Source organism: Rhodococcus sp. NPDC056516, assembly GCF_042794655.1.
In the GTDB taxonomy this organism is placed as follows: domain Bacteria; phylum Actinomycetota; class Actinomycetes; order Mycobacteriales; family Mycobacteriaceae; genus Rhodococcus_F.
On the sequence record NZ_JBHTTG010000012.1, the window covers coordinates 1 to 57,275 of the forward strand.

Here is a 57,275-nt window from a genome sequence, read left to right on the forward strand (position 1 = left end):
TCAAATCACTAGCAAAAAAACTCAACTAGCAAAAAATGTGTCGGCAACCATTCAGACGGAAGAATGAACAATCACCGACGAAAAATACTCACACCCCGAACATCAGAACCGAAACCCGAAGGCCCGGAACATCATCCGACATGCGAAGTACCAAAAAATATTTGGCACTGACATTCATCGACACACTGTTGAGTTCTCAAAGAACACGCACACACCATCACTTCAACCAGGTTGAAAGCTCCGGGGCAAGGGTTACAATCTTAGCTTGTTCGCTCCAGGGAAGCAAGTTCCCGCTGAGCGTGATTGTCTCCGACTTCGTCCAACCGCGTGTCCCCGGCCTCTCGGTCGGGGTTGGTGTCCGTGTCGCTCTGACTTGGACAAAGTTACGCGAATGAAAACTGAGCGTCAAACGTGCAGGTCGCAGGTGTTCGTCAGGTTAAATCCGCTGGTAGCCCGCCCGCAGGCGGGCCACCAGCGGCCACAGGAGCCCCGCAAGACAACTGTGACCCCACACACGTCAGTTCGGAAGGATTTTCACGCCGGCGAAGTTGCGCTTTCCGCGCCGGACGACCAACCAGCTGCCGTGAAGCAGATCGGATGCGGTGGGCTCCCAGTCGTCGGCCGACACCTTCTGGTTGTTCACCGAAGCGCCGCCCTCTTTCACTGCGCGTCGAGCAGCTCCCTTGCTCTCACACAGACCGCTCGTCACGAGCAGATCGATGATCGTGCGCGGCTCCCCCGCCGCCAATTCGCTGACAGATGCTTCTTTCAGCGCGGCGGCGAGCGTCGACTCGTCGAGTTCCGCCAGCTCCGCCTTGCCGAACAACGCCTGGCTGGCGAGCTCGACAGCACGGGTGTTGTGTTCTCCGTGAACCAAGGTCGTCATCTCCGCGGCGAGTCGCTTCTGCGCTTCTCGCGCATGCGGCCGCTCCGCCGTTGCAGTCTCCAACTCCGCGAGTTCGTCCGCAGTGAGGAAGGTGAACCAGCGCAGGTACTTGATCACGTCGGCGTCGCCAGTGTTCACGAAGTACTGGTACCAGGCGTACGGGCTGGTCATCTCGGGGTCGAGCCACAAACTGCCGCCACCGGTCGATTTTCCGAACTTTTTGCCATCGGCCGAGGTCACCAGCGGAACCGTCATTGCGTGCACGCTCTCACCGTCGACACGACGGTTGAGTTCGACGCCGGCAATGATGTTGCCCCACTGATCGGACCCACCAACCTGCAACGTGCAGCCGAGATCGCGCCGCAGGTGCAGGTAGTCGTTGGCCTGGAGCAGCATGTAGCTGAACTCGGTGTACGACATGCCGTCCGATTCGAGGCGACGCTTGACGGTGTCGCGCGCGAGCATCACGTTCACGGAGAAGTGTTTGCCGACATCACGCAAGAAGTCGATGGCCGACATCTTGCCCGTCCAGTTCATGTTGTTCTCGATGACCGCACTCGTCGGCGAATCGTCGAAATCCACGAATCGTTCGAGCTGACCACGGATGCGACCCGCCCAGTCTGCGACGGTGTCGGCGGAGTTCATCGTCCGTTCTCCGACGTCACGGGGGTCACCGATCAAGCCCGTCGCACCGCCGGCAAGAACGATCGGGCGGTTGCCGGCACGCTGAAAACGCTTGAGCGCAAGGAGCGGAACCAGGTGACCTGCGTGCAGACTCGGTCCGGTCGGGTCGAACCCCGCATACAGCGTGACCGGTCCGGCCTCGAGATCTTTACGCAAAGCGTCGAGATCGGTTGATTGGGCGATCAGCCCGCGCCAGGTCAGTTCGTCGAGAATATTCTCAGTCACGGACTCGATCATCCCATCTTCACGAAATGGCCGGCGCTCGCGGGCTTCGGCGATACGCGGACACCGCCGGGGAGTCCGGAATCCAGAGGCGCCACGGGACCTCCGCCGCGGTGCTGACACCCACCCGCGGTCCGCTCACCCATTCCTTCGACTCCCCCAATTCGAGCCGAATCCGCGACGCCGGGTCGAACACGTCTGTTCCGTTGTCCCCCAGCGTGATTGCGGCGGAAGCGCCGAGATTACCTGGCCCTCTGGCCCATTGGTGAGACGGCCGGTCCGGCGATCTCCGTGCGGACACCACATCGTGGCCGGCTTCGATTTCAGCGGCGCGGAGCAGAACACCGCCCGCGACACCATCCGGGCCGTACGAGATGTTCATGCAAAAGTGCATTCCGTAGCTGCGGTAGACGTACAGACGCCCCGCCCGCCCGAACATCACGCTGTTTCGCGGCGTTTGCCCCCGATACGAATGCGCTGCCGGATCCGGCCAGGGCCCGTCCTTCTCCCCGCCGTAAGCCTCCACCTCGACAATTCTCAGAGCGACCTCGTCGACGATCAGGGTCGAGCCGAGAACCGCCAAGCCCGCTTCCAACGGGTTTTTCACATTTACCAAGGTCTCGATACTCACCCTTCGATTGTGCCCACACCGTTGACTCGCCTGTCGGCCGAGTCGCATAATTCAACAAGTGATGAATTATTGAAACGAGGCGCACAGTGACCACAACGCCGGCAATAGACATCCGCGGACTCCGAGTCATTCGCGGCAAACACGAAGTACTCCACTCGCTTGACCTGCAAGTTTCGGCGGGATCGATCACCGGACTGCTCGGACCCTCCGGTTGCGGCAAAACAACCCTCATGCGCGCGATAGTCGGAACGCAGATTGTCGAAAGTGGTGAGGTCAGAGTCCTGGGAGATCGCGCCGGGTCCGTCGCCCTTCGACGTCGGATCGGGTACGTCACCCAATCCCCCAGTGTCTACGGCGACCTGACGGTCACGCGAAATGTTCAGTATTTCGGCGCTCTGTACGGAAAATCCGGCGCAGACGTCGCAGCAGCGGTCGACGCCGTCGGATTGAGCCGATATGCCGACCAGACCGCAGCCGACCTGTCCGGAGGTCAACGCGGTCGAGTTTCGCTGGCATGCGCGCTGGTGGCGTCACCTGATGTGTTGATCCTCGACGAACCGACCGTCGGGCTCGATCCAGTCCTTCGCGTCGAGTTGTGGGAACGATTTGCCGACCTCGCTCGCAGCGGAACCACCCTGTTGGTCTCGAGCCACGTCATGGACGAGGCGGACCACTGCGCAGAACTGATTCTGATGCGCGACGGGTACCTTCTCGCGCAACTCACTCCTGACGAACTGCGCGCGAAAACCAGATGTGAACGGCTCGAGGACGCCTTCCTCGAACTGATTCGGACTTCACCCGTCGGAGGCGAAATATCATGAGCATCAGGATCTTCGGTGCTACTACCGTCCGAATTCTGCTTCAGCTCCGCCAAGATCACCGTACGGTGGCCATGATCTTGTTGGTCCCGTCGTTGCTGATGATTCTGCTCTATTTCCTCTACCAAGACGTCCCGACGCCACCCGGCCAGGTTTCGCTCTTCCAACGAGTGGCGATCACGATGTTGGGAATCTTGCCGTTTGTCGTCATGTTCCTGGTCACGTCCATCGCGATGCAGCGCGAACGCAGTTCAGGCACACTCGAACGCCTGCTCACCACTCCGATGGGCAAACTCGATCTTCTCGCCGGATACGGTGCAGCATTTTCACTCTCCGCCGCCGCTCAGGCGGCTCTCGCGTGCGCGGTAGCTTTCGGATTTCTCGGGCTCACCATCGCTGGCAGTCTTGCGTGGGTCATCGTCATTGCAGTTCTCGGTGCGATCCTCGGCGTTGCTCTTGGTCTGTTGGCCAGTGCGTTCGCGAAGACCGAATTCCAAGCAGTGCAGTTCATGCCTGTCGTAGTGGTTCCACAGCTCTTCCTCTGTGGACTCCTGGTACCTCGTGACCAATTGCCGACCTGGCTCGAATGGATCAGCAACGTACTCCCCTTGAGCTACGCCGTCGACGCGCTTCAACAAGTGTCGATGCATGCCGACGCGACAGGTCAGATGTGGCGTGATCTCGCCGTCATGGCGGGCTTTGCCGCCGCCGCACTATCGCTGGCCGCAGCCACACTCGATCGCCGCACTCCATGACCGACAACAGCACCGCGCCGACGCCGACTCGTTCGGGGCGACGACCGGGCAAGTCGGAGACTCGCGCGCAGATTCTCGATTCGGCGCGACGAGAGTTCTCCCGGAACGGTTTTCGAAGAACTACCGTTCGATCGATAGCCGCGGCGGCTGACGTCGATCCAGCCATGATTCATCACCATTTCGGGAGCAAGGAGCAGTTGTTCACCGCTGCGATCGCGCTACCGATCGATCCAGCACAGGTACTGGGGCCGGTTCGCACCTCCCCAACCGAAAATCTCGGCGAAAGCCTTCTCCGGGCGGTGATCGGGCTATGGGATTCGGAACATCAGCCGGCGATTCTGGCGGCTTTTCGATCAGCCATTTCCGGAGACGGATCGCAACTGATCCAGAGCTTTCTGCTCGATATCGTATTGCGCGACATCATTCCGCGGGTGGACACACCACCCGGCACCGGCCTGATCAGAGCAGAATTGGTGGCCTCTCAGATGGCCGGGCTACTGGTCACGCGATACGTGTTCGGACTCGAACCGCTCGCGACGTTGAGCGTCGACGCACTGGTACCGCTGGTAGCTCCGAACCTCCAGCGGTACCTCACCGGCGAGTTGCCGATCTAGCCTTCGGCCCGTGCGAGCAACTTCTCGTGCTCGTCGTCGGCCACATCGCGTGCCTCGTCGATCAACAGAACAGGAATACCGTTCTCGATCGGATACGCGCGCCGCAAACGGGGGTTGTAGAGCAACTCGTCCCCGACCAGCAGCAGCGGGCCCTTGTCCTGGGGGCAGGCCAGAATGCTGAGCAACGTCGAATCAATAGCCACGTGAGTCCTCTCGAACCGATCAAACAGAATGTCCTCAGGCTACCGTGCTCCGGTGCCCACCCTCGTCGGCATCAACTGCGCGGCAATTGCCTTGGTCAGCCGCTTGTACGACTGCGTCTCGGAATCGAGGAACCAGGTCCGTGGCCCCGGCGCCGGCAGTCCGGCCGCAGCCAAAGCGGTAGCGCTCGGACGGTACGACGAGCCCACCGGGATCTCGTCCACCACGTGCACGATGTCCGGACGAGCGTCGAAAGCGATGCGCGAGAGCGCCTCTGCAAGCTCGGCAGATCGGAACTGCCGCCCCGGACGCCAGGTCACGGCAGCGACCGCCAACTGATGCGGTGCGTCGCCGACGCCGTACGCGACGGCAAGATCTACCCGCGCCACACTCGACAACGCGTCGACGATCGGCTGGGTGAACACGGGACCGCGGAGGGTGGAAATGACCGTGTTCTTGTGATCGATCAGCCAGTAGTCGCCGTCGCCGTCTCGGCGGAAGAGATTCTCGGTGGGAATCCACGAATCGCCGGCTTGGAAGAGACCTCGCATGGCGCCGCCCGAGAGATCGGCGGTGAATCCCGCGCGCCCGAGCAGCAAACCGACCTCATCTTCGGCGCACTCGCGGACAAACCCGTTGCCGTTTTCGAGGAGCCGACCACTGAGGGGGTCGTAGGCCGCCAATCGAACCTGCGCGCTACCCGGCAGCGGGCGACCCTTGGAGCCGACTTTGGAGCCCGCGACGTTGGCGAGAATGACGTCGCCTTCGGTCGACGCATAGAACTCGAGCACCTGCGCGGGGTCGAACGCCTCCGTGGTCCGTTTCCACAGACCATGGGGCATTCCCGAACCGATGAACAGGCGGACCGGATGGCTGCCGTCGATGAGAAGAAGATCCTCGTCGAGGATCTCGCGCATCATCGACCACGTGTAACTCACGACCGTCACGCCGTAGCGGTGGATTTCTTCGACGAACCTCGCCGGGTTCAGTCCGCGTGAGAGAGCAATCCGGGAACCACCCGCCATTGCGCCACCGATAGTCGCGAGCAAACTCGACGAATGGTGGAGCGGCGCAAGGCAGTACACGGTGTCACCGCGATCGAGATCGGCCGCCGTGGCCGTGCCGAAGGCCGACAATGCCCACCGGTAGTTGGTGATCTGCTTGGCTTCGAGCACACCGCCGGATTCCGCGAAGATGATGAACGCGAGTTCGCGGGCGACACCGGGATCCGGTCGGTACCACCCGGGCAGATTGACCTTCGTCGGATCGATTTGTTCGAGATCGATCACGTCGTGCGACGGATCCACCTCGAGGCCACGGGCATCGCCGCCGCCGAGAACCAGAACAGGCCTACCGGTAACCACTGCGGCATCGACGTTCTCCGGATCGGTGATGATCCGATCGACCGATCCCAGCTTGACCGCCGCCGTGATGTCGGACCCTGGCGGAAGCATGACCGCGACGGCACCGAGGCGCGAGAGAGCCGCGATGGCCGCGAGCGCGCTGGGACGGGTCTCCATCAAGACACCGACGTGTGCTGCCGGACGCACGCCCACGGAGATCAATCCACGTACGACATTGTCGATGCGGGCGTTGACCGCTTCGTAGGTGTGCACGCGATTGTCGAAGAGGAAGCACTCGCCGTTCGGCGCCTTTCGACGCTGCTCCGCGAGCAATTGGCTCAGGGAGATCTTGGTGTGCGGCTGAATCTGGTTGAGCCGCGCCAGACGTGGCAACGCGCGCGCTGCCTCGCCGGACAACTCGAAAGTGCCGCGCAGGGCACCGGCGGCAAGGTCACTGATTCCCTTGGTGACGCCTGCCCCTACTTCGGCGACCGAGGCGACGGTGTGGATGATCCGATTGCTGATCGACACACCGGTCTGGTCTTCGAGATCGGCGCCGTAGACCATGTTCGCGATGCGGTCCGGGAGCGGCCCACCCGTTTCGGTCCACTGCACGAATTCACCGGTTGTCGGCCAGGTGTGATTGGCCGCGGTGGAACCGACAACCAAACCGAAATGACCTGCGCGCAAAGTAGATTCATAGACCTTCGCCCGCGGAGCCGCTTGACTAATACCGCGAACCGCCTGCGGCTGACCGATGTCGTCGACCTCGCCGACAAACGCCAGGATGGGGCAGGTGATTTCGGCGAGAGAGACCAATTGATCCTTGATGACAAAACCGCCGGTCATCATCCTGTTGTGCACGATGAACTGCTTGAGCAGTTCGGCTACCGCAGGCCCCGACCACGCGACCCAACCCTCGGTGGCGAGGAAGCGTCGCTGCTGCTCTCTCGGTAGCAACGCCTCACGGTCGTGCAGTTGAAGCAGGAAGTCGACGCGCATCTTCAGCGACTTCACGGGATCGAGCAACTGGAACCCGGTACGAGCCATCCATCCGGTGACTGCCAGGCGATTGAAGACGTGATCGGCGAGGAAATCCGCACCCTTGGTAGCCAATCCGGCCGGGATACCGAAAGGCAATGCAGCGAGTGTGTCGACCGGGCTGCCGAAGGTGATGACACTGGCTATGTTTCGGCTGCGTCGGTAGGCAGCCGCCTGATAGGCGAACATTCCACCCTGCGAGTAACCGGAGATGTGAACATCTTTACCGGTGTGACGGTGGATGTGATCGACGATGTCGCTGAGAGCGATGATGTGATCGGCAAGATTGCGATCCCAACCGCCCTCTTCGGAGTCGGGCGAACCGAAATCGACGACCCAAGGGTCAAGGCCCATCTCGTGCAGAATTCCCACAGCGCCCTGGTCGCGGGTCACGTCGTACACGTTCGCCGACATCATCATCGGCGGGATCAGCAAGATCGGTGCGCCGACGGTTTCCGGGTCACTGTCCGGGAAGTAGCGCCGGAGCCGATACATCGCTGCGCGTTCGACGATCTCGAACGGCGACGTGGTCGCATCCGTTTCCAACCCACCCAACCGGACGACCTCGAGGCCGTTTTGTGCTGTCGCAACCACCCGACGAATCGGGCCCAGCACAGACTTGGAATTCAATCCCACCATTTCACTCCCAAGTTACTCACCATGTGACGTCAGTCTCATTTTTCCCGCGCGCGACAAGCCTACTGACGACGAATACGCGTACGCGGTCAGGGAGCAAATTCTGCTCCCTGACCGCGTACGACCGAAGGACTACTGCCGAAAAGAGAGGGACGACACTCGCGACCTCGAGGTCAGAGTGTCCATCCCCGCAGCGACTGCGCCACTGCTCGGACTCCGTCCAACTGCTCTGCCACCCGCACCCCCGCGGTGCCGCCCCGTGCATTACGCGAAGAGATGGAACCCTCGACTGTCAGCACCTCACGAACAGCGGGCGTCAGCGCGCTGTCGACGTCGGCCAGTTCCTCGTCCGTGAGATCTTCGAGTCCGACGCCCCGAGCTTCGGCGACACGCACACACGCTCCGGCTGCCTCGTGTGCAACCCGGAATGGCACGCCCTGACGCACCATCCACTCCGCGATGTCGGTGGCCAACGTGAACCCCGCCGGAGCAAGTTCCGCCATACGCTCGGTGTGGAACTCGAGAGTCTGCACCAGACCGGTGATGGCCGGGAGCAACATCTCGAGCTGCGCAACCGAGTCGAAGACCGGTTCCTTGTCCTCTTGCAGATCGCGGTTGTACGCCAGCGGCTGAGCCTTGAGCGTCGCCAACAATCCGGTGAGGTTACCGATCAAACGACCCGACTTACCGCGCGTGAGTTCCGAGACATCCGGATTCTTCTTCTGCGGCATGATCGACGATCCCGTGGACCACGCGTCGGCAAGAGTGATGTAGCCGAACTCCGGTGTGCTCCAGATGATGATCTCTTCCGCCATACGGGAGAGATCGACACCGATCATTGCGAGCACGAACGCTGCCTCGGCTGCGAAATCACGCGAAGCCGTTGCGTCGATCGAGTTCTCGGCCGAGCTGTCGAACTTCAGTTCCGCCGCAATCGCTTCGGGATCGAGTCCGAGTGAGGAACCGGCCAGTGCACCGGAACCGTACGGGGACACCGCAGCTCGCACGTCGAAGTCGCGAAGGCGTTGCACGTCCCGCAACAGTGGATGTGCGTGAGCGAGCAGGTGATGCGCCAACAGGACCGGCTGAGCCGCCTGCAGGTGCGTCTTGCCCGGCATCACGGCATCCGGATGCGCCCCGGCCTGAGTCGCCAATGCGTCGACCACGTCGAGAACGCCGGTGGAGATGCGGCGGACCGCATCGCGAAGCCACATGCGGAACAGCGTGGCCACCTGGTCGTTACGCGAACGACCAGCACGCAGGCGTCCACCGACCTCAGGCCCGACACGCTCGATCAGACCGCGCTCGAGTGCGCCGTGTACGTCCTCGTCCGAATCGCTGGGCCCGAAGGCGCCACTGGCGACATCTGCCGCTAGACGGTCGAGACCGTCGAGCATCGTCGCGAGGTCGGCTTCGCTGAGCAGGCCGGCCTTGTTCAGCACACGCGCATGCGCCTGCGACGCCCGCACGTCGTACGGAGCGAGGACCCAGTCGAAGTGAGTCGACTTGCTCAGCGCCGCCATGGCAGCGGCCGGTCCGGACTCGAACCGTCCGCCCCACAGCGCGCCTTCGTTGGTGCCGTGTTTCTGAGCGTCTCCGTCACCGTGAGCCGTCATGGCTCAGAGTCCCAGATCGCGCTTCGCGGCGACCTTCGACGACAGACCGTGGATCTCGACGAAGCCCTTCGATGCGGACTGGTCGAAGCTGTCGCCCTCGTCGTACGTCGCGAGGTTGAAGTCGTAGAGCGACTCCGGGCTGCGACGACCGTTGACGGTGATGGCTCCACCGTGCAGGAAGAGACGGATGTCGCCGGTGACGCGTTCCTGCGTCTTGTCGACGAACGTGTCCAGTGCGTCCTTGAGGGGCGAGAACCAGAGGCCGTCGTAGACCAGCTCGGACCAACGCTGCTCCATCTGACGCTTGTAGCGACCGAGTTCGCGTTCGAGGGTGACGTGCTCGAGTTCCTGGTGTGCGGTGATGAGAACCATCGCGCCGGGAGCCTCGTAGATCTCACGGCTCTTGATGCCCACGAGACGGTCCTCGACGACGTCGAGGCGGCCGACGCCCTGAGCGCCTGCGCGCTTGTTCAGTTCCTGAATGGCTTCGAGAACCGATACCGGGCGGCCGTCGATGGCGACCGGGCGGCCCTTGTCGAAGCTGATGATGAGCTCGTCGGGTGCATTCCAGTTGACCGTCGGGTCCTGGGTGTAGTCGTAGACGTCCTTCGTCGGCGCGTTCCACAGATCCTCGAGGAATCCGGTCTCGACGGCGCGGCCCCAGACGTTCTGGTCGATCGAGAACGGCGACTTCTTGGAGACGTTGATCGGGATGTTGTTCTCTTCGGCGAAGGCGATGGCCTTCTCGCGGGTCCAGGCGTAGTCGCGGACCGGTGCGATGACCTGCAGGTCGGGTGCGAGGGCGCCGAATCCGACCTCGAAGCGAACCTGGTCGTTGCCCTTACCGGTGCAACCGTGCGAGACGATGGTGCCGCCGTGCGAGCGTGCAGCTTCGACGATGTGCTTGACGATCAGCGGACGGCTGATGGCCGAGACGAGCGGGTAGCGGTCCATGTACAGGGCGTTGGCCGCGATGGTCGGCAGGCAGTACTCGTCCGCGAACTCGTCGCGGGCGTCGACGACAACGGATTCGACTGCGCCGCAGTCGATCGCGCGCTGACGCACGACCTCCATGTCCTCGCCACCCTGCCCCAGATCGATGGCGACGGCGACAACTTCAGCGCCCGTCTCCTTACCGATCCAACTGATGGCAACAGAAGTGTCCAGCCCGCCCGAGTAGGCGAGTACGACGCGATCGGCCATGGTTTTTGTGCTCCTTCGGTTGAAAATCTCTATCAAAGAATAAGGGGTCAGGCGAGCGATTCGATCATGGCCGCGAGTTCCGCTCCGGAAAGCGGTTCCCGGGCCACTACGAAGATGGTGTCATCTCCGGCGATCGTGCCTACGATGTCCGGCATCGAGGACCGATCCAGTGCGCTCGCGAGGTAGTGCGCGGCTCCCGGCGGTGTCCGGAGGATCGCCATGTTGCCGCTGAAATCGGTGGAGACCAACAGCTCACCCAACAGCCGTGAGAGGCGGTCTGTACCGCCGGATACACCGCGTACCGGGTTCCCGTCCTCCGGCACCACGTAAACACCGGCGCCGCCGTCGGCGGCACGCAGTTTCACCGCTCCCAGCTCTTCGAGGTCACGCGAGAGCGTCGCCTGCGTTGCTTCGATGCCCTCGGCACCGAGCAAGGCCGCCAGCTCCGTCTGACTTCGGACAGGGTGAGCCGCCAGAAGCGCGATGATGCGCGACTGGCGACCAGCCCGAGTGGGAGCGACGCTCACGCCGGGTCCAGTTGGGTTCGCTGCTCCAGCAGCCACACGAGCAATGCTTTCTGGGCGTGCAGACGGTTCTCCGCCTCGTCCCAGACAACACTCTGCGGCCCGTCGAGAACCTCGTCGGTGACTTCTTCGCCGCGATGCGCGGGCAGGCAGTGCAGGACGACGGCCTTCGGATCTGCCTTTGCGAGCAGCTCCTTGTTGATCTGGAACGGACGGAAAGGTCCGACCCGATCGAGTCCGTCGTTCTCCTGACCCATCGAGGTCCAGGTGTCGGTGACCAACGCGTCGGCGCCGACGACGCCGGCCTGCGGGTCCTGCGTCAGCGTGATGGTCGCGCCGGTTTCCTCGGCGCGTTTGCGTGCTGCTGCCACTACCCAGTCCGCCGGTTCGAAGCCCGCGGGGCTGGCAATGGTGACGTCGATGCCTGCGGTGACTCCGCCGAGCATCAGTGAGTGAGCCATGTTGTTGGCGCCGTCACCCAGGTAGGTCAGCTTCAGCCCCTTGAGCTCACCCTTCTGCTCGATCAGCGTTTGCAGATCGGCCAGAACCTGACAGGGGTGAAACTCGTCCGACAACGCGTTGACGATGGGAATGGTTGCGCCCGTTGCCATCTGCTCCAAGCGCTTCTGGCCGAACGTGCGCCACACGACGGCGTCGACGTAGCGGGAGAGAACGCGTCCGGTGTCCGCCAGCGTCTCTTCACGCCCGAGTTGGGTGCTGCGCCCGTCGACGACGATGGCGTGGCCGCCCATCTGTGCGATGCCCATCTCGAACGAGAAACGTGTACGCGTCGAGTTCTTCTCGAAGATGACGCCGACTCCGCGTGGACCCTCGAGTGGACGCCGAGCGAACGGGTCCTTCTTGAGAATCGCAGCGAGTTCCAGAACTTCGGCCTGCTGCGCCGGAGTCAGATCGTCGTCCCTGAGAAAGTGTTTCACCACGGTAGTCACTTCTCCCCCGGCTGGTCAGCCGATAGTGCACTGTCGAAGATGGCAGGTAGTGCTGCCACGAAGGTTTCGGCCTGCTCATCCGTGAGGATCAGCGGCGGCGCCAACCGGATTACTCCGGGTTGCGCTGCATTCACAAGGTACCCGGCTTCGCGGGCTGCATTTTCCACCGCCGGCGCGACGTCCTCGGTCAGCACGACACCCAGCAACAGTCCTGATCCCCGTACGTAGTCGACCAACGGATGGCCCAGATCTTCGATGCCAGTCGAGATCGACTTACCCAAACTGTCCGCGCGCGAGATCAAGTCTTCCGCTGCAATGGTTTTCAGCACGGCAAGTGCCGCCGCGGCGCACACCGGATTTCCACCGAACGTCGTCCCGTGCTTACCCGGCCCGAACAACTCTGCCGTTGCTCCGGTCGCGATGCAGGCGCCGATCGGCATTCCGCCGCCGAGCCCCTTCGCAAGCGTGATGACGTCGGGAACGATGCCGACGGCCTGATGGGCGTAGAACCAGCCCGTCCGTCCGATGCCGGTCTGCACTTCGTCGAGTACGAGAAGCGCACCGCGTTCGGCGGTGATCCGCCGAGCCTCCACGAGGTATCCCTCAGGCGGCACCACCACGCCGCCCTCACCCATGATCGGTTCGAGGAACACAGCGGCGGTGTCGGAATCGACGGCCCGCTCGAGCGCTTCGACGTCGCCGTACGGCACGAACTCGACACCGGCAGGCATCGGTTCGAACGGCGCCCGCTTGGCAGGCTGACCCGTCAGAGCGAGTGCGCCCATCGTGCGACCGTGGAAAGAGCCCTCGGCTGCGATGATCTTCTTCCGGCCGGTGGCGCGAGCGAGCTTGAAGGCAGCCTCGTTCGCCTCGGTACCGGAGTTGCAGAAGAACGCGCGCCCGCTCACGTTGCCGAGATGAGCGAGCAGCTGCTCCGCCAACTCGACGACCGGCTCGCTGGCGTACAGGTTGGACACATGGCCCAGTGTCGACAACTGCGTCGTGACGGCTTCGACGACGGCCGGATGCCCGTGTCCGAGGATGTTGACGGCAATTCCGGCCAGGAAGTCGACGTACTGCTTGCCGTCGGCGTCGGTGAGGACGGCCCCGTCGCCGCGGACGAGAGCAACCCGGGGTACGCCGTAATTGTTCATCAGCGAAGCGGACCACCGCTGCTGCAGATCGATCGTGCTCATGAGGTAGCTCCCTGCTGGGGACCGGCGACCGAGGAGCCCGGCACGACCATCGTGCCGATTCCTTCGCCGGTGAAAAGTTCGAGTAGGACTGAATGTTCGAGCCGGCCGTCGATCACGTGCGCCGACGGCACACCTCCGCGCACCGCGCGAAGGCAGGCCTCCATCTTGGGCACCATGCCGGCATCGAGACTCGGCAACAACTGAGCAAGGGCGTCGGTGTCGATTTCGGTGGCCAGCGAGGATCGGTCCGGCCAATCGGTGTACAGACCTTCGACATCGGTGAGGACAACGAGCTTCTCCGCACCGATTGCCTCGGCCAGTGCCGCAGCAGCGGTATCGGCATTGATGTTGTGGACGACACCGTCGGCGTCGGGGGCGATGGTCGAGACCACCGGAATACGTCCTGCCGCAATGAGATCGAGTACCGCGTCCGGGTTCACGGTGGTGACGTCTCCGACCAGACCGATGTCGGTCTGCTCCCCCTCGACCGCAACAGTGCGTCGAGTAGCGGTGAACAGGTGCGCATCTTCACCGGAGATACCGACCGCGTAAGGACCGTGCGCGTTGATCAAGCCGACGAGTTCACGGCCGACCTGACCGAAAAGCACCATCCGCACGACATCCATCACCTCGGGCGTCGTCACACGGAAACCACCGCGGAACTCACCCTTCATGCCAAGGCGTGCCAGCATCGCATTGATCTGCGGGCCACCGCCGTGAACGACGACGGGATGGATGCCGACAGTCCGCAGAAACGCCATGTCGGCGGCAAATGCCGTCTTGAGCGTCTCGTCGATCATGGCGTTTCCGCCGTACTTGACCACGACCACCTTGTCGCGGAATCGCTGCAGCCACGGCAGAGCGTCCGCAAGGACATGTGCCTTCTGATGCTCGCTGATCACGGGATATGTCTCGGTCATGACGAGTACGCCGAGTTCTCTTCGACGTAGGCATGCGAGAGATCCGTGGTGCGAATGCTCACGGACTCGTTGCCGATTCCCAGATCGATGTCGAGTTCGATGTCGATCCCGCTCAGGTCGACCTCACGTGCCCCCGGAGCGCCGACGCCGTCGATGCAGACCGGACTCCCGTTGAAGGACACACTGATTCGATCCGGATCGAGCTCGATGGGAGCGATACCCACTGCTGCGAGGACGCGACCCCAGTTGGGATCGGATCCGAAAAGCGCCGTCTTGACCAGGCTGTCCCGAGCAACGGTCCGAGCGCCGATCAGCGCGTCGGATTCGGACGCCGCGCCGCGAACCGTCACCTTGACCCGTTTGGTGACGCCCTCGGCGTCTGCCATCAACTGATCCGCGAGATCGTCACACACGGCGAATACTGCGGCGTTGAGCTCGTCCTGCGTCGGCGTGACACCGCTGGCGCCGGAGGCCAACAGGAGCACTGTGTCGTTGGTGGACGTCGCGCCGTCGACGTCGAGACGATCGAAGCTCAGGTGGGTGGCGGCGCGCAACGCGGTGTCGAGCTGCTCGGCCGTTGCGACGGCATCGGTCGTGACGACGCACAGCATGGTGGCCAGCGCAGGCGCGAGCATGCCTGCGCCCTTGGCCATTCCGCCGACGTTCCACTTGTTCGCGTGGTGCAGCGACGCCTGCTTCGGCACGGTGTCCGTGGTCATGATCGCGTATGCCGCGTCGGTGCCGCCGGAGATTCCGCCGGCAAGTTCGTGCACGACCTCCGTGACACCGGGGATCAGCTTGTCCATGGGCAACCGGTCACCGATGAGTCCGGTGGAACAGACGGCGACCTCGATCGCGCCCGTCTCGGTTCCCCAATTGCTCAGTGCCGAAGCAACTTCCTCGGCAGTCTTGTGTGCATCCTGGAATCCACCCGCGCCCGTGCAGGCGTTCGCGCCGCCCGAGTTGAGCACCACCGCGCGCAGCTTGCCCGTCGTCAGGACCTGCTGAGACCACAACACCGGAGCCGCCTTGACCTTGTTCAGGGTGAAGACTCCGGCAGCGGCCAGATCAGGGCCCTCGTTGAGCACCAGTGCGAGGTCCGACTTGCCACTCTTCTTGATACCGGCAGCAATTCCGGCACCGCGGAATCCGGCAGGTGCGGTGACGCCCTGTGTACGGAGCAGACGTCCCCCGGCGACGTGAACCACGTCGGATTCGGTTGGGTTGTCGATCTGCTGCGGATTGTCGGTGCTCACGGAGCTACTCCCACGGTAGAGAGACCTGCGGTCTCGGGTAGGCCAAGGGCAAGGTTCATCGATTGCACAGCGCCACCGGCGGTGCCCTTGGTGAGATTGTCGATTGCCGAGATGACAACGAGCTGACCGGCGTCGGCGTCCACGGTGACACCGATCTGTACTGCGTTGGATCCGATCACGGCGCCGGTCTGCGGGAAGACTCCGGCAGGCAGCACGTGGATGAACGGCTCGTCGTTGTATGCCTTTTCATAGACTTCGCGTGCCTGCTCTTCGGTCGCGGTGGTGGCCGCCGTGCAGGTCGCGAGGATACCGCGCGGCATGGGCGCGAGGACCGGAGTGAACGACACTGTGATGTCCTTGCCGCCTGCTGCCGAGAGATTCTGAATGATCTCAGGGGTGTGGCGATGCACGCCGCCGACGCCGTATGCGCGGACCGAGCCCATGACCTCCGAACCCAGCAGATCAGCCTTCGGCGCCCGGCCGGCGCCCGAAGTGCCACTGACCGCAACCACGTTCACGTGAGAGTCCACGATCCCCGCGGCAACGGCGGGGGCCAGCGCGAGGCTCGCCGCCGTCGGGTAGCAGCCCGGAACGGCGATGCGGGTTGCGCCTACCAACTTCTCGCGGGCGCCGGGCAGTTCAGGAAGCCCGTAGGGCCAAGTGCCGGCATGAGTGCTCTTGTAGTACTTCTCCCAGGCTGCGGAATCTTGCAACCGGAAGTCCGCACCGCAGTCGATGATGACCGTCGATTCGGGTAGCAGCTTGGCGTACTGAGCCGAATTTCCGTGTGGGAGACCGAGGAAGACGACGTCGTGGCCCGAGAGAATTTCGACAGCGGTCTCTTCGAGTACCCGCGAAGAGAGTGGGAGCAAGTGGGGGTGATGCTCACCGAGCGTCGAACCGGCGTTGCCTCCGGCGGTCAGCGAACCGATCACCAGAGTGCCGTCGGCATAGGAGGGGTGTCCGAGAAGCAGACGCAGAACCTCACCACCGGCGTACCCACTGGCGCCGGCAACGGCGACTCTGATCGGCTTGCGTGCGTTCTCGGTCGTACCACCTTCAGTCATGTCACACAGTATGCATCATTGTGCATCGGAATGCATAATTACTTACCCATGGATCGCCGGATCTCCTCGAGCTTGGCTTTTGCAGCCTTCTGGCGCTCGTCCCACTGCTCGTCGACGGACTTTCCGGCAGGACTTTCGTGTGCCAATTCGGACGAACCTATGGAAGTACCGAAGCGCCCCTCTATCTTCTCCCGAACGCGGTCGAAAGTGGGGACTCCCCCTTCGGTGTAGTCGGGTTCGGGGATTCTCGGATCTGTCGCAAGGACCACCGGGACATCGATGATCTCGTCGACCTCCACAACAGTATCGGGCAGTTCGACCTCTTCGGCGTCGGTTATCGTGTCCGCGTCCGCGTCCTCGACACGGGTCGGATCGAGGCTCGCGGCAGCGGTGTCCACCACGGAAATAAGGACCGACAATCTCGGACGACGCTCGACCACTGCGCGGACGACCGCGAGGAAGTCCTTGTCGTCGAGTGCATCAGCAGCTTCGACTACCTGGTGCACGGAAATACCGGGTGCTGACCCATCATTCTCGGCCCCATCATTGTGTGACACTGGCAGTCCCTTCTCGAAACGTCGACGGACAACTCCGATCCTTCCACGACCGCCTGCCGAAAGGGGTCAGCGTGAGGCGAGGTAAGCCGCAAACGCGTCCTCGCTCGAATACTCGGGGACATATCCGAACTGTTCCTTGAGCCGCCGATTGTCGAGGACCGGCCGGTACTGGAGAAATCCGACCCGCTCCGGACCGTGTTCCGTCAAACCCAATCGCCGTCCGACGCGTAGAACGCCCCGGAGCAGCCAAGCGGGAAGCGTCACCGTGCTCTTGCCCATCCGGCAAGCCAGTTCGTCGACTGTCAGCGCACCGTCGCCCGCGACGTTGAAGATGCCCACCTGGTTTCCGGTCGCAGCCTCGGCAAAGGCGCTCGCCACGTCCGTGTGCCAGACGAACACGAAAGGGCTGTCGCTCCCGGCGACCTTGAGCAGCTTGCGGCGATCGAACAACGCGGTGATCTGGTTGTCGACGCTCTCCCCCAAGATCGTGCCGATCCGGAATACAACTTGCTCCAACCGCGGATGTACGACGCGATACTCGGCGAGCATCTCCTCGACCAGGCGTTTGTGCCGACTGTAAGTGAATTCGTCGTTGCCGCGAACGGGAACGTCCTCGGTGATCCACGCCGGGCTGTCGGAGTGGTAGCCGTACGCCGCCCCGGACGAAGACACGACAATCCGTCCAACCCCGTGTTCGACGCAGGCCGCGAGCACGTTTCGTGTCCCGTCGACGTCGACGCGGTACTCCTGCTCCGCTGTCGTGTTCTTGCCGGGATTCACGATGGAAGCGAGGTGGATCACGACGTCCGGTCGGTGCTCACCGAACACCCGCCCCAATTCTGCGGGGTCGCACACGTCCGCTCGAACGCGGTGGACTCGATCGTCCGGTGTTGCCTTCACCGTGAGGTCGGCACAGACGACGGTGATGCCTCGTGCGATCAGTGCGTCGATGACAGCCGTGCCCAGGAAGCCGTTTCCGCCCGTTACCAGCGCGACAGTCATGCCGGCACCGCCTTTCTGGTACGGCGCTTGGACCAGACCGTCGCCAAAGCCAACCCGGCGACGATGTCCCAGATCCCCCACCAGCCGGCCACGATGGCCATACCGCCGAGTCCGTCGAAGAACGTGAATACCAATCCGAGGCCCAGTCCGGCGTTGCGGATGCCGACCTCGAACGAAACTGCGCGACGGCTGTATTCGTTCAACCCGGTGACGGCGCCGCAGAAGTATCCCAGTGCGAGGGCAACCGTGTCGTGCAGGAAGACCGCAAGCAGTACCACCCCGATGTAGTCGACGAAGTACGACGCGTTCCCCGACACTCCCGCAACGATGAAGATCAACAGCGCCACCAACGAGCCGTTCTTCACCCACGGCTGCGCTTTCGCCGCGACCTCCGGGAACTTTCGCGCCGCCCAGATGCCGACAACAAACGGCACACCGATGATGAGCGCGATTTGAACGACCATCTCGAGCGCATTCAAGTTCACCGACTGCAACAGCGCGTCGGTCTCCGAGCGTCGGCTCCCCCAGAACGCAAGATTGAGCGGCATGAGGAAGATCGCGAGGACGTTCGACACCGCCGTCATGGACACCGAGAGCGCGACGTCGCCGCCCGCCCGGTGCGTCAGGACGTTCGAGATGTTTCCTGGCGGGCAGCACGCCACCAGGATCATGCCGAGTGCTACCGACGGAGCCGGCGAGAGAATCAGCGTCAGGAGAAAAGTCACTGCCGGCAACAGCAGGAACTGGGCAGCGATACCCACCGCCATCGCCTTGGGTTTGGTGAGCGCACGACGGAAGTCGTCGACCGAGGTGTCGAGGGCGATCCCCAGCATGATCGCAGCGAGCACCACGTTGAGGATCATCAACGATCCCGGGTTGAAGTTGAGAACCACGTCGTCGATCGGCATCACTGCCCTCCCTTCGCCAGAGCCGTATCGAGCAGTCCGATGTGCCGCTTGATCGCCGATCGGTAGGCGTCCTTGTTCACGTAGTAGGCCATTCGACCCAGCTTCAGGTACTTGTATCCCCCGGACAGATCGGGTGGTGGACCGGCCGCCGCCGCCGAGAACTCGCGGGCAGCGGCGGGAGCCTCGGTACGTGCCGTGATCAATTTGGCCACCAACTCCGCTTGCTCGAAGCGGCCCTGCCACCCGAGCCCGGAGGCTTCCACCATCCCGAGAACGAAGAGACTGTCGTGGCGACGACTCGCGACGTTGAGGAACAGGTCAGGGGCAGCGCCCGACCAGTCCAGGTCCGCGCGCGCGATGAAGGGGTAGTCGAGGTGATACCCCGTGGCGCAGAGAACGAGGTCGTAATCGGCGGACGAACCGTCGACAAAATGAACCGTCCTGCCGTCGAACCGGTCGATATCGCCACGCACGTGCACGTCACCGTGCCCGACGTGGTGCAGGATCAACGAGTTCACGACCGGATGCGATTCATAGATTTTGTAGTCCGGCGCCGGAAATCCGAACCGCACCGGATCACCCGTGAACTGCTTGAGTACCAGCGTGTCAACGCGTTGTTTGATCCACGGCGGCAACGGCTTTCCCTGATTCAAGGTGTCCGAGGGACGGCCGAACAGATACTTCGGAACGAAGTAGTAGCCTCGCCGAACGCTCAGGTCGACGGACTCCGCCTGGTGGACGGCGTCAATTGCGATGTCACATCCACTGTTGCCCGCTCCGATGACCAGTACCTTCTTCCCACGGAAGATCTCGGCGCTGCGGTACTCGCTCGTGTGCATCAACGTGCCGGTGAAGTCGCCGCGGAACGTCGGCATGTTCGGCTTCGACAACGTTCCGTTTGCGATGATCACGCCTCGGTACCGCGCAACCGTTGTCTCACCGTTGCGGCTGCGCGTGGTGACCTGCCACAGCGAATACACGGGCGAAACGTCGATGACCGTAGTACCGAAGGTGAAGTGCCTGCGAAGATCGTGAGTGTCGGCATAGTCGCGGAAATACTCGGCGAGTTCGACGTGGCTCGGGTAGTCGGCCACCGAATCCGCCATCGGGAACTCCGCGAACGCGGTGGTGCCCTTCGAAGAGATGAGGTGCGCCGACTCGTAGACGGTGCTGTGCGGGTTGTCGATGTCCCAGAGCCCACCGACGTTGTCGTGGCTCTCGAAGCCGTCGAACGCTATCCCGGCCCGATCGAGGTTTCGCGCGCCGGCCAATCCAGACGGGCCCGCTCCGATCAGCGCGTACTTGTCCTCTGTGATCATCCGTCGAGCGTCGCAGATAGTCCGAATCTTGCAGCAATATGCCGGATAATGACGTTATGAGCGCACCAGATGCCGGCAACGGTCGCGGGATAGATGAAATCGATCTGAGGATAATCAATGCGCTCCAGCTCGCACCTCGATCCACGTGGCTTTCGTTGGCCGGACCACTCGAACTCGACGCCGCGACTCTCGCCCGTCGTTGGAATCGACTCTCCGAATCGTCGTTGGCCTGGGTCACGGTCACTCCAGGGCCACAGGTGCTGGGCAGCATCGTCACAGCGATCATCGAAATCGATTGCTCACCTGCTCTTCTCGACGCCGTCGCGGCACGGCTGACTTGCTCGGCCCACGCCGTGACGATCGAAGCATCAACGGGCAGAGCAGATCTGCTCGTCACGGCCGGTACTGCGGACTTGGCGTCGATGTCACGTTTCATCTCGGAGGAGGTCGCAACGATCGACGGCGTATCGGCGCTACGCACGTCTGTCATCACACGTTGGTTCACCGAAGGAGGTCGTTGGCGACTCAACGCGCTGGCACCTGCCGAGCGCGGTGTCCTGACCACTGGTGACACACGTCAAGCCGGAAGAGCACGCACAGTCGGCATCTCGGAACAGGATCGCAAGGTTCTGACAATGCTCGCCTACGACGGGCGCGCTCCCATGCGGGAGTTGGCCGACGCGATCGGTGTCAGTCCCGCTGCGTGCAAACGCCAGGTCGACCGGCTCACGTCGTCCGGGTTGGTGGCGCTGCGGTGTGAATTCGCCCGTCCACTGGCCGGGCTTCCTGTACTCGCCACTCTGTGGTGCCGCATCGAACCCGAACTTCTCGATGCAGCAGGTCGAATACTGAGTCGGGCACCGGAAGTTCGGAATTGCTTCGCCGTGGTCGGCGCTGACAACCTGGTGGTTCAGTTGTGGCTGCATTCTCCGGCAGAACTCGATGCCTTCGAGATTCGCCTGCGCCAAGAATTCCCAGGACTGCACGTCGGCGAACGGTCGATCGTCCTCTACTTACGCAAACTCCTCGGTCACGTACTCGATCAGAACGGACGCAGGACATCGACGATCGCCCCGGATGTGTGGTTGCCGAGCCGCACCGAATCACCGGGAAATCGATAGCACGAAAGAGCCCACGACCACCAGGGATGGTCGTGGGCTCTGTGATCAGTTGGGAAAATCAGCCCCGCATCTGCGCACCGACAGCCTTGGACGCCGCCTCCACTGCCGCATCACGCGCGGCACTGGCCTCGTCCTCGGTCAGCGTGCGGTCGACGCCGCGGAAGCGCAATGCGAACGCGAGCGACTTGCGACCTTCACCGACCTGCTCACCTTCGAAGACGTCGAACAGGCGAATGTCTTCGAGAAGCTCGCCACCGCCGGAACGCAGAGCTTCCTGCACCTTGGCCGCCGGAATGTCGCGATCGACGACAACTGCCACATCCTGGAGCACTGCGGGGAACGGCGAAATGCGCGGCGCCGGCAGGTTCTCGACCAACGGCAAAGCGTCGAGGTCGATTTCCAATGCGCAGGTACGCGCAGGCAGTCCGGCACGCTCGAGTACAGCCGGGTGCAATTCGCCGGCATGACCGACAACATTGCCGTCGACCAGCACCTCGGCGCAGCGGCCGGGATGCCACGGCAGGTACTGCGCCGCACGCAGTTCCACCTCGACGCCCGCTGCAGCCGCGATGACCTGCACTGCTGCAAAAGTGTCCGAAGCCTCGGCCTGACGACCCGGACCCCAGGGGCCGCTCGGCTCCCGCAATCCACTCAGCACAGCAGCGAGGTGAACGGGCTGCGCCGGCAACGACGCGATCAGGTTCGCGATCTGCTCATCCGTCGGACGGCGATCGACCGGCAATGCATCCACGGGCTTGGTGTCGGGGCCTGGCAGCACGACCTGCGCGATGCCGTACAGCGACAGATCACGCTGGCCGCGAGAAGCGTTGCGAGCCAATATCTCCAGCAGACCCGGAAGCAGAGTTGTCGCCAACTCCGGACGATCGGCTTCGAGCGGGTTGAGTACCTTGCTGGTGTTACGGCGCGGATCGTCCGCGTCAAGACCCCAGACGTCGAAGACGTTGGTGGGCAGGAACACCGGAGGAAGGACCTCGACATAGCCGGCGTGAGCGACAGCCTTCGAGACCGTGCGCTTGCGCCGCTGCGACGCAGTCAAACCGCGTCCGGCCGGAGCGGCGGGAAGAACCGACGGGATCTGCTCGAGACCTTCGAGGCGGAGTACTTCCTCGACGAGGTCTGCAGGCTGCACCAGGTCTGGACGCCACGACGGCGGCGTCGCGACCAACTGGCCGTGCCCCTCTTCGCTGACGCCGACCTCGACGTTGCACCCGACCTGGGTGAGGCGGCGAGCGGCGGTGCCGTTGGGGTACGTGACTCCGGCGACACGGTCGGGCAGGTCGATATCCATGCGAATGGCAGCGCGAGGGGCGACGTCACCGACGTCGGTCAGGACCGGCTCGATCCGTCCGCCGGCAATCTCGACCAGCAGAGCGGCTGCGCGATCAACAGCCGCGAGCGGAATCGCCGGATCGACGACGCGCTCGAAACGCTTGCTCGCCTCGCTCGGCAGCTTGTGCCGGCGCGCTGTCTTGAAGACTGCGAGCGGATCCCAGGTAGCTCCTTCGAGCAGGATGTCCGTCGTTGCAGTTCCCACCTCGGTGGTGGCGCCGCCCATGACGGCCGCCAGAGAAATGACTCCGGAATCGTCGGCGATGACAACATCTTCGGGATCAAGCGTGCGTTCGACGTCGTCGAGCGTCGTGAGCTTCTCCCCCGCCTTGGCGCGACGGACCACCAGGTCGCCTTGCACCGCGGTCGCATCGAACGCGTGCAGAGGCTGACCGAGTTCGAGCATCACGTAATTGGTGACGTCGACGGCCGGCGAGATCGGGCGAACACCGGAGAGCAGCAGTCGACGCTGCAGCCACCACGGGCTCACCGCCTCGGGATCGATTCCCGTGATCTTTCGCATCACGAAACGCGACGCCTTGGACTCCGGTTCGAGATGCACCGGCCAGGCCTCACCCTCGGCCGGATGCGCGGGAACCGAAGCGGGATCGGCGTATTCGAGATCGAATCCGCAGGCGAGTTCACGCGTGAGGCCGCGGACCGAGAAGCAGTAGCCACGGTCCGGGGTGATGTTCAGTTCGATGATCGTGTCACCGAGACCGAGCAACTCGTTGCCATCGGCGCCGGGTTCGGCGGTACCGGGCTCGAGCACCAGGATGCCCGAATGGTCCTTGCCGATACCGAGTTCCGAGACGGAGCAGATCATGCCGTCGGACACCTGGCCGTACGTCTTGCGAGTGGCGATTTCGAATCCGCCGGGCAGCACCGCGCCGGGCAGTGCAACGACGACGAGGTCGCCCTCGTTGAAATTGCGCGCGCCGCAGACGATGCCGCGAGGCTCGGGCTCACCGACCTCGACCTGACAGAAGCGGATCGGCTTCTTGAACTCGGTCAGTTCGGTGATGGAGACGACCTTGCCGACGACCAAGGGGCCGTCGATCGCCTCGAGTGTGTCGAGTTCCTCGACTTCGAGTCCTACCCGGACGAACCCGGCGTCCAACTCTTCCGGGGTCACCTCCCAGTCCGGAGTTGCCCGCTGCAGGATCTCGGTCAGCCAGGATTGCGCTACTCGCACGTCTGCTCAGCTCTCTCGTTTGTCGATAAGTCTTTGTGAAGGTTCCGCGTACCGGGTCAGTTAGCCTGCGACACCGAAGGGCAGCGTGAAACGCACGTCGCCTTCGACGATGTCACGCATGTCCGGGATGCCGTTGCGGAACTGCAGGGTCCGCTCGAGGCCCATTCCGAATGCGAAACCCGAGTACTCGTCAGGATCGATACCGCTGGCGCGCAGAACGTTCGGGTTGACCATGCCGCAGCCACCCCACTCGACCCAGCCTGCCCCGCCCTTCTTGTTCGCGAACCACACGTCGACCTCTGCCGACGGTTCCGTGAACGGGAAATAGTTGGGGCGCATACGGGTACGCGTCTCGGGGCCGAAAAGGGCGCGAGCGAACGCGTCAAGAGTGCCGCGCAGGTTGGCCATCGTCAGGCCCTTGTCGACGGCCAGTCCTTCGACCTGCGAGAAGACAGGCGTGTGCGTCGCATCGAGTTCGTCGGTGCGGAACGTGCGACCAGGGCACACCACGTAGATCGGCACCTCACGCGAGAGCATGGTGCGAACCTGCACGGGTGAGGTGTGGGTGCGCAGCACCTGGCGAGAGTTCTCGGGCGCCAGGTGGAAGGTGTCCTGCATCGTGCGGGCAGGGTGATCCGGCAAGAAGTTGAGCGCGTCGAAGTTGAAGTGCTCGGTCTCCACCTCTGGGCCCTCGGCAACTTCCCAACCCATCGCGACGAATACGTCGGCGACCTGCTCGGAAATCAGGCTGATCGGGTGACGCGCACCGACAGGGTGGCGATCGGAGGGCAGAGTGACGTCGATTGCCTCGGCGACCAACACCGCGGCGTCGCGCTCGGCGAGAAGGACCTCACGACGAGCGTCGTACGCGTTGTTGATCCGGGTGCGGAAGATGTTGACGCGCTTGCCTGCGTCCGCCTTTTCCTTACCCGGAAGGCTGCCGAGTCCCCGGCGAGCGAGGGCGATCGGGGACTTGTCCCCCAGATGCTCCACCTTGACGTGCGCCAGCGCATCCAGGTCAGCGGCGTCCGCGAGCGCCTTCTCGGCATTCTCAGCCGCAGCGGTCAACGCCTCTTCGGTGAGCACACTCGCGTCGACCTCCGGCGGTGTCGCGCCCTCATTTTTGGCCACGGCTGTGACACTCCTGTCGCTTCTCGGTTTGCTTCTCGTACTGCGTGCTACTCGTACTGCTTGCGAGCTTTCGAGCCCGTTCGAGCATTGTCTCTGCTCTTGTATTGTCTCAGGCTTCCGCAAATGGGATTCCGTGAGGTCTTCGCGCGAGTTTTCAGCTGCGATCGGTCGTGCGATTCTGCACCCTCGCACTTGCATACAGGCAAATTGCCGCCGCTGTTGCAAGGTTCAGACTTTCGGCGCGGCCGTGGATCGGAATCCGCACCCGATGATCGGCCTGCGCTGCGATCGCCGGATCGAGACCATGAGCTTCGTTTCCGAACAGCCAGGCCGTCGGCTTGCTCAGCAACTCGTCGGCCTCGTCGAGATCGACCTCGCCGTCGGCCTCGGTCGCGAGAATTTGAATGCCGGCGGCGCGAATCTGTTCGATCACCGACACCGTGTCTCGTTCGCGGACAACCGGCAGGTGAAAGAGGCTGCCCGCCGACGAACGAACCACCTTGCCGTTGTGCGGATCGACGCTGTCACCGGCGAGGATTGCCGCATCGGCGCCCACCGCGTCGGCGATGCGAATGACGGTGCCGGCATTGCCGGGTTCGTTGACCTCGACCGGCACTGCGAGCAGGCGGGTGTCCTGGTTGACGGCTGCGCTCAGCGGTACGTCGAGGAGATCACTGACAGCAACAAGACCGGGCGGCGTGACGGTATCGCTCAGAGCTTTGATTGCCCGATCGGTGACAAGAGAAACGCGAACTCCCGCGGTCAGCGCCCGATCGATGACGTGCTGATACCGCTCGGCTGCGTCTTCTGTGTAGAAGAGGTCGTGGACCGGGCGGTTCTCGCCGTTCGCGAGCGCACCGTTCAACAGTTCGGTGACCGAGTTCTCGCCTTCGACGAGGAAACGTCCTGCTTTACGTCGTTCTGCTGTGCGCAGGAGCTTGACAGCAGAAACGACCCGCGGAGTCCGCTCGGTGAGCGGGTCCACGGGCCGTTGCTGTGATGCGTGAATCAGGCTGCTTCTCCGGCAGGAGCGTTCACGTCAGCCGGCAGAGCGGCCTTCGCGAGTGCGACCAGGCCGGCAAAGGCCTCGGCATCGGAGACGGCGAGCTCAGCCAGGATCTTGCGGTCGACCTCGACCTCTGCCAGGCGCAGGCCCTGGATGAGGCGGTTGTACGTGATGTCGTTTGCGCGAGCTGCAGCGTTGATACGCGTGATCCACAGCTTGCGGAACTCGCCCTTGCGCGCACGACGGTCGCGGTACGCGTAGGTGAGCGAGTGGAGCTGCTGCTCCTTGGCCTTGGTGTACAGACGCGAACGCTGTCCACGGTAGCCGCTGGATGCAGCAAGAATTGAACGACGCTTCTTCTGGGCGTTGACCGCCCTCTTTACGCGTGCCACTTGAAAAATCCTGTCAATCTAGGGGCTGAAAGTACGACCCCGGGTGGTCAGTAAGGGGGCGACTCAGATGCCGAGCATGCGCTTGATGCGCGGAGCGTCGTCAGGGCTGACAACAGCGACACCGTCGAGACGACGGGTAACCCTGCTGGACTTGTGCTCGAGAAGGTGGCGACGGCCGGCCTTCTGGCGCATGAGCTTTCCGCTGCCGGACACCTTGAATCGCTTCGAGGCGCCGCTGTGGCTCTTCATCTTGGGCATGGAGTCCTCAGTTCTTGTTACGTGGTGGATCTTGGGAAATCGACTAGCTGGCCGGAGCCTCGGGAGCGGCATCGCCGGTCGCCGGTGCTTCCGGAGCTGCTTCACTCGTAGCCGGTGCGGCCGGAGCCGGACGCGGTGCGGCCTGAGCCACTGGCGCCTGAGCGCTCTCCTGCGCCTTGACGCGAGTCTTGGCGCCCTTGTGCGGTGCCAACACCATCGTCATGTTTCGGCCGTCCTGCTTTGCCGAGGTTTCGACGAATCCGAGATCTGCGACGTCTGCTCCCAGACGCTGCAGAAGGCGGTAGCCGAGTTCGGGGCGTGACTGCTCACGTCCGCGGAACATGATCGTGACCTTGACCTTGGAACCGGCTTCGAGGAAGCGAACGACGTTGCGCTTCTTGGTCTCGTAGTCGTGGTCGTCGATCTTGGGTCGGAGCTTCTGCTCCTTGATGACCGTCAGCTGCTGGTTCTTACGTGACTCACGTGCCTTCTGTGCAGCCTCGTACTTGAACTTGCCGTAGTCCATGATCTTGCAGACCGGTGGACGGGCATCAGGAGCTACCTCGACCAGGTCGAGGTCGGCCTCAAGGGCCAAGCGGAGTGCATCTTCAACACGCACGATGCCTACCTGTTCGCCGCCAGGTCCGACCAAACGAACCTCGGGAACGCGGATACGATCGTTGATGCGGGTCTCAGTGCTGATGGGGCCTCCTAGGTTGAACGGTGCGGTCTTCATGACCGCACGCAGCCCGTACCGCCCGCACCCCAACAAAAAAGCCCCGCTGTGATGATTGCTCATCCGCGGGGCCCGATGTCGACCGATCACATAAGATCCAGCTCACGCCGAAACCTATCTCCTCGACTGTGCGAGGAACCTGACGAAGAACTGATCTCCATTACAAGAACGGATCTTCGCTATCAGGTGACCGGAACCGCTGAACTGCAGTATTACCTGCCGTGCAGAGGTGGGAGTCGGACTCCACTTGCTGCCCCCGAACAAGTCGGAGGCGGTCGTTGCAACAAGAGTAACAGGTCGCCGGAGATGAAAGAAATCGGTGCCGGTCCCCCACATCGGGGAGAGGCCCGATTCAACACGATCACGGCCTGATGGAATCCTTACATCCATGAGTGAGAACTTCGAGGCAGATCAGAACACCGACGGCGCGAATCCCGACGTCCGCGAACTCTCCGAAGTTCCCGCGGTCGAGGTCATCAGCCGCGCCGCAGTGATGCTGATGAGTTCGGCTGCCGAGAAACTCGGCCTCTCCGATGCCGACCCGTCTTCCAGCCCCTACCTCGACCTCGACGAAGCGCGTCGAGTCATCACCGCGCTTGCCGGACTGGTGACTGCGTCGGTCGAGTACCTCGGCCCCCACGCCGGACCCATCCGCGAAGGTCTCCAAGCCTTGCAGCGCGCATTCCGTGAGGCCTCCTCGCATCCGGACGAGCCAGGAAAGGGACCGGGCGAGAAGTTCACCGGCCCGGTCTACTGAGTTGGCAACCGCCAACAAGACTCAACCGACGCCCGAGGACGTCGACGCGTTCATTTCCCGCGTCGACGACCGCAAGCGCGCCGACAGTGTGGAGTTGATCTCCTTGCTGTCGGCCGCCACGGGCGAGCCTGCTGTGATGTGGGGCTCGAGCATCATCGGATTCGGCGCACGGCACTACCGGTATGCGAGTGGCCACGAGGGAGACACGCCACTGATCGGGTTCTCCCCCAGAGCCACCGCACTCACGTTGTACTTGTCGCTGAACTTCGACGATTACACGGACACGCTCGCGCGCCTCGGCAAGCACAAGATCGGTAAAGGCTGCCTGTACGTCAAACGGCTGAGCGACGTCGACCCAGCCGTCTTGACCGAGCTGATCACGGATTCCGTTGCCGCAGCCCGCAACATGATCGACTGAGTCACTCACCTTCGGGGCGCGACAGGCCGAGCGTCGTCGGGCGGTTGGCCGAAGACGCTCGAATCCCGTGGTGTGAAGTGATTGTTCGTCAGCGTGGCCCGACGCATTCGATCGAGTCGAAACCACCGCACGGCGTCGCGCTGGCGACACCAGCCGATGAGAAACCACAGGCCACGGTCCTGCGCCAGAATGTGCGGCTCAACTGCCCGCACCGTCTCCGAACCGTCCCCATCCACATAGTGCAACGACACGACGCGACTCTGTTCGAGACCCTGCTCGACTGCCTGCCGGTTCGCGCGCGAATCCGTCAGAGCCCCGACGTCTCCGCGAATCCACACGCGGCCACCGAGTTCGGCGACCTTACGACGGCTCTCCTCGTCCATCACGTCGAGCAGTTTTGCCAGCGCCGCACGTCCGTCCGGCGCAAACGGAGCATCGCCCATCGCCGTCAACGCCAACGCGATTGAAACTGCTTGCGGAACAGTGAAATTCACCGGAGGTAGCGTGGCGCGACCTACGAGTCGGTATCCACCCCCAGGACCTGAGCGCGCCTCGATCGCCGCACCCGACATCATCAGCGTCTCGATATCGCGTTTGATCGTTCGGGTGGTGACACCGAATTCCTCGGACAATCGGGAACACGTAGTCCCTCGATCACCCTGTCGCCGAAGCTCCTCGACAAGAGCATGCAATCTCGCAGCTCGATTCACACCCACGAGTGTCTCAGATTTCGATACCAAACGGTGACATATTTGGTGACAGTCCGTTGTCACCATCCCGGCTGCACAGTGAGTACATGAAAACTCACATCGTTCTTGTTCCAGGATTCTGGCTCGGTTTATGGGCATGGGATGCAGTCCTCCCGCACCTCGAGCGTTCCGACACTCGCGTGACCAGTCTGACGCTGCCCGGACTCGACGCCGTCGATGCAGATCGATCAGCGGTCACCTTCGACGCCCACGTCCGCGCAGTCATCGACGCTGTAACGGATTCCGACGAACGCACGGTCCTGGTCGTTCACAGCGGCGCCGGCCCGGTGGGGTACGCAGTCACCGATCGCATCCCGGATCGCGTCGCTCGGATCGTCTACGTGGACTCGGGCCCGATGCCCGACGGCGCAGCGCTGCGGCCGGATTTGGCCGCAGATGTCCTTGAGATACCTCTGCCGACGTGGGCAGAACTCGAAGCAGACGGCAGCAGCCTCGAAGGACTCGACGAGAAAGCTCTCGACGCGTTTCGCGCCAACGCCGTCCCCGAACCGGCCGGACCGGCACGTGAGCCGATTGTCCTGACGAACGAGAAGCGCTACCAGGTGCCGTCAACCGTCGTTTGCAGCACGTTCCCGTCAGCGGTGATCGCCCAGATGGCCGACGGGGGTCATCCGATGGCCGCGGAACTGGCGAAACTCCCAGTGACGTATGTCGACCTCCCGACCGGCCATTGGCCGATGTGGTCGCGCCCCGAAGACGTTGCCCAGGTGATCCTCGAGGCCACCGCTTCCTGACCGACAGAGCGGTGATGCCGGGTCGGATTCCGACCCGGCATCACTGACCGACTTCTACCTACTCACGTTCTGCTAGCTCACGGAAGCAGCTTTCTTCCGTGGCGCAGCCTTCTTAGCTGCAACTGCCTTCGTTGCGCGCTTCTTGGTGATCGGCTTGGCCTTGACCGGTGCGTGCTGTGCGGTGAGAACTTCACTGAGGAACTTGCCCGTGTAGCTCTCGGGGACCGCGGCCACGTCCTCCGGAGTACCTTGCGCCACAACGGTTCCGCCGCCGGATCCACCTTCGGGTCCCATGTCGACGACCCAGTCCGACGTCTTGATCACGTCGAGGTTGTGCTCGATCACGATCACGCTGTTGCCCTTGTCGACCAGACCGTTGATGACGATCAAGAGCTTGCGGATGTCCTCGAAATGCAGACCCGTGGTGGGCTCGTCGAGGATGTACACGGTCCGGCCGGTCGACCGTTTCTGCAGTTCGGCGGCGAGCTTGACGCGTTGTGCCTCACCACCGGACAGGGTGGGAGCCGGCTGACCCAGTCGAACGTAGCCCAGACCGACGTCGACCAGAGTCTTGAGGTACCGGTGAATGGAGGTGACCGGTTGGAAGAACTCGGCTGCTTCCTCGATCGGCATGTCGAGAACCTCGGCGATCGACTTGCCCTTGTAGTGGACCTCGAGCGTTTCGCGGTTGTACCGAGCGCCGTGGCACACCTCGCACGGCACGTACACGTCCGGCAAGAAGTTCATCTCGATCTTCAGCGTTCCGTCGCCGGAGCACGCCTCGCAGCGTCCACCCTTGACGTTGAACGAGAACCGGCCAGGCTGGTATCCGCGGACCTTCGCTTCCGTAGTGGCTGCGAAGAGGGTTCGTATCTTGTCGAAGACACCGGTGTACGTCGCCGCATTCGATCGCGGAGTCCGGCCGATCGGAGACTGATCGACCTGCACAAGCTTGTCCAGCTGATCGAGACCGTTGATTCGTGTGTGACGGCCGGGCACCTGGCGTGCGCCGTTGAGCTTGTTCGCCATGACTGTCGCGAGAATGTCGTTGACCAACGTCGACTTACCCGAACCGGAGACACCGGTGACAGCGGTGAGAACGCCCAGCGGGAAGCTCACGTCGATGCCGTCGAGATTGTGTTCGCGAGCTCCGACGACCGTGACCTGACGCTTGCGGTCCACCGGCCGACGAATGGCCGGAACCTCGATGAAGCTGCGACCCGACAGGTAGGCGCCGGTCAGGGACTCTTCACACGTCAGCAGTTCTTCGTACGGCCCACTGTGGACGACCTTGCCGCCGTGCTCGCCGGCGTACGGTCCGATGTCGACCACCCAGTCAGATGTACGGATGGTGTCTTCGTCATGCTCGACCACGATCAACGTGTTGCCGAGGTCGCGCAAGCGCGTCAGGGTTTCGATCAGTCGTCGATTGTCACGCTGATGCAGGCCGATGGACGGCTCGTCGAGTACGTACAGCACGCCGACGAGTCCGGAACCGATCTGCGTTGCCAAGCGGATTCGCTGGGCCTCGCCACCGGACAACGTGCCCGCGGCACGCGAGAGGGAAAGGTATTCCAAGCCGACGTCGAGCAGGAACCCGAGTCGTGCCTGAACTTCCTTGAGGACCTGACCCGCAATCGCCTCTTCGCGCGAGCCGAGAGTGAGGCTGTTCAAGAAGTCCGCGCAATCGGAGATCGACAGTTCACAGACCTCGGCGATGGACTTACTGCCGAAGTCCCCAGCCGCGATAGTTACCGACAGGATTTCCGGGCGCAGGCGAGCACCACCACACGCCGGGCACGGGGTATCGCGCATGTACCCGTCGTACCGTTCCTTCATCTGATCCGATTCGGTCTGCTCGAGCCGGCGATGCAGGAACGGCATCACACCTTCGAACTCCGCGTAGTAAGAACGGGTACGGCCGTACCGATTCTTGTACCGGACGTGAACCTGCTCCTCGCTGCCTTCGAGGATTGCTCTACGGGCCTTCGCCGGCAACTTGTTCCACGGCGTCTTCATGTCGAAACCGAGGATGTCGCCGAGGCCGGAGAGCAACCGTCCGAAGTACTCCGAACTCTGGCCCATCGACCACGGCGCGATTGCTCCGTCTTCGAGACTCAGGTCGGGATCGGGAACCACCAGGTCCGGGTCGACCTCCTTGCGGATACCGAGGCCGGTGCATTCCGGGCAGGCGCCGTAGGGCGAGTTAAAGGAGAACGAGCGGGGTTCGAGATCGTCGATGGCGAGTGCGTGGCCGTTCGGGCAGGCCAACTTCTCGGAGAAGCGACGTTCCCGATCAGGTGCATTTTCCTCACGGTCGACGAAGTCGAGGACGACAATGCCTTCAGCCAATCGAAGTGCGGTCTCGACCGAGTCGGTCAGGCGCTGCTTCGAACTCGCCTTGACCTGCAAGCGGTCGACAACAACTTCGATGTCGTGCTTTTCCTGCTTCTTGAGCTTCGGCGGATCTGCGAGTGAATGGACGACACCGTCGACGCGCACTCGCGAGTAGCCCTGGGTGTTGAGCTGATCGAAGAGATCGACGAACTCGCCCTTACGTGTACGGACGACAGGTGCGAGGACCTGGAACTTGATGCCCTCGTCCATCTCGAGCACCTGGTCGACGATCTGCTGGGGCGTCTGACGGGCGATCTTCTCACCACACACCGGGCAGTGCGCTGAACCTGCGCGGGCATAGAGGAGTCGGAGGTAGTCGTAGACCTCGGTGATGGTGCCCACCGTCGAACGTGGGTTGCGGTTGGTCGACTTCTGGTCGATCGACACCGCAGGGGACAGTCCTTCGATGAAATCCACGTCCGGCTTGTCCATCTGACCGAGGAACTGACGCGCGTATGCCGAGAGCGACTCGACGTAGCGGCGCTGACCTTCGGCGAAGATCGTGTCGAAGGCGAGGCTGGACTTGCCGGAGCCCGACAACCCGGTGAAGACGATCAGGCTGTCTCGCGGGAGGTCGAGATCGACTCCTCGCAGATTGTGCTCACGCGCACCCCGCACGATCAGGCGATCCGCCACACCAATTCCCTTCATTGTCAATCATCTGGGGCCGTCCCCCCGGAGAAGTCTCGAGCGGCCTCGCAAACGCGAGTCCTCGAGCGATCGTCATCGTAGGCCGAGCCACCGACACGTTTATCTCACCAAGCGAGCCCATCGCTCTACCTGCCCCTATTCGAAGGTAGCCTGCGATTCATGACGAATCAGCCCATCGTGATCGACGACTCCTACACCGGTCAGGTCTCCCCCGATTCTGCCCCTCAGCGGCGCACAGTCGAAGGCGCCGTCATCACGAAGATGTCGGTCGGCCCCATGGACAACAACACTTACCTCGTCGTCTGTTCCACGACCGGGAAATCTCTCCTGATCGATGCGGCCAACGAAGCCGAGAAGATCATCGCGCTCATCGAACAGGAAGCACCTGTTTTCGATTCCATCGTCACCACCCACCAGCACGGTGACCACTGGCTGGCCTTGCAGGACGTCCACGCCGCCACGAAGGTGCCGACCGCTGCTCACCCCCTCGACGCGGATGTCCTTCCCGTCACCCCGGACGTTCTCCTCGAAGACGGCGACAAGGTGAACGTTGGCAACTTGAGCCTCGACGTCATTCACCTGTCCGGACACACTCCCGGCTCCATCGCGCTGGCTCTCACCGAACCGAGCGGGCAGGTTCACCTCTTCACCGGTGATTCACTCTTCCCCGGAGGCGTCGGAAAGACCGCCGACCCCGAGAAGTTCACTTCCCTACTCGACGACGTGGAAAACAAGCTGTTCGGAAGGTTCGACGACGCAACCGTCGTCTACCCGGGGCACGGCAAGGACACGACACTGGGCGCCGAGCGTCCGCACTTGGCGGAGTGGCGCGAACGCGGTTGGTGACGTCTCACCCGTCTGAGCTGAATCCCGCTAGTCGGCTCGTTCATCTCTGACCTGTTCGCCATTGACTCGAAGTCGTGGGAGCCAGGTCGTCAGAGTCCGGCCCAGGCCTTCGACCATCCGTTCACCGAACACGGCCCACGCCCCCGGCGTCTCAGATGGCGCTGCACCCAAATCGAAGACCACAGACGCGGTGGGCTCGCCGATATCTTGGTGGTCACCGCACCATGGTGGTCGATCGGTCTGCATTGTGTGCCGCCTTCGAACACGCCGTGGGCGGATACGCGGTAACGGATACTTCCGAGCGAGTTGTCCGAACCCAAGACGAAGTCATCGACGCAGGACAACGCACTTCGGCGACTAGGAATCCGTCAGCCGGGTCGGGCGTCGCCGGATCGCCGAACCGGACTAATTCCTCGTGAGATCGCTAGGGTGGAAAACGAACCTACATCGGGAGGCTTGAAACATGCTGGTACGTCGAATTGCTCGTCCACTGCTTTCCACGATCTTCATCGCCGGGGGAATCGATGCTTTGCGCAACCCCGCTCAGCGAGCAGCCAAAGCGTCACCCATGATCGACAAATCCGTCGAGACGCTGCCAGGAGCAGTGACGCAGAAGGTGCCTGCTGATCCGGAAACACTCGTCAAGATCAACGCCATCGTCCAGATCGGTGGCGGTGCCCTGCTCGCCACAGGCAAGGCTCCGCGGCTCGCGTCGTTGGTCCTCGCCGGAAGCCTGGTGCCCACCACACTGGCCGGCCACGACTTCTGGAACGAAACCGATCCGTCACTGCGAGCGATGCAGCGCACCAACTTCATCAAGAACGTCAGCTTGCTCGGCGGACTGATGATCGCGTCCGTCGACACCGAGGGCAAACCGTCGCTCGGCTGGCGTGGCCGCCGCGCCGCGAGGAAGGCCCAGGCGTCTATCGCTGCGGCACTTCCGTTGGTCGCATCGCAGACCGATCACACGAGCGATCGCGTCGAACATGCTCTGTCGGTGGCATCCGAGCGTGGTTCCGAACTCGCCGAAACCGCGAAGGCACACGGAACGGATTGGCTCGAACTCGCCAAGGGGCGTGGTTCCGAGTTCGCGGAGATCGCGAGCAAGCGTGCCGCTGAATTCAGCGAGGTCGCCAAGGAGCGCGGCCCGGACATCCTCGAAGTCGCGCAGAAGCGCGGTTCCGAACTGGCCGAGACCGCCCGCGAGCGCAGCGCCGAACTGGCCGAGCTGGCGAGCAAGCGCAGCTCCGAGTTCGCCGAACTCGCGCTCGAGAAGAGCAACGAGTGGGCAGAGACGGCGTCGGAACAGACCGAGGTGCTGGGTAAGCGGGCCCGCAAGCGCGCCGAGAAGGCACTCGAAAAGGCTCGCGCCAAGAAGGACGAATTGACGCACTGAGTGCACCGAAAATCACGGTCAGGCCACCTTCGGGTGGCCTGACCTGTATCTATGCGGCAGTTCATCTGGGGGAACTAGACTGTCTTGGCGCTTTTGCAGCGCATGAATTTCTCATCAAGTCTAGGAGATCCTTTGCCCGACGCGGACCCGTCACTGAACGAGCAAGAGCTCGAGCAGCAGTACGTGACGATGCTGTACTCCCGTCTCGACGATCTTCGAAAGTATGCCCAAACACGCTTGAGCACGGTCCTCCTCGAGACCGGCGGCACCCCGCAGGCACGCAGTGAACGCGAATCCTTCAATGCCATGTACACCGAGGATCTCGCCAAGTACGACGCAGCCGAGAACGGAATGTGTTTCGGACGCATCGACTTCGACGACGAGCGACGCTACGTCGGCCGACTCGGAATTCTGGACACCGACAACGACTACGAAACGCTGCTCCTCGACTGGCGCGCCCCGATGGCACGGCCGTTCTATCTGGCGACGCCGGCGGCACCTGAAGGTGTGAAACGGCGACGTCATATTCGCAGCCGTAGCCGCACGGTCACGGGTATCAACGACGAATACCTGGACCTCGATGCGGCCCGCGCCGCCGGAGTAGTCACCGAAGCCGGCGGCGTCGCCGGTGAGAGCGCACTCCTGGATGCTCTGAACGCAGCACGTACGGGCCAGATGAACGACATCGTCGAGACCATCCAGAGCGAGCAGGATGCCATCATCCGCTCCGAACACAAGAGCGTTCTGGTGGTCCAGGGCGGTCCGGGTACCGGCAAAACAGCTGTCGCACTTCACCGTGCCGCCTTCCTGCTCTACACGTACCGTCAGCAGCTGGCCAAGGCCGGCGTTCTCATCATCGGGCCGAACGCGACCTTCCTCGACTACATCAGCCAGGTCCTCCCTTCACTCGGTGAGACCGGCGTCCTGCTCTCGACGATTGGTGACCTGTACCCCGGAGTGCGCGCAACACGTACCGATTCCCTCGCCGCCGGTGAGATCAAGGGTTCGCTCGCGATTCTCGATGTGCTCAAGAACGCCGTCCGGGATCGACAGGAAGTTCCGTCCAAGCCGATCACCCTGCGATTCGACACGTACGACTTGAAGCTGGATCGCAAAACCGTCACGAAGGCGCGCGGTCGGGCTCGATCGTCGCGTCGCCCACACAACCTGGCGCGCCCGATCTTCGTAGCAGCGGTCATCGAGGCGTTGGCGCTGCAGATGGCCGAACTCATCGGCGGAAACCTCGTCGACGGCGGCTCACTCCTCAGCCGGGACGACATCGCCGACATTCGCGACGAGATGCGCGAGGACTCCGACATCATGTCCGCCATCGGAAAGCTCTGGCCAGAATTGTCGCCGCAGCAAATCCTCGCGGAACTGTGGACGTCTCCGGCGAGGTTGGCCAAGGCAGCGCCGCAACTCGACGACGGACAACGCGACGAGCTTCTGCAGAGCGTCGGGCCAGGATTCAGTGCGGCCGACGCTCCCCTTCTCGACGAACTCGCCGAGATCCTCGGCGTCGACGATGCCGCCGAACGCGAACGCGCACAACGCGAATGGCGCGCACAGATCGCCGACGCCCAGGGTGCTCTCGACATCCTCACCGGCTCCGCACCACAGGACCTCGAGGACGAGATGGATCCGGAGATCCTGATGGCGTACGACTTGATCGACGCCAGCCAACTCGCCCAGCGCCACGATCAAGGCCAGCGCCAGACCACGGCGGAGCGCGCTGCCGGCGACCGAACCTGGACCTACGGTCACGTGATCGTCGACGAAGCCCAAGAGCTCTCCGAGATGGCGTGGCGAATGCTGATGCGGCGCATACCGAATCGGTGGATGACGTTGGTCGGCGATACGGCCCAGACCGGTGATCCTGCGGGAACCTCGTCCTGGCAGACGATCCTCGAGCCCTACGTCGCCAAGCGCTGGAAGCTCACCGAACTGACCGTGAACTACCGAACTCCGTCGGAGATCATGGATGTCGCTCACCGCGTGCTCGAAGAGATCGACCCGGAGCAGTCGGTGCCCCGGTCGGTGCGCGACAGCGGATTCGCGCTGTGGGCTCTCAAGACCACGGCCGAAGAATTGGAATCGACCGTGCGCCGCTGCATCGAGTCCGAGTCGCACCCCGGTATTACCGCCGTGATCGCCGGCTCCGGGGTTGTTGCCGATCTGGCGGGCCTTGCGAGCGAGACCGTGAGCGTCCTGTCGGTCAAGGACGTCAAGGGGCTCGAGTTCGACACCGTGTTGATAGTCGAACCCGCCGACATTCTCGACGAGTCACCCCGGGGAATGAACGACCTCTACGTCGCGTTGACCCGAGCTACCCAGAGACTCGGCATCATTCACATCGAGTCGCTCCCCGCGGTTCTCGACGGCGTCGAGGCCGCAGAGTTGGCCTTCGATTCGTGAGCCTCACGGAGTAGGTTCGTGCGTGACACCTCGAATCGTGGATGTCACCCCAATTTGTGTCGACGACTGAAGGAATGACACCTCGTGCTTGGCCTGCCCGCAAGTTCCGCCCCACCAATCCGCAAAATCTGTCGCGTGATGATCGGTGTCGGGATGCTGGCAGCGGTGACCGCAGGTTGTTCAGAAGATGATTCGAGTTCGACGGCAGCTGCAGGCAGCGACGACATCGCTGCTGTTGCTGCCGCACCCACAGAAACACCGGTGGACGACGCCGAACGTCTGCGAGCGGCGATCGCGTCGTCCGGGGTGAACCCCGCGTTTTCCGACGACATGTTGCAGGCGCTCGGTGACGGCGTCTGCCAGCAGCTCGCGGCCGGCACGGATCGAGAGACGATCATCGCGAATCTGCGGCAGGTATCACTCAATGGAGCGAGCGAACCGGTGATCACGAGCGGAAACGGCTCGGCCGCATCGACGCCACTTCCCAGCGTCGATCAGCTGGCTGAAGTGTTCGTCGATGCGGCCGAAGCCGACTACTGCCGGTAAATCAGCGAACGGTGTGCACGATCAGAACGTCGGACGTCGCCTTGCGCGCGGCATCGGAAGGCACCGAACCGAGCAGACGCCCGGTCAGAGTGTTCAATCCGCGATTTCCGACGACGAGCAAATCGCCCTTGACCTCGTCGAGCAAAGCAAGAAGCGATTCGACGGGAGCGCCGACGACGGCGCGTTCGACAACGTCCTTGGCGCCCTGGGCGTGTGCACGCTCTCGCGCCGTACGAAGGATCTCGTAGGTCGGAGCGGAACCGGTGACCTGGTAGGCCTCGTTACCCAACGCATCAGCGGCAGCGCTCACGTCCTTGGGATCGGCCGGGTAGTACGCACACGCGATGACGAGCTGAGCGTCCGAGCCACTGGCGATGGCGGCAGCTCTGTCGACTGCCTTCAGTGACGACTCGGAGCCATCGGTTCCTACGACAACGGTCCGGTAGGCACTCATTCATTCCTCCATGGTTACGGGACGGACGGTACGGCCGGCAACGGGCGCAACGCTGTTGCGCCCGCTCGACAACCGCTGCGCTGACATTAGCGGGATTGTGCCGCGGATAGTGTTATTTGCAGTACACGCCACAAGCCCACAGTGAATGTGATCATCAGTCACAGACACATTTGTCCCGTAGTGACCGATCAGCGAAGTTTGCCGAAGCGAGGCCCGAACAGCGCCGCCGGGAAAACTTCCTGCTCGACCAGGGCAGCACGCCACGGCGTCGCCAATTCCAGCAATCGCTTGGCACCTTCTTCTCCGAGCGCATCCCATGGGGCAAGCGCAAGGTCGTCCGTCAGGTCTTCGACGACGTCGCGCAGTTCCTGCCCGTCCTCGGTCAGCGCACCGGACGAACGGTCGAGCAGTTCGCGATCCTTCAGGCTCTCCACTGCCTCGTCCCACTGTTCCTGCGACCACCCGCGGCGAGTCTGTGCGAACTTACGCTGAAACCCGATTCCCGTGGCTGTGTGCGTGATCAACGCGTCCAGTCCGTTCAATCCCGCGGTCTGAAGGGCAGCAATGTGGCCGTCGCCGCGATACTCACGCAGCAGTGTCAGCGCATGCCAGAAACGCAGGTGCGGTTCGGTCGGCCAGTCGAGCGACGCCCAACCCGCGTACAGGGAGCGGCCGTCGACTCCAGGAATGTTCTGAGCCGCGATCGACACGAGTTCGGCGGCCTCGGCCATGTCCGCCGACCCCGTTACATCTGCACCGAACAGACGAACGTAAGCCGCGCCGATTGCCCGATACCGCGCCGCGACAACCTCTGTGGGCCTTGCCAATTCCCAGGCACGCGGAATGACACTGGCGATCAATTCAGGATTGAAGTTGAAGAAGGTGGCCGTGACGACAGTCGCGGGTGGAGCGCCGAGCGGCGCTGATCGCCCCGCGAAGTACACCATTCGGCCAGGTTCCAACCCGACGCCGACAAGTTCCTTCTCCGTCTCCGGCACGAAGTAGGCCAGCGAGTGAAGAAGTTCGAGAGTCCGCGCGGTCTTGCCTGCAGTCTGTGCATCCATACCTGAAACCGTAGCGGGCGCGAGCACGAACGTGCGCGAGGCGACCTACTTGAGGCCTGCGGCGTCCATCCCTCGAAGTTCCTTCTTCAAATCCGAGATTTCGTCTCGCAATCGCCCAGCCAACTCGAACTGAAGGTCGCGTGCAGCATTCATCATTTGATCGGTGAGTTCCTTGACCAGATCCGCCAATTCGGCGCGAGGCATCGACTTGGTATCGCGCCCCTCGTACACACCGGCGCTGACCGCACGACCGGCCTCGCCCTGTGCGCGCCGACCGCGCGTCGCATTGCGACCCGAACCCCCGACGTCGACCGAAGCTGCGGTGTCCTCCGCCTCCTCGTACACCTGATCGAGAATGTCCGCGATCTTCTTGCGTAGCGGTTGCGGGTCGACGCCCATCTTCTCGTTGTAGGCGACCTGCTTCTCGCGCCGTCGCTCGGTTTCCTCGATCGCCTGCGCCATGGATGCGGTGATCTTGTCCGCATACATGTGCACTTGGCCGGACACATTTCGAGCCGCTCGACCAATCGTCTGAATAAGGCTGGTGGAGCTACGGAGGAAGCCTTCCTTGTCGGCATCGAGGATCGCGACCAGCGACACCTCGGGAAGGTCGAGTCCCTCACGCAGGAGGTTGATGCCGACCAGCACGTCGTACTCCCCCAGGCGGAGCTGCCGGAGCAGCTCGACTCGCCGGAGCGTATCGATATCCGAGTGCAGATACCGGACGCGAATACCGAGTTCGAGAAGATAGTCGGTCAGGTCTTCCGACATCTTCTTGGTCAGAGTCGTCACCAGCACACGCTCGTCGCGTTCGGCGCGCTCACGGATCTCGTGAACGAGATCGTCGATCTGCCCCTTGGTGGGTTTGACGATGACCTCGGGATCGATCAATCCGGTCGGGCGAATCACCTGCTCGACGAACTCACCGCCGGACTGACCCAACTCGTACTTGCCGGGGGTTGCCGACAGGTAGACGGTCTGACCGATCCGCTTACTGAATTCTTCCCACGTCAGGGGGCGGTTGTCGGTGGCCGACGGCAGCCGGAATCCGAATTCGACCAGGTTGCGCTTGCGCGACATATCGCCTTCGTACATGGCGCCGATCTGCGGGACGGTCACGTGCGACTCGTCGATGACCAGAAGGAAATCTTCGGGGAAATAGTCGATCAGCGTTGCGGGGGCAGTTCCAGGACCGCGGCCGTCGATGTGGCGCGAGTAGTTCTCGATGCCGGAGCAGAACCCGACCTGCTTGATCATCTCGAGGTCGTATTGCGTTCGCATGCGCAGACGCTGAGCTTCGAGAAGCTTGCCCTTGCCCTCGAGTTCGGCGAGCCGCTCTTCGAGTTCTGCCTCGATGTCCTTGGCCGCACGCTCCATGCGTTCTGGGCCGGCGACGTAGTGCGTCGCCGGAAAAATACGGACTGTGTCGACCTGGCGAACGATGTCACCGGTCAGTGGATGCAAGTAGTACAGCGCTTCGATCTCGTCACCGAAGAATTCGATGCGTACCGCCAACTCTTCGTAGGACGGAATGATCTCGACCGTGTCGCCGCGCACGCGGAACGAACCTCGCGTGAACGCCATGTCGTTGCGGTTGTACTGAACGTCGACGAGTAGACGCAGGAACGCATCGCGCGGTACCTCGACACCGACGTCGAGCTGAATCGAGCGATCGAGGTACGACTGCGGTGTACCGAGGCCGTAGATGCACGACACCGAGGCCACCACGACCACGTCCCGTCGTGAGAGAAGGCTGGACGTCGCTGAGTGGCGCAGCCGCTCCACGTCGTCGTTGACCGACGAATCCTTCTCGATGTAGGTGTCGGTCTGGGCGATGTACGCCTCGGGTTGGTAGTAGTCGTAGTACGAGACGAAGTACTCGACCGCATTGTTGGGAAGCATTTCCCGAAGCTCGTTCGCGAGCTGAGCAGCCAGAGTCTTGTTCGGAGCCATCACCAGAGCGGGGCGTTGCAGCTTTTCGATCAACCACGCTGTGGTCGCGGACTTACCGGTACCGGTCGCACCGAGGAGGACGACGTCCTTCTCCCCCTCGTTGATCCGTTTTTCCAGCTCGGCGATAGCCGCCGGCTGATCGCCTGCCGGTTCGTACGGACTGACGACCTCGAAGCGCGCGTCTGAGCGCTCGATGTCACCAACCGGACGAAACTCGGAATGGGCGACCACGGGATGTTCGGAAGCAAACGCCATGAAACCAGGGTAAGCGCACCCACCGACACAATGCTTGCTCGTCCGCATTCAGCTGAAAATGCACTTCGGCGGTAGGTTCTTCGACCATGAGCGAGAAACGTCCCCACATTCACCGGCCGAAGGTCGAAACCTTCGACATCGCAGCTCGTACCAATGTCGATCCCAAGGGTTTCGTTCGCCCGGTCGAGCACTACCGCGAAGAACCGTGGGGGCTGTACATGGCGCGCCACGCCGACCATCCCCAGTTTCACTATCTCGAGTCCTGGATCATTCCCGAACTCGGAATTCGGGCATCGATTTTCCACTTCACCCCGGAACACGTCAAAGACTGGGATTTCTACGTCGACATCGGTGAATTCACCCGCGGCGAGCACGTGTGGACCTCGGAGGACCACTACCTGGACCTGATCGTGCAGACCGGACACAGCATCGAATTGCTCGACGTCGACGAGTTGCTCGAGGCGAACACCGTCGGAATCCTCGACCCGAAGACGTCCGAGCGCGCAATGCTGAAGGCTGCCCGAGCCATCGACGGTATCGCCGCCCACGGTCACAACCTCGACGCCTGGCTGGACTCGTTGGGCATGCCGGTCACGTGGCGCTGAGCCGTTAGAGGGACCAGCCTGATTTCTCGGCCCATTCCCACGCCCGGTGGAATGCGGCGTCGAACCACGGGGTCTTGACCCCCAGATAGGCGTCGATCGCCGAGGCGTAGTCGTCGATGCCGGCAGCGCTCGAAGCTGCCTTGACCTTGAGTTCGGCATACTCGGCACGCGCCGACGCGTCGGCGCGAAGCCAGTCACGGAAGAGGATCGCGAACTGCTGACCCGGCCAACCGTCCACCCGAATGTGGATGTTCGCGCGGCGGCCTGGATCTGCGCTGCCGTGAATTCGCTTCGCCCAGACCGCCGGATCGGTCTCGCCACCGAGGTACGACGGTTTCGGGTCGTCAGCGACGATGTGCTCGATCCGGGGGAACCCGGCAGTGGCCAGATCCTGCGCGAGGTCGTCGGCAACGCCGAGGTGCTCGACAGTGATCTGAATGTCGATCACGTCCTTGGCATCGAGACCAGGCACTGCGGTCGATCCGATGTGATCGATACGGCGCGCGCGGTCACCGGCCGCCAGTGACAACCGGCCGATGATTCGTTCCGCCTGCGCCGGCCACGTCGGGTCAGCAGGAGTCAGCTCGGGAAGCGCGCGCACCACCGTGCCCTCGCGGAGGTTCTTCTCGAAGGGAACAAGTCGATTCGCCCACAGGTCGCGGACCACGTCGTCAAGTGAACCCTGCTCGCCGCTGTTGTCGAGCCACACGTCGGCAACAGCACGACGCTGATCGTCACTTGCCTGCGCTGCGATGCGCGCACGCGCGTCGGATTCCGGCATACCGCGTGAGCCCACCAGGCGTCGAACTCGCTCCTCCTCGTCGACGTAGACGATGACGACCAAGTTGAATGCCGGCGCCATGGAACCCTCGACCAAGAGCGGAATGTCTTGAACGAGCACTGCATCCGACGGCGCGGACGAGATCTGCTCCATCGTCCGCGCACCGATCAATGGGTGAAGGATGCCGTTCAGAGTTCCGCGTGACGTGTCGTCGGCAAACGCCAACGACGCCAACGCGGGGCGGTTGAGGCTGCCGTCCTCGGACAGAATCCCGTCGCCGAATGCATCGACCAGAGCGGCAAGTCCAGGAGTACCGGGCTCGACCACTTCTCGGGCGATCAAGTCGGCATCGACGATGACGGCTCCCAGTTCGCTGAGGATTTTCGACACTGTCGACTTACCGGCTCCGATGCCTCCAGTGAGGCCTACTCTCAACACACTCGACAGTCTCTCATCTCTGCGCCCGAGAGATTCAGACACGCCTACGGACCGAACACGCCGAGGCCTTCGAGGCTCAAATACCACAATTTCGGTGACCGTGCGGTTATGTTCTAGCGAACGCACCTGTACCTGCAACTTCTCGAGAAAGTGGACGCCATGCGAGCAGATCGCGACCATCACGGTCAGCACCGCCTCGGAATGCCGAACGGCGTGCACTGCATAGAGTTTCCCGAAGTTGCTTTTGCCCTGGCAGAGCACCGTCGTACGTGGTTCACGATGCTCGTGAGCCAAGGCCGACACAGCTTCGCATCGATGCGTAAGCGCACAGCCGAAGCGACCGCCACCTATTGGGTGCCTGCTCCCGCAAACTGAGTTCTCTTCACGAAATACAAAATGACCGGCAACCATTCGGTGCCGGTCATTTTTGTGTTCACTCACGCAATCTTGCGCCGGCAAGTGATACCTGACAGGAAAAGAACCCCGCCCCTGCAAGTGCAGGGGCGGGGTTCTTCACAGATCTCGCTTGATCAGATCAAGCGGTAATCCTTATGCGTTGCCCGACAGCTTCTCGCGAAGTGCGGCGAGCTGTGCATCGCTGGCAAGCGATCCGCCAGCAGACTCGGCCGGAGCGGAGCCGGCAGCAGCCGGAGCCTCGGTGTCGTCTGCAGCAGCCGTCTCCGAGGAGTAGCCGGCAGCAGCGGTGGCAGCCTCAGCGGCCTCGTCTGCAGCAGTCTTCTCCATCTGAGTGGTGTGCATCTTGTGGCGACGCTCAGCCTCGGCGTAGCGGTTCTCCCACTCTTCACGCTGCTTGTCGAAGCCCTCGAGCCATTCGTTGGTCTCGGGATCGAAGCCCTCGGGGAAGATGTAGTTGCCCTGGTCGTCGTACGAGTCGGCCATGCCGTACTTGGACGGATCGAACTCGGCGTTGTAATCCTCGTTGGCCTGCTTCAGCGACAGCGAGATACGACGACGCTCGAGATCGATGTCGATGACCTTGACGAGTGCATCGTCGCCGACGCCGACAACCTGGTCCGGAACCTCGACGTGGCGCTCAGCGAGCTCCGAGATGTGAACGAGGCCTTCGATTCCCTCTTCGACGCGCACGAATGCACCGAACGGAACCAGCTTCGTGACCTTGCCGGGCACGATCTGACCGATGGCGTGCGTGCGGGCGAACTGACGCCACGGATCTTCCTGCGTTGCCTTGAGCGACAGGGAGACGCGCTCGCGGTCCAGGTCGACGTCGAGAACCTCGACGGTGACCTCGGTGCCGACCTCGACAACCTCGGACGGGTGATCGATGTGCTTCCAAGACAGCTCGGAAACGTGAACCAGACCGTCTACGCCGCCCAGGTCCACGAATGCACCGAAGTTGACGATGGAGGACACGACGCCCTTGCGGACCTGGCCCTTCTGGAGCTGGTGCAGGAATTCGCTGCGAACCTCGGACTGAGTCTGCTCGAGCCATGCGCGGCGCGAGAGGACCACGTTGTTGCGGTTCTTGTCGAGCTCGATGATCTTGGCCTCGATCTCCTTGCCGACGTACGGCTGGAGGTCGCGGACGCGACGCATTTCGACGAGCGAAGCGGGGAGGAAGCCACGAAGACCGATGTCAAGGATGAGGCCGCCCTTGACGACCTCGATGACGGTGCCCTTGACGGCCTCGTCCTTCTCCTTGAGCTCCTCGATGGTGCCCCAGGCACGCTCGTACTGAGCGCGCTTCTTCGACAGGATCAGTCGACCTTCTTTGTCCTCCTTGGTGAGGACGAGAGCCTCGACCGCATCTCCCACGGAGACGACCTCGTTGGGGTCGACGTCGTGCTTGATGGAGAGCTCACGAGAAGGGATGACGCCTTCGGTCTTGTAACCGATGTCGAGCAGAACCTCGTCGCGGTCGACCTTGACGATGGTTCCTTCGACGATGTCACCATCGTTGAAGTACTTGATCGTGGCATCGATGGCGGCGAGGAAGTCCTCGGCGGAGCCAATGTCGTTAATGGCAACCTGCGGCGAGGTGACGGTTGTGGAGGGCATATGTTGAATTGCTCCGGACGAGTTGTGGTCGGTTGATGGATTTTGTCGGACGAGATGCGCAACTGTGGCGTACAAATGTTGGAAGTACTTTTTTGGAAGTACTAGATCTATGTACCCAGCTGCATCAATAACGAACAACCGAATACCGGATCACATTCCACACCGCAGAACCGCACCGCGAGCTCTCTCGTTCCGACTGACTCCGAGATCCTGGCCAAGATGATCTTGGTAAAGACCTCGTATAGACAATCGGTCGGATGACAGACACTCGCGTGGGTAAGACTACGCGTCGGCTATCTTGCCGGGCAAACCCGGGTACCCTGCGGCCGAGTCACCCGTTCTACTGTGTTGTTCATGTCTGACGAGCGCCATGCCGCCGCCAATTCCATTCTCGGTACCAGCGGTGTCGGCCGGGTCCGTGTCGATTCGAGTGCAAGCGACCGCGCCAGCCGCGCGTGGTGGGACGCCGACGCCGACGATTACCACAGAACCCACGGCGAGTTTCTGGGCGTGAACAGCGCAGAAGGTGAATTCGTCTGGTGCCCCGAAGGACTGCACGAGGGCGATCATCACTTGCTGGGCGACATAGTCGACAAAGATATTTTGGAGGTCGGTTGCGGCTCGGCTCCCTGTGCCCGGTGGCTCGCCGGACACGGCGCCCGGGCCGTCGGCCTCGACATCTCGATGGGGATGCTCGCGCGCGGACAGGACGCAATGAAGGCCGGCGGACCGGCAGTCCCGTTGATTCAGGCGAGTGCCGAACTCCTGCCGTTTGCCGACGAGAGTTTCGACATCGTCTGTTCGGCGTTCGGAGCCGTCCCGTTCGTGGCCGATTCACAACGGGTCATGAACGAGGTCGCCCGAGTTCTGCGTCCCGGCGGATCGTGGGTCTTCGCGGTCAACCATCCGATCCGATGGATCTTCCCCGACGATCCCGGGCCCAAGGGATTGACGGCGACGCTCCCCTACTTCGACCGCACCCCGTACGTCGAGGTCGACGACAACGGAGTCCCCACCTACGTCGAGCATCACCGAACCATCGGTGACCGGGTCCGTGAGATCGTCGCGGCCGGACTTCAGATCCGCGACATCATCGAGCCCGAATGGCCGGAGTGGTTGGACCGCGAATGGGGACAGTGGAGTCCCCTCCGCGGCCAACTCTTTCCGGGCACTGCAATTTTCAGCGCCGTCAAACCCTGACGGCTACAGCAGTTTCGACAGGAACGCCTTGGTCCGATCGTGCTGCGGATTGGCCAGGAGTTCGCGGGGCTCGCCTGCCTCGACCACAACTCCGCCGTCCATGAACACCAACTGATCTGCGACCTCGCGGGCGAAACCCATCTCGTGGGTGACAACCACCATCGTCATGCCCTCTTTGGCCAACTGCTTCATCACGGTGAGAACTTCACCGACCAGTTCGGGGTCGAGCGCGGACGTCGGCTCGTCGAACAGCATCAGCTTGGGGTCCATCGCGAGAGCGCGGGCGATGGCAACTCTCTGCTGCTGACCGCCCGACAACTGGGCCGGGTACGCGTTGGCTTTGGCGCTCAACCCGACCTGATCGAGGAGGTCCTTCGCTCGTTCGACGGCCTTCTTCTTGCTGACACGCTTGACCTGCGTCGGCGCTTCGATGATGTTCTCGAGAGCGGTGCGGTGCGGGAACAGGTTGAAGTGCTGAAACACCATCCCGATGTCGCGGCGTTGTTTGGCCGCGGCTCGCGGGTGGAGTTCGTACAGCTTGCCGTTCTTCTCCGAGTAGCCCACCAGGTCGCCGTCGACGTACAGACGGCCGGCGTTGACCTGCTCGAGGTGATTGATACAGCGCAGGAACGTCGACTTGCCCGACCCTGACGGTCCGACAAGGCACAGAACCTGGCCGGGGTCGATTTCGAGCGAGATCCCTTTCAGGACCTCGAGTGCGCCGAAGTTCTTACAGACTCGGTCGGCTTTCACCATGGGTGTCATTTGCGTTCTCCTCCGGGTGTGTCCGGAAGCGTTTCCACTACCGTAGCTTTGCCTTGCGCGTCGGCTAGCGCTTGAAGCTGGCGCGTGGTCAGTGCACGAGTTGCGCCCTTCGAATAGTGACGTTCGACGTAGTACTGCCCGATCATGAGCAAACTCGTGATTGCGAGATACCACGTTGCCGCAACCATCAACAGGGGAATCGGCTCGAAGTTGGCGCCCGAGATATCGCGCGCTCGACCGTACAACTCGAAGCTGTACGGGACTGCCGTCACGAGTGAGGTGGTCTTGAGCATGCTGATGACTTCGTTACCGGTCGGCGGAATGATGACGCGCATGGCCTGCGGCAAGACCGTTCGGCGCATCGTCTGACTCCACGTCATACCCAATGCAACAGATGCTTCGGTCTGGCCCTCGTTGACCGAGCTCACGCCGGCACGGACGATCTCGGCCATGTATGCGGCCTCGTTCAATGCCAAACCGATCACCGCAAACAGAAACGCTGCCTGCAAGTCCTGGAGATTGATGTGCGCAAACTGATGCACGAAAGGAATACCGAGATCGATGCTCTTGTAGATCGACGGGAACAAGCCCCAGAAGACCAACTGCACGTAAACGGGGGTTCCACGAAATATCCACAGATAGCCCCAGGCCGCGGCGCGAAGCACTGGGTTGGGCGAGAGTCGCATGACTGCCAAGATCACCCCGAGGACGATCGCGATCACCATTGCCAGCACTGTCAGCTGGATCGTTGTCCACGCACCAGCGGAGATCCGTTTGTCGAACAGGTACTGACCGTAAGTCCCCCACGCAAAGGCTTCGTTGGTCGCCGCGCCGTAAACGAACAGTCCGAAGAGGACCACGACTACGACCGCGGCAATCCAACGACCAGGTCTACGTAGTGGGATCGCCTTGATCGGCACCGGATCGCCAGTCTCAGTTGTTGTCATGTTCATCAGCTCTCCGCGCCGTTGATCTTGGATACTTCGATGACGCCGGCCTCGACACTCCAGGTCTGCGCGATCTGTTGATAGACGCCGTTGTCGATCAGGTATTGCATTGCCTGTTGCAGGGCGGGTCCAAGGGCGGAACCCTTCACGATCGGCCAGCCGTACGGCGCCGAATCAAAGGGTTCTCCCGCAGCTTCCATCCGCCCCTTGCTCCGTTTGATCGCGTAGCCGGTCACTGGCGAATCAGCGGACAGCGCGTCGACTCGACCGAGAATGAGCGCATTGGCCGCATCGTCCTGGCTGTCGTACTTGATCTTGTCGATCGGCGGCTTGCCCGCGGCAACGCACGCCTCGCTCTTGGCAGGTACTTCGTCGATGTCCTCGGTGGTTGTGGTCTGCACCGCAACCCTCAATCCGCACGCATTGTTGGGATCGACGGGATTGTCCGGACGTTGCGCCCACTGGATACCCGCGCTGTAGTACGTGACGAAGTCGACTGTCTTCTCCCGCTCCTTGGAATCGGTGAACGAAGACATTCCGAGGTCGTAGCTTCCCGATTGGATAGCGGGGATGATCTTGTCGAAGTCGGCTTGGTTGAAGACAGCTTCGACACCGAGCACGGCCGCAACGGCGTTCATCAGGTCGACGTCGAAGCCGACGATGTTGCCATCCGCGTCCTTGAATTCGTTTGGGGCGTACGGAATGTTCACCCCGACCTGCAACTTGCCCGACTCCGTCACCTTGGGCGGCAGGAGAGCAGCGATTTCCGGCACCTTCTGGACATCGAGTGGAGGTCCTTCGGGAACGAGACCCTCGTTGTTGGTGACGCACCCACCGCACAGAGCGACGATCAAGCCCACCAACAAGACTCGCACCAGGTTGGCACGCATTCCCCCGCCACTACCAGCGCCACTACCTACGCCACGTGGCCTTGGTGCCCGTGCGTTTTCACCGACCACGACTCTGCTCTCCACTCGTCGATCGCCGCACTTGCAACGTCCATCCGAAATTCAGTCGAACGGTAGGTTACGGCAGGAGTTCCACCGTCGCCGACTTCGCAAGATTCCGGCCTGTCGTACAAGAATCAGCGACGCAGAGTGTGTGCGTACACGACTTCGGAAAATTCGCTGGTCGATGCCAAACCGCCGAGGTCGGCGGTGGCGATGCCCGACGCGATGGTCGTGCGAACGGCGTCCGAAATCCGGCCTGCCGCCGCAGACAACAACCGATCGCCACGCGCATCACCGAGCCAGTCGAGCATCATCGCGCTCGAGAGGAACAGTGCCGTTGGGTTCGCGCGATTCTTCCCGGCGATGTCGGGTGCTGCACCGTGCGCGGCCTGAGCCATGACCTGCGTCTCGGAAGCGTTGATCGACGGCGCGGTTCCGAGTGATCCGGACAGCTCGCCCGCCAGATCGGACAATATGTCGCCGAACATGTTTTCGGTCACTACGACGTCGAAGTCGCCGCCGCGTCGAACCAGGTGCGCCGCCATCGCGTCGACGTGCTCGTCGTCGACGACTACGTGTGGGAACTCTGCGGCGACGGTTCGGCAGGCGTCGCGGAAGAGGCCGGTGGTCAGCGTGAGGACGTTAGCCTTGTGGACGATGGTGACGTGATTGCGCCGGCGCGACGCCAACGCGAAGGCAGTGCGTGCGATCCGTTCACATGCGGCGCGCGTGAACACACCGACTGCCAAGGCGATGTCGGGCGTCGGCATGAATTCGCCGCTGCCGACTGCCATGTTCCGGTCCGCGTACAACCCCTCGGTGTTCTCGCGGACGATCACCAGATCCATGTCGGGCACCATCGCCTTGACACCGGGAAACGCTGCTGCCGGTCGAATGTTCGCGAACAACTCGAACTTCTTCCGGATGACGCCGCCGGGTGTGAGTTGTCCGCGAAACCTCTCCGGATAGGACGCACTGTCGTGGGGTCCGAGAATCCAACCCTGCAGCAGCTCCAACGCATCGATGGTCTCGTCGGGAATCGGTGTGCCGTGGCTGTCGATGGCCGTGCTCCCAAGCGGAAGCTCGACCCACTCGACGGGCGGCGCATGAACCGCTGACAACGCCGCATCCACGATCTGCCGTGTGGCCGGGACGATTTCGTGGCCGATTCCGTCGCCGTGCATGAGTCCCAGCCGCATGGCCGGCGTACCGATTGCGCTCGCACCTGTCATCAGGCAATCATTGCTCACCATGGTCCAGTCGGTGGAATTGCTCCTCGATCCGGTGAGTGAGTCGGCAGTGCGCGCGCAATGGCAGCTTCTCGCCGACGCCGGATTCCCAAGTCAGGCGTCCCATCACAGCCCGTCCAACCGCCCGCACATCACGCTGTTCGTCGCCCGCGAGATCCCCGCGGAGATCGACGAACTGTTGAAGCGACGCTTCTCGGCCCCGGACTTCGAAATCCGGCTGGGTGGCTACGTCGTATTCGGCGGCAAGCAGATGGTCTTGGCCCGCTCGGTCATTCCTTCGCGCGCGCTCCTTCACCTGCACCGAGAGATAGCCGAAGCAACAGTCGGATCGACTGCGCTTCCCGCCCACGTCGAGCCTGGCGGGTGGACGCCGCATGTGACGCTCGCCCGGCGCGTCGAACCTGCACGTCTGGGTGAGGCCATCGCTCTGGTCGGCACCGACGTGATTCACGGGCGTAGTGGAGCGATCAGGCGCTGGGACGGCGAACAGAAGACGGAATGGTTACTGACGCCGCCACTGTGACAGATCGGGTTGCTCGTCGGGTCACCAGGATTCCCGCGATCACCGCGAGTGCACCAACCGGCTGATTCCAGCCGATGCTCTCGTTCAACACTATTGCCCCGAGCGCGACGCCCACGACTGGGCTGAGGTAGGTGACAGTCGACGCTGCAGTCGGCCCCCACCCTTGAACCACATTGGTGTTCCAGATGAACGCGAGCCCAGTCCCCAGCGCGCCCAGCGCGATCATCGACAGGACAACTGCCGGCGTCAGGTGCATCGGTGTATTCGCGATGACCGGAGAGGCGAGAACCATCACGAGTGCACCGATACTGATCTGCAATAACGCGACCGTGCGGGTGTCGATCCCGAGCGGAAGCACGAAGCGTCTGAGGTAGACAAACGAAATCCCGTACGACGCAGTCGCTCCCAGGCAGGCGATCTGAGCACTGAGGCTTCCGCCGACGCCGAGATTCCACGGCGCCAACACGATCAGCACTCCGGCGAATCCGAGCAGCAACCCCAGCGATTTGTATCGCGTCAGCGTCTCACCCGGCAGAAAGGCAAGCGAGACAGCCATAGTCATCAATGGTGTGGTGGCGTTGTAGATACTCGCGAGTCCGGAAGACATGCTCTGCTCGGCCCAACTGAACAGCAGCCACGGCACGATGCATTGCGTCGCTGCGAGAAACGCCATGTGTTTCCAGACGCGAAAGTCCCTCGGTATGCCGATCCGACTCACCGCTGACACGAGAACAAGCGCGAGAGCGCCGAAGACCAAGCGCCACAGAACTACCTGCGTGAAGGACAAACCCTCGAGCCCGATCTTCATGAAGAGGAAACTGGCTCCCCACACCACCGCAGCTGCGGTGTATTGAAAAACCAGACTCACCCTCACAGAGTGAAGTCTCCATGAGGACTGACGTCGTGACGGGTGTCGGGCGTACGGCCGGCAAGAGCTAGTACGTTCAGGACCAGGAGGACCAGGAGAGTAATGACGATGATTGCCATGTGTCCAGCCTGACGCAAGGCCGCGCCCTTCAATAGTGGCAGAAAAGCCAGACTTGGACGATTTTCTGCCACTTTGCCGTTTTTCTGTCACACTCGAAAGATGCTCGCGAAAGTGGTGGTCCCACTGATGCCGATGACCGAGGCATTCGAACTCGGCGTGGCATGTGAAGTATTCGGCTTCGACCGATCCGACGACGGCCTCCCGACGTACGACTTCTCTCTGATCGCCGCAGTTCCGGGCCCGATCCGAACACGCTTCGGCTACAACATCGATGTTCCGTACAACCTCGACTCTCTCGACGACGCCGATCTCATCGTCGTTTCCGCCGGTGGCACCTACGACGCAGGCGACGCGTACATGTGCTCACCGAGTCCCGACTCGAGTGTCGATCCCCTGCTGATCAAGCTCCGTGAGGCCGTGGCCCGGGGCGCCAAGGTGGCCAGCCTGTGCACCGGCGCGTTTGTCCTCGGGGCGGCGGGACTGCTGGACGGGAAGCGATGCACGACGCATTGGCGTCACGCCGAAAGGTTGGCCCAGACGTATCCGGAAGCCAAGGTCGATCCGGACGTGCTGTATGTGGACGAAGATCCGGTGTTCACCAGTGCCGGCACCGCAGCAGGAATCGATCTGTGCCTGCACATCGTCCGCAAGGAACAGGGCTCTCGCGTGGCCAACGGCATCGCGAGAAGGATGGTGGTACCGCCCCATCGTGACGGCGGTCAGGCTCAGTACGTCGCCACTCCCCTCACCTCGACGCCGAGCGCAACTCTTGCCCCGCTCCTCGACTGGATGACGGAGAACCTCGCCGTCGACCTCACTGTCGGCATGGTTGCAGCGCGAGCGAACATGTCCGCTCGCACCTTTGCGCGCCGTTTCCAAGCGGAAACAGGGACTACCCCCGCGCGTTGGCTCAGCGATCAGCGAGTACTGGCCGCCCAGCAACTACTCGAGAATTCGGACCTCTCCGTCGACGTCATCGCAGAGCGCGTCGGATTCGGCGGCGGCGCCGTACTTCGCCAGCACTTCATTCGCCTGCGTTGCACCACGCCCCAGGCGTACCGCCGGACGTTTCGGGCGACCGAGAACGCAAGCTGAAATCCACTCAGGGAAGAATCAGCGGTTCCGGGGCGTTGCACACACCAACAGCCCACACAATGGAAAGGACCCCTGTGGCCACCCAGACACTCACCCAGCAGAACTTCGACGAAACGATCAACGGCAGCGACGTCGTCCTCGTGGACTTCTGGGCTTCCTGGTGCGGCCCGTGCCGCCAGTTCGCGCCGACGTTCGAAGCCTCCTCCGAGAAGCACAGCGACGTCGTTCACGCCAAGGTGGACACCGAAGCCGAGCAGGGAATCGCAGCGGCCGCCAACATCCGCTCCATCCCCACGATCATGGCCTTCCGTGAAGGCGTTCTCGTGTTCAACCAGGCCGGCGCACTTCCCGCCGCTCAGCTCGAAGAGCTGGTGACTCAGGTCAAGGCACTCGACATGGACGAGGTCCGCAAGCAGATCGCAGAGCAGACTGCCTCTGCCGAGTAGCGAAACAAGGCTGGGCCGGAATCGAATGCGATTCCGGCCCAGCCTTTTTCGTTGCTGCCTAGTGAGCCGCGCTGTCCCAGCTTCGACCAGTTCCCACCGAAACATCCAGCGGTACCGACAACTCGATGGCTGTGGCCATCTTGTCCCTGACCAATGCAGTGACCTCCTCCAACTCGGAGGCAACCACTTCGAGCACCAATTCGTCGTGAACCTGCAACAGCATGCGCGACTTCAATCCGGCGTCGGCGAGAGCCTTCTGCACGTTGATCATCGCGACCTTGATGATGTCGGCCGCCGTGCCCTGGATCGGCGCGTTCAAGGCAGCACGTTCGGCCACCTCACGACGCTGACGGTTGTCACTGTTGAGATCGGGCAGATACCGACGACGGCCGTAGAGAGTCGAGGTGTAACCGTCCTTGCGCGCTTGCTCGACTACTGCGTGGAGGTAATCCCGCACACCGCCGAAACGAGCGAAGTACGCATCCATCTGCTGCTTCGCTTCTTCGGTCGAAATCTTCAGCTGCGAAGCCAATCCGTAAGCGCTCAGTCCGTAAGCCAGACCGTAGGACATCGCCTTGACCCGGCGACGCAGTTCAGGAGTGACCTCTTCGATCGGAACTCCGAATGCGCGTGAGCCGACAAAGCTGTGCAGATCCTCACCGGTGTTGAATGCCTCGATCAGTCCCTCGTCACCTGACACGTGCGCCATGATGCGCATTTCGATCTGGCTGTAATCGGCAGTGAGCAGAACGTCGAACCCCTGCCCGACCACAAATCCGTCGCGGATCTCGCGCCCCGCATCGTTGCGGACCGGGATGTTCTGCAGGTTGGGATCGGTCGACGACAGACGTCCGGTCGCGGCAACCGTCTGGTTGAACGTCGTGTGGATGCGACCGTCTTCGGCCACGGCCTTGAGTAGACCGTCCACGGTCACCTTCATACGCGTCGCATCACGGTGCGCGAGAAGGTGTTCGAGGAACGGGTGTCCCGTCTTGTCGAACAGACCCTGCAGCGCCTCGGCGTCGGTGGTGTAGCCCGTTTTCGTCTTCTTGGTCTTGGGCATGTCGAGTTCTTCGAACAAGACCACCTGCAGCTGCTTCGGCGAACCCAGGTTGATCTGCTTGTCGATCACCTCGTACGCGGAGTTTGCGGCGTCGGCGACCTGGGACGCGAAACGGCTCTGAAGATCGTGCAGATGCGCGCTGTCGACGGCGATGCCGGTGGCCTCGATCTGTGCGAGCTCGATCGTCAACGGCAGTTCCATGTCGGAGAGGAGCGACTTGGACTCGATCGACTCCAACTCGGTGTCCAACGCAGCTGCCAAGTCGAGAACGGCCTGAGCGCTGAGCATCGCGGTCTCGGCCGCTTCGGCGTCAAGCTGTTCGGTGTCGTCGAGAAGTGAAAGCTGTTCCTGGCCCGATGTTTCGGCACGCAGTTCACGCTTGAGGTAGCGGAGCGACAGATCATCGAGATTGAAGGTGCGCTGACCTGGCCGGACGAGGTAGGCGGCCAGAGCGGTGTCGCTGGTCAGTCCGCCGAGCGTCCAACCGCGCCCACGCAGAGCGTGGATCGCCCATTTCGCTTCGTGCAGTGCCTTCGGCTGGGATGCATCCGCAAGCCAATCACCGAGAGCCGCTTCATCTTCCGGCGTTGCCGTCGACGCCGCGATGTATGCGCATTCGCCGTCGGAGGCCGCGATCGCGAGTGCAGTGACGTCACCGGCAAACGGAGTTCTGGTTCCGAGCACCGTCACGCCGTGACGCTCACCGGTTCGCGCGTGAGCGTCGAGCCATGCGGCAACCGCACCCGGGGCGAGTGTGTCGCCGCTGACCTCGAAACCCTCTTCGGCTTCGGGTTCGGACGACGACAGGGTCGCGAACAGTCGATCGCGGAGAACCTTGAACTCGAGATCGTCGAACAACGCATGAATCTTCTCGCGGTCCCACGGAGCCAACACCAACTGCTCGGGCGTGTACGGCAACGGAACGTCGCGAACCATTTCGGTCAGCTGGCGATTGAGCAGGACGTTTGCAAGGTTCTCGCGTAGTGAGTCGCCCACCTTGCCACGGACCTTGTCCACGTTGTCGACCAGACCCTGCAGGTCGCCGTACTCACGGATCCACTTGGTGGCGGTCTTCTCGCCGACACCGGGGATACCGGGGAGGTTGTCACTCGGGTCGCCGCGCAGGGCAGCAAAATCCGGATATTGCGACGGGGTGAGGCTGTACTTCTCCTCGACGGCCGTCGGCGTGAATCGGGTGAGCTCCGAGACGCCCTTCTTCGGGTACAGCACAGTGACGTTGTCGGTCACCAACTGCAGCGAGTCGCGGTCGCCGGTCACGACGAGAACTCGGTATCCGAGGGCCTCCGCCTGCGTGGTCAACGTGGCAATCACGTCGTCGGCTTCGAAACCTTCCTCGGCCATGACCGGGATGCCCAGCGCGCCGAGAACGTCCTTGGTGATGTCGATCTGGCCCTTGAATTCGTCCGGAGCCTTCGCACGCTGCGCCTTGTACTCAGGGAACAGGTCGGCGCGAAACGTCTGACGCGAAACGTCGAAGGCCGCAGCCAAGTGGGTCGGCTGTTCGTCGCGGAGAAGATTGATCAACATCGATGTGAAGCCGTACACCGCATTGGTGGCCTGCCCACTGTGTGTCTTGAAGTTCTCTGCAGGCAGCGCGTAGAAGGCGCGAAACGCCAACGAATGCCCGTCGAGAAGCATCAGAAGAGGGCGATCGTCCGCCTTGCCGGTGGTGCCGGCTGAAGCGGTGGACGTGCTGGACCGAGTTGTGGTTGCGGGGCTCACGGTTCATCAGTCTAGGGATCGCGACCGACATCGACGCCTTCGCCGTTGTTTACGCAGGAACAGGCACAAGAATCGGACAATTGATGCAGCCATCGGCCTTCGATACGGAACCGAAACATCCCGGAAATCTCAGAACCCCATCTGAAGCGAACAGAGCCGTTAGAGTCCGGAAATCGCAGCAACGGATCAAGCCCTCCGCTGCGTGGCACCTTTGTCCAGACGCGCTAGTCCCGACCCGCTCGGAGGACGT

52 protein-coding genes are annotated in these 57,275 nt (G+C 62.5%); 17 read left to right on the forward strand and 35 right to left on the reverse strand.

The features are described from left to right. Window positions 1–517: 517 nt before the first annotated feature. Together tyrS and ACFQ6Y_RS29390 are read right to left on the reverse strand one after the other, a co-directional pair. Window positions 518–1,795, reverse strand: a complete 1,278-nt coding sequence (gene tyrS / locus ACFQ6Y_RS29385) for a tyrosine--tRNA ligase (protein WP_378640242.1) — start codon at window positions 1,793–1,795, stop codon at window positions 518–520. Between the two features lie 19 nt (window positions 1,796–1,814). Beyond that, a complete protein-coding gene (locus ACFQ6Y_RS29390) occupies window positions 1,815–2,423 on the reverse strand; it encodes a DNA-3-methyladenine glycosylase (RefSeq protein ID WP_378640245.1) in 609 nt (202 codons plus the stop codon). A gap of 86 nt (window positions 2,424–2,509) precedes the next feature. On the opposite strand from ACFQ6Y_RS29390, the gene ACFQ6Y_RS29395 reads away from it, so the two are divergent. Genes ACFQ6Y_RS29395 through ACFQ6Y_RS29405 form a run of 3 tightly spaced genes read left to right on the forward strand, consistent with a single transcriptional unit; the run spans window position 2,510 to window position 4,610 of the window. Continuing rightward, window positions 2,510–3,244: an ABC transporter ATP-binding protein gene (locus ACFQ6Y_RS29395; protein ID WP_058037510.1), complete on the forward strand. Its 735-nt coding sequence runs from the start codon at window positions 2,510–2,512 to the stop codon at window positions 3,242–3,244. Beyond that, complete coding sequence (locus ACFQ6Y_RS29400) at window positions 3,241–3,996, forward strand: ABC transporter permease (protein ID WP_003944033.1); 756 nt, start codon at window positions 3,241–3,243, stop codon at window positions 3,994–3,996. Before ACFQ6Y_RS29395 ends, ACFQ6Y_RS29400 begins: the two co-directional genes overlap by 4 nt. Then, entirely contained in the window at window positions 3,993–4,610 is a 618-nt protein-coding gene (locus tag ACFQ6Y_RS29405) for a TetR family transcriptional regulator (RefSeq protein WP_378640250.1), read from the forward strand. Before ACFQ6Y_RS29400 ends, ACFQ6Y_RS29405 begins: the two co-directional genes overlap by 4 nt. On the opposite strand, the gene ACFQ6Y_RS29410 is transcribed toward ACFQ6Y_RS29405, so the two are convergent. The 14 genes from ACFQ6Y_RS29410 to ACFQ6Y_RS29475 all read right to left on the reverse strand — a co-directional run bounded on the left by ACFQ6Y_RS29410 (window position 4,607) and on the right by ACFQ6Y_RS29475 (window position 20,349). Next, window positions 4,607–4,813, reverse strand: coding sequence for a Trm112 family protein (locus tag ACFQ6Y_RS29410; RefSeq protein WP_003944045.1), 207 nt, complete (start codon window positions 4,811–4,813; stop codon window positions 4,607–4,609). The genes ACFQ6Y_RS29405 and ACFQ6Y_RS29410 overlap by 4 nt on opposite strands. Before the next feature lie 39 nt (window positions 4,814–4,852). Next, window positions 4,853–7,834: an acyl-CoA synthetase gene (locus ACFQ6Y_RS29415; protein ID WP_378640252.1), complete on the reverse strand. Its 2,982-nt coding sequence runs from the start codon at window positions 7,832–7,834 to the stop codon at window positions 4,853–4,855. Window positions 7,835–8,004: 170 nt separating this feature from the next. Continuing rightward, window positions 8,005–9,447 (reverse strand): argininosuccinate lyase, encoded by a 1,443-nt coding sequence (argH, locus tag ACFQ6Y_RS29420; protein WP_378548146.1) that lies wholly within the window; start codon window positions 9,445–9,447, stop codon window positions 8,005–8,007. A gap of 3 nt (window positions 9,448–9,450) precedes the next feature. Next, the gene (locus tag ACFQ6Y_RS29425) at window positions 9,451–10,650 is read right to left on the reverse strand and encodes an argininosuccinate synthase (RefSeq protein WP_003944066.1); all 1,200 of its coding nucleotides are present in this window, start codon (window positions 10,648–10,650) and stop codon (window positions 9,451–9,453) included. Window positions 10,651–10,697: 47 nt separating this feature from the next. After that, window positions 10,698–11,177, reverse strand: a complete 480-nt coding sequence (locus ACFQ6Y_RS29430; protein ID WP_020907875.1) for an arginine repressor — start codon at window positions 11,175–11,177, stop codon at window positions 10,698–10,700. Continuing rightward, window positions 11,174–12,124 carry an ornithine carbamoyltransferase gene (gene argF, locus ACFQ6Y_RS29435; RefSeq protein WP_378640254.1) on the reverse strand — a complete coding sequence of 317 codons (951 nt, stop codon included), beginning with the start codon at window positions 12,122–12,124 and terminating at the stop codon, window positions 11,174–11,176. Before argF ends, ACFQ6Y_RS29430 begins: the two co-directional genes overlap by 4 nt. Beyond that, window positions 12,121–13,320 carry an acetylornithine transaminase gene (locus tag ACFQ6Y_RS29440; RefSeq protein WP_214890531.1) on the reverse strand — a complete coding sequence of 400 codons (1,200 nt, stop codon included), beginning with the start codon at window positions 13,318–13,320 and terminating at the stop codon, window positions 12,121–12,123. Before ACFQ6Y_RS29440 ends, argF begins: the two co-directional genes overlap by 4 nt. Continuing rightward, window positions 13,317–14,240: an acetylglutamate kinase gene (gene argB / locus ACFQ6Y_RS29445; protein ID WP_019748607.1), complete on the reverse strand. Its 924-nt coding sequence runs from the start codon at window positions 14,238–14,240 to the stop codon at window positions 13,317–13,319. Before argB ends, ACFQ6Y_RS29440 begins: the two co-directional genes overlap by 4 nt. Beyond that, window positions 14,237–15,448: a bifunctional glutamate N-acetyltransferase/amino-acid acetyltransferase ArgJ gene (gene argJ, locus ACFQ6Y_RS29450; protein ID WP_317828995.1), complete on the reverse strand. Its 1,212-nt coding sequence runs from the start codon at window positions 15,446–15,448 to the stop codon at window positions 14,237–14,239. Before argJ ends, argB begins: the two co-directional genes overlap by 4 nt. 44 nt (window positions 15,449–15,492) lie before the next feature. Beyond that, window positions 15,493–16,563, reverse strand: a complete 1,071-nt coding sequence (argC, locus tag ACFQ6Y_RS29455) for an N-acetyl-gamma-glutamyl-phosphate reductase (RefSeq protein WP_378640258.1) — start codon at window positions 16,561–16,563, stop codon at window positions 15,493–15,495. Window positions 16,564–16,601: 38 nt separating this feature from the next. Continuing rightward, window positions 16,602–17,069 (reverse strand): hypothetical protein, encoded by a 468-nt coding sequence (locus ACFQ6Y_RS29460; protein ID WP_378640385.1) that lies wholly within the window; start codon window positions 17,067–17,069, stop codon window positions 16,602–16,604. A gap of 117 nt (window positions 17,070–17,186) precedes the next feature. Next, window positions 17,187–18,122: an SDR family oxidoreductase gene (locus tag ACFQ6Y_RS29465; protein WP_378640261.1), complete on the reverse strand. Its 936-nt coding sequence runs from the start codon at window positions 18,120–18,122 to the stop codon at window positions 17,187–17,189. Beyond that, entirely contained in the window at window positions 18,119–19,030 is a 912-nt protein-coding gene (locus ACFQ6Y_RS29470) for a bile acid:sodium symporter family protein (RefSeq protein ID WP_378640264.1), read from the reverse strand. Before ACFQ6Y_RS29470 ends, ACFQ6Y_RS29465 begins: the two co-directional genes overlap by 4 nt. Then, a complete protein-coding gene (locus ACFQ6Y_RS29475; protein WP_378640267.1) occupies window positions 19,030–20,349 on the reverse strand; it encodes a flavin-containing monooxygenase in 1,320 nt (439 codons plus the stop codon). The genes ACFQ6Y_RS29470 and ACFQ6Y_RS29475 overlap by 1 nt, the downstream gene beginning before the upstream one ends. 56 nt (window positions 20,350–20,405) lie before the next feature. Between ACFQ6Y_RS29475 and ACFQ6Y_RS29480 the strand changes: the two genes are divergently transcribed. Continuing rightward, window positions 20,406–21,470 (forward strand): Lrp/AsnC family transcriptional regulator, encoded by a 1,065-nt coding sequence (locus ACFQ6Y_RS29480; RefSeq protein ID WP_378640270.1) that lies wholly within the window; start codon window positions 20,406–20,408, stop codon window positions 21,468–21,470. 58 nt (window positions 21,471–21,528) lie between these two features. Here ACFQ6Y_RS29480 and pheT read toward each other — a convergent pair whose 3' ends face one another. The 6 genes from pheT to infC form a co-directional block, all read right to left on the reverse strand. Continuing rightward, window positions 21,529–24,015 (reverse strand): phenylalanine--tRNA ligase subunit beta, encoded by a 2,487-nt coding sequence (gene pheT / locus ACFQ6Y_RS29485; RefSeq protein ID WP_378640273.1) that lies wholly within the window; start codon window positions 24,013–24,015, stop codon window positions 21,529–21,531. Between the two features lie 60 nt (window positions 24,016–24,075). Then, a complete protein-coding gene (pheS, locus tag ACFQ6Y_RS29490) occupies window positions 24,076–25,146 on the reverse strand; it encodes a phenylalanine--tRNA ligase subunit alpha (protein WP_003944109.1) in 1,071 nt (356 codons plus the stop codon). Between the two features lie 154 nt (window positions 25,147–25,300). Next, entirely contained in the window at window positions 25,301–26,131 is an 831-nt protein-coding gene (locus ACFQ6Y_RS29495; protein WP_378548113.1) for a TrmH family RNA methyltransferase, read from the reverse strand. 23 nt (window positions 26,132–26,154) lie between these two features. After that, on the reverse strand, window positions 26,155–26,544 hold the full coding sequence (gene rplT, locus ACFQ6Y_RS29500) for a 50S ribosomal protein L20 (protein WP_019748616.1): 390 nt from the start codon (window positions 26,542–26,544) through the stop codon (window positions 26,155–26,157). 63 nt (window positions 26,545–26,607) lie between these two features. Next, window positions 26,608–26,802, reverse strand: coding sequence for a 50S ribosomal protein L35 (gene rpmI / locus ACFQ6Y_RS29505; RefSeq protein ID WP_003944043.1), 195 nt, complete (start codon window positions 26,800–26,802; stop codon window positions 26,608–26,610). Window positions 26,803–26,845: 43 nt separating this feature from the next. Beyond that, window positions 26,846–27,538 carry a translation initiation factor IF-3 gene (gene infC, locus ACFQ6Y_RS29510; protein ID WP_378450004.1) on the reverse strand — a complete coding sequence of 231 codons (693 nt, stop codon included), beginning with the start codon at window positions 27,536–27,538 and terminating at the stop codon, window positions 26,846–26,848. Window positions 27,539–27,926: 388 nt separating this feature from the next. On the opposite strand from infC, the gene ACFQ6Y_RS29515 reads away from it, so the two are divergent. Both ACFQ6Y_RS29515 and ACFQ6Y_RS29520 read left to right on the forward strand, forming a co-directional pair. After that, window positions 27,927–28,295: a DUF1844 domain-containing protein gene (locus tag ACFQ6Y_RS29515; RefSeq protein ID WP_020907885.1), complete on the forward strand. Its 369-nt coding sequence runs from the start codon at window positions 27,927–27,929 to the stop codon at window positions 28,293–28,295. A gap of 1 nt (window position 28,296) precedes the next feature. Then, window positions 28,297–28,713 carry a DUF1801 domain-containing protein gene (locus tag ACFQ6Y_RS29520; RefSeq protein WP_378539695.1) on the forward strand — a complete coding sequence of 139 codons (417 nt, stop codon included), beginning with the start codon at window positions 28,297–28,299 and terminating at the stop codon, window positions 28,711–28,713. 5 nt (window positions 28,714–28,718) lie between these two features. On the opposite strand, the gene ACFQ6Y_RS29525 is transcribed toward ACFQ6Y_RS29520, so the two are convergent. Beyond that, window positions 28,719–29,429, reverse strand: a complete 711-nt coding sequence (locus tag ACFQ6Y_RS29525) for a helix-turn-helix transcriptional regulator (protein WP_378640276.1) — start codon at window positions 29,427–29,429, stop codon at window positions 28,719–28,721. Window positions 29,430–29,509: 80 nt separating this feature from the next. On the opposite strand from ACFQ6Y_RS29525, the gene ACFQ6Y_RS29530 reads away from it, so the two are divergent. Continuing rightward, on the forward strand, window positions 29,510–30,217 hold the full coding sequence (locus ACFQ6Y_RS29530; RefSeq protein WP_378640279.1) for an alpha/beta fold hydrolase: 708 nt from the start codon (window positions 29,510–29,512) through the stop codon (window positions 30,215–30,217). Between the two features lie 72 nt (window positions 30,218–30,289). Here the strand turns inward: ACFQ6Y_RS29530 and uvrA are convergent, their stop codons facing one another. After that, window positions 30,290–33,250, reverse strand: coding sequence for an excinuclease ABC subunit UvrA (gene uvrA, locus ACFQ6Y_RS29535; RefSeq protein ID WP_378548178.1), 2,961 nt, complete (start codon window positions 33,248–33,250; stop codon window positions 30,290–30,292). 174 nt (window positions 33,251–33,424) lie between these two features. Here uvrA and ACFQ6Y_RS29540 point away from each other — a divergent pair, with 174 nt between their 5' ends. The 4 genes from ACFQ6Y_RS29540 (at window position 33,425) to ACFQ6Y_RS29555 (ending at window position 38,468) form a co-directional block, all read left to right on the forward strand. After that, a complete protein-coding gene (locus ACFQ6Y_RS29540) occupies window positions 33,425–34,111 on the forward strand; it encodes an MBL fold metallo-hydrolase (protein WP_378539699.1) in 687 nt (228 codons plus the stop codon). Between the two features lie 463 nt (window positions 34,112–34,574). Next, window positions 34,575–35,507 (forward strand): DoxX family membrane protein, encoded by a 933-nt coding sequence (locus ACFQ6Y_RS29545; RefSeq protein ID WP_378640282.1) that lies wholly within the window; start codon window positions 34,575–34,577, stop codon window positions 35,505–35,507. Between the two features lie 132 nt (window positions 35,508–35,639). Next, window positions 35,640–37,922 carry a HelD family protein gene (locus tag ACFQ6Y_RS29550; RefSeq protein WP_378640285.1) on the forward strand — a complete coding sequence of 761 codons (2,283 nt, stop codon included), beginning with the start codon at window positions 35,640–35,642 and terminating at the stop codon, window positions 37,920–37,922. A gap of 138 nt (window positions 37,923–38,060) precedes the next feature. Beyond that, window positions 38,061–38,468: a hypothetical protein gene (locus tag ACFQ6Y_RS29555; RefSeq protein ID WP_378640387.1), complete on the forward strand. Its 408-nt coding sequence runs from the start codon at window positions 38,061–38,063 to the stop codon at window positions 38,466–38,468. A 1-nt stretch (window position 38,469) separates the two neighbouring features. Here the strand turns inward: ACFQ6Y_RS29555 and ACFQ6Y_RS29560 are convergent, their stop codons facing one another. From ACFQ6Y_RS29560 to uvrB, 3 genes are all read right to left on the reverse strand, one after another. Then, a complete protein-coding gene (locus ACFQ6Y_RS29560; RefSeq protein ID WP_003944055.1) occupies window positions 38,470–38,922 on the reverse strand; it encodes a universal stress protein in 453 nt (150 codons plus the stop codon). A 188-nt stretch (window positions 38,923–39,110) separates the two neighbouring features. After that, on the reverse strand, window positions 39,111–39,986 hold the full coding sequence (locus ACFQ6Y_RS29565; protein WP_378640289.1) for a hypothetical protein: 876 nt from the start codon (window positions 39,984–39,986) through the stop codon (window positions 39,111–39,113). A gap of 45 nt (window positions 39,987–40,031) precedes the next feature. Beyond that, window positions 40,032–42,194, reverse strand: coding sequence for an excinuclease ABC subunit UvrB (gene uvrB / locus ACFQ6Y_RS29570; protein ID WP_019748629.1), 2,163 nt, complete (start codon window positions 42,192–42,194; stop codon window positions 40,032–40,034). 86 nt (window positions 42,195–42,280) lie between these two features. Here uvrB and ACFQ6Y_RS29575 point away from each other — a divergent pair, with 86 nt between their 5' ends. After that, a complete protein-coding gene (locus ACFQ6Y_RS29575) occupies window positions 42,281–42,799 on the forward strand; it encodes a DUF402 domain-containing protein (RefSeq protein ID WP_378640291.1) in 519 nt (172 codons plus the stop codon). 4 nt (window positions 42,800–42,803) lie between these two features. Here the strand turns inward: ACFQ6Y_RS29575 and coaE are convergent, their stop codons facing one another. Then, window positions 42,804–44,018: a dephospho-CoA kinase gene (gene coaE / locus ACFQ6Y_RS29580; protein WP_378640294.1), complete on the reverse strand. Its 1,215-nt coding sequence runs from the start codon at window positions 44,016–44,018 to the stop codon at window positions 42,804–42,806. A gap of 159 nt (window positions 44,019–44,177) precedes the next feature. On the opposite strand from coaE, the gene ACFQ6Y_RS29585 reads away from it, so the two are divergent. Beyond that, window positions 44,178–44,393, forward strand: coding sequence for a hypothetical protein (locus tag ACFQ6Y_RS29585; protein WP_003944056.1), 216 nt, complete (start codon window positions 44,178–44,180; stop codon window positions 44,391–44,393). 174 nt (window positions 44,394–44,567) lie between these two features. Here ACFQ6Y_RS29585 and rpsA read toward each other — a convergent pair whose 3' ends face one another. Then, window positions 44,568–46,055 carry a 30S ribosomal protein S1 gene (gene rpsA / locus ACFQ6Y_RS29590; RefSeq protein ID WP_230813265.1) on the reverse strand — a complete coding sequence of 496 codons (1,488 nt, stop codon included), beginning with the start codon at window positions 46,053–46,055 and terminating at the stop codon, window positions 44,568–44,570. A gap of 354 nt (window positions 46,056–46,409) precedes the next feature. Between rpsA and ACFQ6Y_RS29595 the strand changes: the two genes are divergently transcribed. Further along, the gene (locus tag ACFQ6Y_RS29595) at window positions 46,410–47,255 is read left to right on the forward strand and encodes a class I SAM-dependent methyltransferase (RefSeq protein ID WP_378449759.1); all 846 of its coding nucleotides are present in this window, start codon (window positions 46,410–46,412) and stop codon (window positions 47,253–47,255) included. A 3-nt stretch (window positions 47,256–47,258) separates the two neighbouring features. Here the strand turns inward: ACFQ6Y_RS29595 and ACFQ6Y_RS29600 are convergent, their stop codons facing one another. From ACFQ6Y_RS29600 to ACFQ6Y_RS29615, 4 genes are all read right to left on the reverse strand, one after another. Next, window positions 47,259–48,020: an amino acid ABC transporter ATP-binding protein gene (locus ACFQ6Y_RS29600; protein ID WP_019748634.1), complete on the reverse strand. Its 762-nt coding sequence runs from the start codon at window positions 48,018–48,020 to the stop codon at window positions 47,259–47,261. Beyond that, window positions 48,017–48,973, reverse strand: a complete 957-nt coding sequence (locus ACFQ6Y_RS29605; RefSeq protein WP_019748635.1) for an amino acid ABC transporter permease — start codon at window positions 48,971–48,973, stop codon at window positions 48,017–48,019. Before ACFQ6Y_RS29605 ends, ACFQ6Y_RS29600 begins: the two co-directional genes overlap by 4 nt. Further along, entirely contained in the window at window positions 48,973–49,857 is an 885-nt protein-coding gene (locus tag ACFQ6Y_RS29610; protein ID WP_378548087.1) for an ABC transporter substrate-binding protein, read from the reverse strand. Before ACFQ6Y_RS29610 ends, ACFQ6Y_RS29605 begins: the two co-directional genes overlap by 1 nt. A gap of 194 nt (window positions 49,858–50,051) precedes the next feature. Then, window positions 50,052–51,149, reverse strand: coding sequence for an isocitrate/isopropylmalate dehydrogenase family protein (locus tag ACFQ6Y_RS29615; protein WP_378539708.1), 1,098 nt, complete (start codon window positions 51,147–51,149; stop codon window positions 50,052–50,054). Here ACFQ6Y_RS29615 and ACFQ6Y_RS29620 point away from each other — a divergent pair. Continuing rightward, on the forward strand, window positions 51,115–51,690 hold the full coding sequence (locus tag ACFQ6Y_RS29620) for a 2'-5' RNA ligase family protein (RefSeq protein WP_378640299.1): 576 nt from the start codon (window positions 51,115–51,117) through the stop codon (window positions 51,688–51,690). The genes ACFQ6Y_RS29615 and ACFQ6Y_RS29620 overlap by 35 nt on opposite strands. On the opposite strand, the gene ACFQ6Y_RS29625 is transcribed toward ACFQ6Y_RS29620, so the two are convergent. After that, window positions 51,635–52,564: a DMT family transporter gene (locus tag ACFQ6Y_RS29625; protein WP_378640301.1), complete on the reverse strand. Its 930-nt coding sequence runs from the start codon at window positions 52,562–52,564 to the stop codon at window positions 51,635–51,637. The two genes, ACFQ6Y_RS29620 and ACFQ6Y_RS29625, sit on opposite strands and share 56 nt — an antisense overlap. 213 nt (window positions 52,565–52,777) lie before the next feature. Here ACFQ6Y_RS29625 and ACFQ6Y_RS29630 point away from each other — a divergent pair, with 213 nt between their 5' ends. Next, window positions 52,778–53,773, forward strand: coding sequence for a helix-turn-helix domain-containing protein (locus ACFQ6Y_RS29630; RefSeq protein ID WP_378449765.1), 996 nt, complete (start codon window positions 52,778–52,780; stop codon window positions 53,771–53,773). A 74-nt stretch (window positions 53,774–53,847) separates the two neighbouring features. Continuing rightward, the gene (gene trxA / locus ACFQ6Y_RS29635) at window positions 53,848–54,219 is read left to right on the forward strand and encodes a thioredoxin (RefSeq protein ID WP_214890358.1); all 372 of its coding nucleotides are present in this window, start codon (window positions 53,848–53,850) and stop codon (window positions 54,217–54,219) included. A 58-nt stretch (window positions 54,220–54,277) separates the two neighbouring features. Here the strand turns inward: trxA and polA are convergent, their stop codons facing one another. After that, window positions 54,278–57,025, reverse strand: coding sequence for a DNA polymerase I (polA, locus tag ACFQ6Y_RS29640; protein ID WP_378640304.1), 2,748 nt, complete (start codon window positions 57,023–57,025; stop codon window positions 54,278–54,280). Between the last annotated feature and the right edge of the window lie 250 nt (window positions 57,026–57,275).

Excerpts from the sequence above, each read along its gene's own strand:
- ACFQ6Y_RS29400 (WP_003944033.1), top strand. The coding sequence starts at position 3,241 with ATGAGCATCAGGATCTTCGGTGCTACTACCGTCCGAATTCTGCTTCAG.
- ACFQ6Y_RS29405 (WP_378640250.1), top strand. The coding sequence starts at position 3,993 with ATGACCGACAACAGCACCGCGCCGACGCCGACTCGTTCGGGGCGACGA.
- ACFQ6Y_RS29415 (WP_378640252.1), bottom strand. The coding sequence starts at position 7,834 with ATGGTGGGATTGAATTCCAAGTCTGTGCTGGGCCCGATTCGTCGGGTG.
- argH (WP_378548146.1), bottom strand. The coding sequence starts at position 9,447 with ATGACGGCTCACGGTGACGGAGACGCTCAGAAACACGGCACCAACGAA.
- ACFQ6Y_RS29425 (WP_003944066.1), bottom strand. The coding sequence starts at position 10,650 with ATGGCCGATCGCGTCGTACTCGCCTACTCGGGCGGGCTGGACACTTCT.
- ACFQ6Y_RS29440 (WP_214890531.1), bottom strand. The coding sequence starts at position 13,320 with ATGAGCACGATCGATCTGCAGCAGCGGTGGTCCGCTTCGCTGATGAAC.
- argB (WP_019748607.1), bottom strand. The coding sequence starts at position 14,240 with ATGACCGAGACATATCCCGTGATCAGCGAGCATCAGAAGGCACATGTC.
- argC (WP_378640258.1), bottom strand. The coding sequence starts at position 16,563 with ATGACTGAAGGTGGTACGACCGAGAACGCACGCAAGCCGATCAGAGTC.
- ACFQ6Y_RS29465 (WP_378640261.1), bottom strand. The coding sequence starts at position 18,122 with ATGACTGTCGCGCTGGTAACGGGCGGAAACGGCTTCCTGGGCACGGCT.
- ACFQ6Y_RS29470 (WP_378640264.1), bottom strand. The coding sequence starts at position 19,030 with ATGCCGATCGACGACGTGGTTCTCAACTTCAACCCGGGATCGTTGATG.
- ACFQ6Y_RS29475 (WP_378640267.1), bottom strand. The coding sequence starts at position 20,349 with ATGATCACAGAGGACAAGTACGCGCTGATCGGAGCGGGCCCGTCTGGA.
- ACFQ6Y_RS29480 (WP_378640270.1), top strand. The coding sequence starts at position 20,406 with ATGAGCGCACCAGATGCCGGCAACGGTCGCGGGATAGATGAAATCGAT.
- rpmI (WP_003944043.1), bottom strand. The coding sequence starts at position 26,802 with ATGCCCAAGATGAAGAGCCACAGCGGCGCCTCGAAGCGATTCAAGGTG.
- infC (WP_378450004.1), bottom strand. The coding sequence starts at position 27,538 with ATGAAGACCGCACCGTTCAACCTAGGAGGCCCCATCAGCACTGAGACC.
- ACFQ6Y_RS29515 (WP_020907885.1), top strand. The coding sequence starts at position 27,927 with ATGAGTGAGAACTTCGAGGCAGATCAGAACACCGACGGCGCGAATCCC.
- ACFQ6Y_RS29530 (WP_378640279.1), top strand. The coding sequence starts at position 29,510 with ATGAAAACTCACATCGTTCTTGTTCCAGGATTCTGGCTCGGTTTATGG.
- ACFQ6Y_RS29540 (WP_378539699.1), top strand. The coding sequence starts at position 33,425 with ATGACGAATCAGCCCATCGTGATCGACGACTCCTACACCGGTCAGGTC.
- ACFQ6Y_RS29545 (WP_378640282.1), top strand. The coding sequence starts at position 34,575 with ATGCTGGTACGTCGAATTGCTCGTCCACTGCTTTCCACGATCTTCATC.
- ACFQ6Y_RS29555 (WP_378640387.1), top strand. The coding sequence starts at position 38,061 with ATGATCGGTGTCGGGATGCTGGCAGCGGTGACCGCAGGTTGTTCAGAA.
- ACFQ6Y_RS29560 (WP_003944055.1), bottom strand. The coding sequence starts at position 38,922 with ATGAGTGCCTACCGGACCGTTGTCGTAGGAACCGATGGCTCCGAGTCG.
- ACFQ6Y_RS29565 (WP_378640289.1), bottom strand. The coding sequence starts at position 39,986 with ATGGATGCACAGACTGCAGGCAAGACCGCGCGGACTCTCGAACTTCTT.
- uvrB (WP_019748629.1), bottom strand. The coding sequence starts at position 42,194 with ATGGCGTTTGCTTCCGAACATCCCGTGGTCGCCCATTCCGAGTTTCGT.
- ACFQ6Y_RS29575 (WP_378640291.1), top strand. The coding sequence starts at position 42,281 with ATGAGCGAGAAACGTCCCCACATTCACCGGCCGAAGGTCGAAACCTTC.
- ACFQ6Y_RS29585 (WP_003944056.1), top strand. The coding sequence starts at position 44,178 with ATGCGAGCAGATCGCGACCATCACGGTCAGCACCGCCTCGGAATGCCG.
- rpsA (WP_230813265.1), bottom strand. The coding sequence starts at position 46,055 with ATGCCCTCCACAACCGTCACCTCGCCGCAGGTTGCCATTAACGACATT.
- ACFQ6Y_RS29595 (WP_378449759.1), top strand. The coding sequence starts at position 46,410 with ATGTCTGACGAGCGCCATGCCGCCGCCAATTCCATTCTCGGTACCAGC.
- ACFQ6Y_RS29600 (WP_019748634.1), bottom strand. The coding sequence starts at position 48,020 with ATGACACCCATGGTGAAAGCCGACCGAGTCTGTAAGAACTTCGGCGCA.
- ACFQ6Y_RS29605 (WP_019748635.1), bottom strand. The coding sequence starts at position 48,973 with ATGAACATGACAACAACTGAGACTGGCGATCCGGTGCCGATCAAGGCG.
- ACFQ6Y_RS29610 (WP_378548087.1), bottom strand. The coding sequence starts at position 49,857 with ATGCGTGCCAACCTGGTGCGAGTCTTGTTGGTGGGCTTGATCGTCGCT.
- ACFQ6Y_RS29620 (WP_378640299.1), top strand. The coding sequence starts at position 51,115 with ATGGCCGGCGTACCGATTGCGCTCGCACCTGTCATCAGGCAATCATTG.
- ACFQ6Y_RS29615 (WP_378539708.1), bottom strand. The coding sequence starts at position 51,149 with ATGACAGGTGCGAGCGCAATCGGTACGCCGGCCATGCGGCTGGGACTC.
- ACFQ6Y_RS29630 (WP_378449765.1), top strand. The coding sequence starts at position 52,778 with ATGCTCGCGAAAGTGGTGGTCCCACTGATGCCGATGACCGAGGCATTC.